The organism is Aquimarina atlantica (assembly GCF_000626715.1).
GTDB classification, from domain to species: Bacteria; Bacteroidota; Bacteroidia; order Flavobacteriales; family Flavobacteriaceae; genus Aquimarina; species Aquimarina atlantica.
This window is the reverse complement of sequence record NZ_AQRA01000006.1, coordinates 346029-403699: the sequence shown is the minus strand read 5'-3', so window position 1 is coordinate 403699 and position 57671 is coordinate 346029. Positions and strand designations below refer to the sequence as shown.

The 57671-nt window shown below is 32.1% G+C and carries 58 protein-coding genes and 3 tRNA genes (2 of these 61 cut by a window edge); 24 read left to right on the top strand and 37 right to left on the bottom strand.

Features of this window, described 5'->3' with window-relative positions; genetic code table 11:
* Positions 1-783, top strand: the 3' portion of a protein-coding gene (locus ATO12_RS15450) for a C1 family peptidase (RefSeq protein ID WP_034243213.1). 327 nt of this gene lie to the left of the window's left edge; 783 of the gene's 1110 nt are visible here — the last part of the coding sequence; the start codon falls outside the window, past its left edge; the stop codon is at positions 781-783.
* Positions 784-849: 66 nt separating this feature from the next.
* On the opposite strand, the gene ATO12_RS15445 is transcribed toward ATO12_RS15450, so the two are convergent.
* Together ATO12_RS15445 and ATO12_RS15440 are read right to left on the bottom strand one after the other, a co-directional pair.
* Positions 850-1269: a nucleoside-diphosphate kinase gene (locus tag ATO12_RS15445; RefSeq protein ID WP_025666274.1), complete on the bottom strand. Its 420-nt coding sequence runs from the start codon at positions 1267-1269 to the stop codon at positions 850-852.
* Between the two features lie 222 nt (positions 1270-1491).
* The gene (locus tag ATO12_RS15440) at positions 1492-2517 is read right to left on the bottom strand and encodes an alkaline phosphatase D family protein (protein WP_034243210.1); all 1026 of its coding nucleotides are present in this window, start codon (positions 2515-2517) and stop codon (positions 1492-1494) included.
* Between the two features lie 79 nt (positions 2518-2596).
* Here ATO12_RS15440 and ATO12_RS15435 point away from each other — a divergent pair, with 79 nt between their 5' ends.
* From ATO12_RS15435 to ATO12_RS15425, 3 genes are read left to right on the top strand one after another with little or no spacing between them, the layout of a single operon-like run.
* On the top strand, positions 2597-3613 hold the full coding sequence (locus tag ATO12_RS15435) for a DHH family phosphoesterase (RefSeq protein ID WP_034243207.1): 1017 nt from the start codon (positions 2597-2599) through the stop codon (positions 3611-3613).
* Positions 3610-4161 carry a gliding motility-associated peptidyl-prolyl isomerase GldI gene (gldI, locus tag ATO12_RS15430; protein ID WP_034243204.1) on the top strand — a complete coding sequence of 184 codons (552 nt, stop codon included), beginning with the start codon at positions 3610-3612 and terminating at the stop codon, positions 4159-4161. Before ATO12_RS15435 ends, gldI begins: the two co-directional genes overlap by 4 nt.
* Before the next feature lie 12 nt (positions 4162-4173).
* Positions 4174-5313, top strand: coding sequence for a peptidylprolyl isomerase (locus ATO12_RS15425; protein WP_034243202.1), 1140 nt, complete (start codon positions 4174-4176; stop codon positions 5311-5313).
* Positions 5314-5924: 611 nt separating this feature from the next.
* Here the strand turns inward: ATO12_RS15425 and ATO12_RS15420 are convergent.
* The 18 genes from ATO12_RS15420 to ATO12_RS15335 all read right to left on the bottom strand — a co-directional run bounded on the left by ATO12_RS15420 (position 5925) and on the right by ATO12_RS15335 (position 20106).
* The gene (locus tag ATO12_RS15420; RefSeq protein ID WP_117590059.1) at positions 5925-7682 is read right to left on the bottom strand and encodes a serine hydrolase; all 1758 of its coding nucleotides are present in this window, start codon (positions 7680-7682) and stop codon (positions 5925-5927) included.
* Positions 7683-7792: 110 nt separating this feature from the next.
* Positions 7793-8167: a hypothetical protein gene (locus tag ATO12_RS15415; RefSeq protein ID WP_034243199.1), complete on the bottom strand. Its 375-nt coding sequence runs from the start codon at positions 8165-8167 to the stop codon at positions 7793-7795.
* A gap of 68 nt (positions 8168-8235) precedes the next feature.
* The gene (locus ATO12_RS15410) at positions 8236-8679 is read right to left on the bottom strand and encodes a hypothetical protein (RefSeq protein ID WP_034243195.1); all 444 of its coding nucleotides are present in this window, start codon (positions 8677-8679) and stop codon (positions 8236-8238) included.
* Positions 8676-9272 (bottom strand): RNA polymerase sigma factor, encoded by a 597-nt coding sequence (locus ATO12_RS15405; RefSeq protein WP_034243193.1) that lies wholly within the window; start codon positions 9270-9272, stop codon positions 8676-8678. Before ATO12_RS15405 ends, ATO12_RS15410 begins: the two co-directional genes overlap by 4 nt.
* Before the next feature lie 102 nt (positions 9273-9374).
* A complete protein-coding gene (locus tag ATO12_RS15400) occupies positions 9375-10535 on the bottom strand; it encodes an acyl-CoA dehydrogenase family protein (protein ID WP_117590057.1) in 1161 nt (386 codons plus the stop codon).
* A 33-nt stretch (positions 10536-10568) separates the two neighbouring features.
* A complete protein-coding gene (locus ATO12_RS15395) occupies positions 10569-11399 on the bottom strand; it encodes a DUF2306 domain-containing protein (RefSeq protein WP_034243188.1) in 831 nt (276 codons plus the stop codon).
* A gap of 113 nt (positions 11400-11512) precedes the next feature.
* Positions 11513-11965 (bottom strand): hypothetical protein, encoded by a 453-nt coding sequence (locus tag ATO12_RS15390; protein ID WP_051575864.1) that lies wholly within the window; start codon positions 11963-11965, stop codon positions 11513-11515.
* A gap of 104 nt (positions 11966-12069) precedes the next feature.
* Entirely contained in the window at positions 12070-12783 is a 714-nt protein-coding gene (locus ATO12_RS15385; RefSeq protein WP_051575863.1) for a DUF4386 domain-containing protein, read from the bottom strand.
* Between the two features lie 50 nt (positions 12784-12833).
* On the bottom strand, positions 12834-13391 hold the full coding sequence (locus ATO12_RS15380; protein WP_034243184.1) for a GIN domain-containing protein: 558 nt from the start codon (positions 13389-13391) through the stop codon (positions 12834-12836).
* The gene (locus ATO12_RS15375; RefSeq protein ID WP_034243175.1) at positions 13378-13758 is read right to left on the bottom strand and encodes a GntR family transcriptional regulator; all 381 of its coding nucleotides are present in this window, start codon (positions 13756-13758) and stop codon (positions 13378-13380) included. Before ATO12_RS15375 ends, ATO12_RS15380 begins: the two co-directional genes overlap by 14 nt.
* A 2-nt stretch (positions 13759-13760) precedes the next feature.
* Positions 13761-14510, bottom strand: coding sequence for a hypothetical protein (locus tag ATO12_RS15370; RefSeq protein WP_034243171.1), 750 nt, complete (start codon positions 14508-14510; stop codon positions 13761-13763).
* Positions 14497-15345, bottom strand: a complete 849-nt coding sequence (locus ATO12_RS15365) for an ABC transporter ATP-binding protein (RefSeq protein WP_034243170.1) — start codon at positions 15343-15345, stop codon at positions 14497-14499. The genes ATO12_RS15370 and ATO12_RS15365 overlap by 14 nt, the downstream gene beginning before the upstream one ends.
* Positions 15346-15580: 235 nt before the next feature.
* Positions 15581-16147, bottom strand: coding sequence for a DUF2867 domain-containing protein (locus ATO12_RS15360; protein WP_051575862.1), 567 nt, complete (start codon positions 16145-16147; stop codon positions 15581-15583).
* A gap of 55 nt (positions 16148-16202) precedes the next feature.
* Positions 16203-16718 (bottom strand): GNAT family N-acetyltransferase, encoded by a 516-nt coding sequence (locus tag ATO12_RS15355; protein WP_034243168.1) that lies wholly within the window; start codon positions 16716-16718, stop codon positions 16203-16205.
* 74 nt (positions 16719-16792) lie between these two features.
* Positions 16793-17233 (bottom strand): SRPBCC family protein, encoded by a 441-nt coding sequence (locus ATO12_RS15350; RefSeq protein WP_034243166.1) that lies wholly within the window; start codon positions 17231-17233, stop codon positions 16793-16795.
* A 65-nt stretch (positions 17234-17298) separates the two neighbouring features.
* Entirely contained in the window at positions 17299-17637 is a 339-nt protein-coding gene (locus tag ATO12_RS15345; RefSeq protein ID WP_034243163.1) for a nuclear transport factor 2 family protein, read from the bottom strand.
* Positions 17638-17670: 33 nt separating this feature from the next.
* A complete protein-coding gene (locus ATO12_RS15340; RefSeq protein WP_131248844.1) occupies positions 17671-18381 on the bottom strand; it encodes a hypothetical protein in 711 nt (236 codons plus the stop codon).
* A 264-nt stretch (positions 18382-18645) separates the two neighbouring features.
* Positions 18646-20106: an aminoacyl-histidine dipeptidase gene (locus ATO12_RS15335; RefSeq protein WP_034243159.1), complete on the bottom strand. Its 1461-nt coding sequence runs from the start codon at positions 20104-20106 to the stop codon at positions 18646-18648.
* Between the two features lie 179 nt (positions 20107-20285).
* Here ATO12_RS15335 and ATO12_RS15330 point away from each other — a divergent pair, with 179 nt between their 5' ends.
* Entirely contained in the window at positions 20286-21350 is a 1065-nt protein-coding gene (locus ATO12_RS15330; protein WP_034243157.1) for a DUF3810 domain-containing protein, read from the top strand.
* 5 nt (positions 21351-21355) lie between these two features.
* Here ATO12_RS15330 and ATO12_RS15325 read toward each other — a convergent pair whose 3' ends face one another.
* The 3 genes from ATO12_RS15325 to ATO12_RS15315 all read right to left on the bottom strand — a co-directional run bounded on the left by ATO12_RS15325 (position 21356) and on the right by ATO12_RS15315 (position 23799).
* Positions 21356-22024, bottom strand: a complete 669-nt coding sequence (locus ATO12_RS15325; protein ID WP_034243155.1) for a hypothetical protein — start codon at positions 22022-22024, stop codon at positions 21356-21358.
* A 93-nt stretch (positions 22025-22117) separates the two neighbouring features.
* A complete protein-coding gene (locus ATO12_RS15320) occupies positions 22118-22798 on the bottom strand; it encodes a hypothetical protein (protein ID WP_034243153.1) in 681 nt (226 codons plus the stop codon).
* Positions 22799-23103: 305 nt separating this feature from the next.
* Positions 23104-23799, bottom strand: coding sequence for a hypothetical protein (locus ATO12_RS15315; RefSeq protein WP_034243152.1), 696 nt, complete (start codon positions 23797-23799; stop codon positions 23104-23106).
* 155 nt (positions 23800-23954) lie between these two features.
* Here ATO12_RS15315 and ATO12_RS15310 point away from each other — a divergent pair, with 155 nt between their 5' ends.
* Both ATO12_RS15310 and ATO12_RS15305 read left to right on the top strand, forming a co-directional pair.
* Positions 23955-26939 (top strand): amidohydrolase family protein, encoded by a 2985-nt coding sequence (locus ATO12_RS15310; protein ID WP_034243150.1) that lies wholly within the window; start codon positions 23955-23957, stop codon positions 26937-26939.
* An 87-nt stretch (positions 26940-27026) separates the two neighbouring features.
* Positions 27027-28319 carry an amidohydrolase family protein gene (locus ATO12_RS15305; protein ID WP_034243149.1) on the top strand — a complete coding sequence of 431 codons (1293 nt, stop codon included), beginning with the start codon at positions 27027-27029 and terminating at the stop codon, positions 28317-28319.
* 143 nt (positions 28320-28462) lie between these two features.
* On the opposite strand, the gene ATO12_RS15300 is transcribed toward ATO12_RS15305, so the two are convergent.
* From ATO12_RS15300 to tgt, 9 genes are all read right to left on the bottom strand, one after another.
* Positions 28463-29281 (bottom strand): tetratricopeptide repeat protein, encoded by an 819-nt coding sequence (locus ATO12_RS15300; RefSeq protein ID WP_034243146.1) that lies wholly within the window; start codon positions 29279-29281, stop codon positions 28463-28465.
* 71 nt (positions 29282-29352) lie between these two features.
* Entirely contained in the window at positions 29353-30162 is an 810-nt protein-coding gene (locus tag ATO12_RS15295; RefSeq protein ID WP_034243144.1) for a hypothetical protein, read from the bottom strand.
* Positions 30163-30234: 72 nt separating this feature from the next.
* Positions 30235-31242, bottom strand: coding sequence for a DKNYY domain-containing protein (locus ATO12_RS15290; RefSeq protein WP_034243141.1), 1008 nt, complete (start codon positions 31240-31242; stop codon positions 30235-30237).
* Between the two features lie 103 nt (positions 31243-31345).
* Complete coding sequence (locus tag ATO12_RS15285) at positions 31346-32530, bottom strand: hypothetical protein (protein ID WP_034243587.1); 1185 nt, start codon at positions 32528-32530, stop codon at positions 31346-31348.
* A 115-nt stretch (positions 32531-32645) separates the two neighbouring features.
* Complete coding sequence (gene dnaB, locus ATO12_RS15280) at positions 32646-34193, bottom strand: replicative DNA helicase (protein ID WP_034243139.1); 1548 nt, start codon at positions 34191-34193, stop codon at positions 32646-32648.
* A gap of 169 nt (positions 34194-34362) precedes the next feature.
* Positions 34363-35316 (bottom strand): acetyl-CoA carboxylase carboxyltransferase subunit alpha, encoded by a 954-nt coding sequence (locus ATO12_RS15275; protein ID WP_034243137.1) that lies wholly within the window; start codon positions 35314-35316, stop codon positions 34363-34365.
* Positions 35317-35367: 51 nt separating this feature from the next.
* Positions 35368-36300, bottom strand: a complete 933-nt coding sequence (locus tag ATO12_RS15270) for a DMT family transporter (protein ID WP_034243135.1) — start codon at positions 36298-36300, stop codon at positions 35368-35370.
* Positions 36287-37357, bottom strand: a complete 1071-nt coding sequence (locus tag ATO12_RS15265; RefSeq protein ID WP_034243128.1) for an LptF/LptG family permease — start codon at positions 37355-37357, stop codon at positions 36287-36289. The genes ATO12_RS15270 and ATO12_RS15265 overlap by 14 nt, the downstream gene beginning before the upstream one ends.
* Position 37358: 1 nt before the next feature.
* Complete coding sequence (tgt, locus tag ATO12_RS15260) at positions 37359-38489, bottom strand: tRNA guanosine(34) transglycosylase Tgt (RefSeq protein WP_034243125.1); 1131 nt, start codon at positions 38487-38489, stop codon at positions 37359-37361.
* 177 nt (positions 38490-38666) lie between these two features.
* Between tgt and ATO12_RS15255 the strand changes: the two genes are divergently transcribed.
* The 4 genes from ATO12_RS15255 (at position 38667) to ATO12_RS15240 (ending at position 42077) form a co-directional block, all read left to right on the top strand.
* Positions 38667-39512 carry a transketolase gene (locus tag ATO12_RS15255; protein WP_025666101.1) on the top strand — a complete coding sequence of 282 codons (846 nt, stop codon included), beginning with the start codon at positions 38667-38669 and terminating at the stop codon, positions 39510-39512.
* 10 nt (positions 39513-39522) lie between these two features.
* A complete protein-coding gene (locus ATO12_RS15250; protein WP_034243123.1) occupies positions 39523-40227 on the top strand; it encodes a hypothetical protein in 705 nt (234 codons plus the stop codon).
* A complete protein-coding gene (locus tag ATO12_RS15245; protein ID WP_034243121.1) occupies positions 40224-41177 on the top strand; it encodes a transketolase family protein in 954 nt (317 codons plus the stop codon). Before ATO12_RS15250 ends, ATO12_RS15245 begins: the two co-directional genes overlap by 4 nt.
* Positions 41178-41492: 315 nt before the next feature.
* Positions 41493-42077, top strand: a complete 585-nt coding sequence (locus ATO12_RS15240) for a porin family protein (protein ID WP_051575861.1) — start codon at positions 41493-41495, stop codon at positions 42075-42077.
* A gap of 39 nt (positions 42078-42116) precedes the next feature.
* Here the strand turns inward: ATO12_RS15240 and ATO12_RS15235 are convergent, their stop codons facing one another.
* On the bottom strand, positions 42117-43088 hold the full coding sequence (locus ATO12_RS15235; RefSeq protein WP_034243118.1) for an FKBP-type peptidyl-prolyl cis-trans isomerase: 972 nt from the start codon (positions 43086-43088) through the stop codon (positions 42117-42119).
* Positions 43089-43178: 90 nt separating this feature from the next.
* Here ATO12_RS15235 and ATO12_RS15230 point away from each other — a divergent pair, with 90 nt between their 5' ends.
* From ATO12_RS15230 to ATO12_RS15220, 3 genes are all read left to right on the top strand, one after another.
* Complete coding sequence (locus ATO12_RS15230) at positions 43179-43568, top strand: RNA-binding S4 domain-containing protein (protein WP_034243115.1); 390 nt, start codon at positions 43179-43181, stop codon at positions 43566-43568.
* A complete protein-coding gene (locus ATO12_RS15225) occupies positions 43565-44149 on the top strand; it encodes a methyltransferase domain-containing protein (RefSeq protein WP_034243113.1) in 585 nt (194 codons plus the stop codon). Before ATO12_RS15230 ends, ATO12_RS15225 begins: the two co-directional genes overlap by 4 nt.
* An 88-nt stretch (positions 44150-44237) precedes the next feature.
* A complete protein-coding gene (locus tag ATO12_RS15220; RefSeq protein WP_034243110.1) occupies positions 44238-44738 on the top strand; it encodes a phosphoribosyltransferase family protein in 501 nt (166 codons plus the stop codon).
* Here the strand turns inward: ATO12_RS15220 and ATO12_RS15215 are convergent.
* Entirely contained in the window at positions 44730-45251 is a 522-nt protein-coding gene (locus tag ATO12_RS15215) for a shikimate kinase (protein ID WP_034243108.1), read from the bottom strand. The genes ATO12_RS15220 and ATO12_RS15215 overlap by 9 nt on opposite strands.
* Before the next feature lie 133 nt (positions 45252-45384).
* On the opposite strand from ATO12_RS15215, the gene ATO12_RS15210 reads away from it, so the two are divergent.
* The 5 genes from ATO12_RS15210 to ATO12_RS26645 all read left to right on the top strand — a co-directional run bounded on the left by ATO12_RS15210 (position 45385) and on the right by ATO12_RS26645 (position 48278).
* Positions 45385-45457 (top strand) — tRNA-Lys (locus ATO12_RS15210).
* A 66-nt stretch (positions 45458-45523) separates the two neighbouring features.
* Positions 45524-45596: transfer RNA gene (locus ATO12_RS15205), tRNA-Lys, on the top strand.
* 64 nt (positions 45597-45660) lie between these two features.
* Positions 45661-45744, top strand: a tRNA-Leu gene (locus ATO12_RS15200).
* A gap of 811 nt (positions 45745-46555) precedes the next feature.
* A complete protein-coding gene (locus ATO12_RS15195) occupies positions 46556-46939 on the top strand; it encodes a BlaI/MecI/CopY family transcriptional regulator (RefSeq protein ID WP_034243106.1) in 384 nt (127 codons plus the stop codon).
* Complete coding sequence (locus ATO12_RS26645; protein WP_034243104.1) at positions 46932-48278, top strand: M23/M56 family metallopeptidase; 1347 nt, start codon at positions 46932-46934, stop codon at positions 48276-48278. Before ATO12_RS15195 ends, ATO12_RS26645 begins: the two co-directional genes overlap by 8 nt.
* 88 nt (positions 48279-48366) lie before the next feature.
* Here the strand turns inward: ATO12_RS26645 and ATO12_RS15185 are convergent, their stop codons facing one another.
* Positions 48367-51546: a TonB-dependent receptor gene (locus tag ATO12_RS15185; RefSeq protein ID WP_165583392.1), complete on the bottom strand. Its 3180-nt coding sequence runs from the start codon at positions 51544-51546 to the stop codon at positions 48367-48369.
* Between the two features lie 145 nt (positions 51547-51691).
* Positions 51692-52858, bottom strand: coding sequence for a FecR family protein (locus ATO12_RS15180; RefSeq protein ID WP_034243102.1), 1167 nt, complete (start codon positions 52856-52858; stop codon positions 51692-51694).
* Positions 52859-52946: 88 nt separating this feature from the next.
* On the opposite strand from ATO12_RS15180, the gene ATO12_RS15175 reads away from it, so the two are divergent.
* The 5 genes from ATO12_RS15175 (at position 52947) to ATO12_RS15155 (ending at position 57482) form a co-directional block, all read left to right on the top strand.
* Positions 52947-53504, top strand: a complete 558-nt coding sequence (locus ATO12_RS15175; RefSeq protein WP_034243095.1) for an RNA polymerase sigma factor — start codon at positions 52947-52949, stop codon at positions 53502-53504.
* Between the two features lie 219 nt (positions 53505-53723).
* Positions 53724-54620 carry a MerR family transcriptional regulator gene (locus ATO12_RS15170; RefSeq protein ID WP_034243094.1) on the top strand — a complete coding sequence of 299 codons (897 nt, stop codon included), beginning with the start codon at positions 53724-53726 and terminating at the stop codon, positions 54618-54620.
* Between the two features lie 19 nt (positions 54621-54639).
* Positions 54640-56136, top strand: coding sequence for a phytoene desaturase family protein (locus ATO12_RS15165; RefSeq protein WP_034243092.1), 1497 nt, complete (start codon positions 54640-54642; stop codon positions 56134-56136).
* Between the two features lie 30 nt (positions 56137-56166).
* On the top strand, positions 56167-57006 hold the full coding sequence (locus ATO12_RS15160; protein WP_034243090.1) for a phytoene/squalene synthase family protein: 840 nt from the start codon (positions 56167-56169) through the stop codon (positions 57004-57006).
* A gap of 26 nt (positions 57007-57032) precedes the next feature.
* Positions 57033-57482 carry a sterol desaturase family protein gene (locus tag ATO12_RS15155; protein ID WP_034243087.1) on the top strand — a complete coding sequence of 150 codons (450 nt, stop codon included), beginning with the start codon at positions 57033-57035 and terminating at the stop codon, positions 57480-57482.
* Between the two features lie 3 nt (positions 57483-57485).
* Here ATO12_RS15155 and ATO12_RS15150 read toward each other — a convergent pair whose 3' ends face one another.
* Positions 57486-57671: the 3' portion of a TlpA family protein disulfide reductase gene (locus ATO12_RS15150; RefSeq protein ID WP_034243084.1), read on the bottom strand. The gene runs 375 nt beyond the window's last position; the window shows 186 of its 561 coding nt (coding positions 376-561); its start codon lies beyond the right edge, outside the window; it ends in the stop codon at positions 57486-57488.

Genomic DNA, 57671 nt, shown 5'->3' with positions numbered 1-57671 from the left:
ATTCATAAACACGGAATAGTTCCTAATCAAATATATACAGGTTTTGCTGGAGGTAATGCAGATCGTCATGATCATAGTGAATTAATAAAATTATTAACCAATATGGTTGATAATGCAGTAAAGCACAAAATTCTTTCGAAAAATTGGTGGAAAAGTTACGAAGCAATGTTAGATATCTATCTTGGAGAAAGACCAGATACTTTTACATATAACAATAAAACGTATACTCCTATTGAGTTTGCCAAAGAACTTGGGATCGATGCAAATAACTACATCACACTAACTTCTTTTACTCATCATCCTATGAATAGCGATTTTATTCTCGAAATCCCAGATAATTTCTCTAATGGTATATATCACAATATCTCACTTGATGAGTTGCAACAAGTCGTTGATCACGCTTTAAAAGAAGGTTATACTGTTGCCTGGGACGGAGATGTAAGTGAAGTAGGATTCTCTCAAAAAAATGGTTTAGCAATTCTAACCGACAAAAAAGATCGTAAAGATGCATTTAAAGAATATATCCAAGAAGATAAAGTAACTCCCGAATCTCGACAAAAAGAATTCGAAAATTACAACACTACAGATGATCACTTAATGCATTTAGTTGGTAAAGGCGTTGATAAAAAAGGAAAAACGTATTATAAGATCAAAAACTCCTGGGGCATTAAAGGAGCTCAAAAAGGGTATCTTTATATGTCTGAAGCATATTTTAGAATGAAAACCGTAGGGATTTTACTTCATAAAGATGGAATCCCTAAAAAAATAAAAGAAAAAGTATAATCTATAAAACACAAAAAAGCTGTCTGTATGTACAGACAGCTTTTTTGTAATAAGAAATATATCTTTTTAGAACTGCTCTCTTCCTGCAAAATGAAAAGCTCCTTCGATAGCAGCATTTTCATCACTATCACTACCGTGCACAGCGTTTTCACTAATAGAAGTAGCATACTTTTTACGAATAGTTCCTTCTGCAGCTTCTTCTGGATTTGTTGCACCTATTAAAGTTCTGAAATCTTCTACAGCATTTTCCTTTTCTAAAATAGCCGCTACAATCGGACCACTTGTCATATACTCTACTAATTCTCCATAAAAAGGACGCTCCTTATGAACTGCATAAAATGCCGCAGCATCATCTGTAGTAAGTTGAGTTAATTTCATTGCTACAATTCTAAATCCTGAAGCCGTAATTTGCTCAATAATTCCTCCAATGTATCCTTTTCTTACCGCATCCGGTTTAAGCATTGTAAAAGTTCTGTTTGTTGCCATTGTATGTTTTTGTTATCTAAATACTTCTTATAATTAGAAGTATTTCAAATTATTACTTAGGTATATAAAAACCCGATTTTTTAAATTTTGTGCAAAAATATATATAAAAGCATCAAAAACAAGAATTATTATATGAAATGAGTCGTATTAAAAATTAATTGTGTATATCCTAATAGATGTATTCTTCTTTTTATAGTTAAGAAAAGTATATTCAATACTTTTCTATTCTTTAGGATATTGCCGTTTATACTCTTGTAATACAATATTATTTTTGCCTCTAATCTGCATAGTTACGGTATAAGAATCAAGATCAAATTTTAGGATCCCAAAACTAGGAATTGAGATTACCCGGCCAATTCTGTATTTATTAGACTCTCCATTGTATGCTTCATATGCATGTGTTAATCCACTAGATGTAAAATCAATTAATGGGTACTTAAGTCCTTTTATACTGGTCATCGAAAACTCAGAAATATGTCGATCTCCACTAAGTATTATAGCATTTCGTACTCCTTTACGTATTAACACATCCTTTAATCGTTTTACTTCGTGCGGAAAATTTCCCCAAGTCTCGAAACCATGTTCTGATGACAAAAACTGAATACTACTTACAATAACAACAAAATCAGAATAATTAGATGACAGCTCTTTTTCGAACCATTTCCATTGCTTTTCTCCCAACAAAGTTCCTTCGTTATTTTCATACGGTTCATACCGTCTTCCTTCTTCTGTACTTTTTCTTAAAGCCGATCTAAAATATCGAGTATCCAAAACAATCACTTTAACACTTCCTTTTTCAATTTCAAAAACTCTTGATGTATATACTCCTTCTCTAGCTCTTAGAGTATCTTCTTTTGCAACTCCCAAAAAATCCAGAAACAACTGTTGACTCTCTTCTTTTTTACTCCACTCTACCCCAGCATCATTTTTACCATAATCATGATCATCCCAGGTAGCCATTACAGGGACTACTTTTTTTAATTTTTGATAATTAGGATTACTGTTTTGCAGTCCATAATCGCTTTTTATTTTGGACATATCGTCAGAATCTGCATAGATATTATCCCCTCCCCAGATAAATACATCAGGAGTATTCTTTAAAATTTCATTCCAAAAAGGCTGAGGACTGTTCTGCTTATTACAGCTTCCGAAAGCTATAACAAAATCTGATGATGATGTCTTATCTTGTGCTAATGATAATTGAAGTACGCAAAAAAACAAAATTAGAAAACTATTGATATATCTCATGGCTATCAAATTTAGTGACTCAACAAAATTAATCGTTCTAATATTACTAAAATATTATTTATTGTATCTTCGCTGACCTATGAATACTACTGAAATAAACAAGATACGAGGACTTCTTTCGTCTTCAAAAAACATTGTAATTGTAACCCATAAAAATCCAGATGGTGATGCTATAGGTTCTAGCTTGGCATTATATCACTATCTTATTTCTTTAGGGCATAATGTTACAGTTATTACACCAAATGATTATCCTCTTTTTTTAAAGTGGATGCCTGGTGAAAATACGATTCTAAAGTATGATAGCGATACCAAAATTGCTTTATCAAAAATCGAAAAAGCAGATCTTATTTTCACCTTAGATTTTAATCACTTTTCTAGAAGTGGTGATATGGAAAATGTTTTGGCAAAGACCAAAACCAGTTTCATTATGATTGATCACCATCAACAACCTGCAGATTATGCAGAATTTATGTATAGTGACCCTAGTATGAGTTCTACCTGCCAGATGATATATCATTTCATAGAACAACTAAATGACCTGGATAAAATCACCTCGGAGGTTGCAACCTGTATTTATGTTGGAGTAATGACAGATACTGGATCTTTTAGATACAGATCTACCACGAGTACCACTCATAAAGTAATAGCAGATCTAATCGACCGGGGGGCAGATAATACACGAATACACGAAAATATCTATGATACCAATACACTGTCCAAAATTCAATTAAAAGGTGTTGCTCTAAATAACCTAAGAGTACTCCCAGAATATAAAACAGCATACATTACTTTATCTCAAAAAGAACTGGATCAACACAATTTCAAAAAAGGAGACACCGAAGGTTTTGTTAATTTCGGACTTTCTATAAAAGGAATTAAGTTTGCGGCTATTTTTATAGAGAATAAAGGAGAAGAAATTATCAAAATCTCTCTACGTTCTAAGGGTGATTTCTCGGTAAACGAATTTTCTAGAAATCATTTTGAAGGAGGAGGGCATAATAATGCAGCTGGCGGAAGAAGTAATCTCTCATTATCTAATACTGTTGAGAAATTTATTAGTATCTTACCGACTTATAAAAAAGTCCTGAATCAATGAGATTAGCCCTTCACACGCTTTGTCTTCTTTTTTTATTTTCTTCTTGTAAAACACCTGAAGCCCGAAGACCTGTAAGTATTAAATCTGGTTCTTTTATAAATGAATCTATTAATCGCAATAAGGAACTTGCAGCAAGAGAAGAAGCTAGAATTCAAAAAATCATTAATGAAGACTCTACTCATACTTATATAACCTCAGAAACAGGATTCTGGTATTTCTATACCAAAAAAGACACTGTATCCACTATTACACCACAATTTGGAGATATCGTAACCTTTGATTATAATGTAAAAGATTTAGGAGGTACAGTAATTTATTCACAACAAGAATTAAATACAATTACATATCGTATTGATAAAGAAGAACTTTTTTTAGGTCTTAGAGAAGGATTAAAGCTTATGAAGCAAGGTGAAATGGTAACATTTCTGTTTCCTTCTTATCAAGCATATGGATATTATGGAGATGATAATAAGATTGGCACAAATATTCCGTTAATAGCAGAAGTAACACTTAACACAATTACAAAAGAATCAACAACAGAAAATTAATTACCAGCAAAAATGAAAAAATTAAATTTATTATTCTTAGCTATTATTGCATTAGCATTTAACAGTTGCAATGAAAAATACCCTGATTTAAAAGAAGGTATTTATGCCGAAATCGTTACAAACAAAGGTACTGCGGTAGCCAAATTACACTATGACCTTACTCCTATGACGGTGGCCAACTTTGTTTCTCTGGCAGAAGGTACCAATACTATGGTCGATAGTACTTATAAAGGGAAAAAATATTATAACGGAATTATATTTCACAGAGTAATTAAAGACTTTATGATCCAGACTGGAGATCCTCTGGGAACTGGTACAGGAGACCCCGGGTATAAATTTCCTGATGAGATAGTAGATTCACTTACTCATAAATCAAAAGGAATCTTATCTATGGCTAATTCTGGGCCAAATACTAATGGAAGCCAGTTTTTTATTACACTAAAAGAAACTCCATGGTTAAATGGAAAACATACTGTTTTTGGAGAAATTGTTTTAGGACAAGACATTATTGATAGTATTGGTGTTACCAAAACAGGTCCTGGAGATAAGCCAGAAGCAGAAGTAAAAATGACGGAAGTTAACATCATTCGCAAAGGATCAGATGCTAAAGCTTTTAATACCGAAACTGCATTTACAGATAAGCTAAAAGTTATTGAAGAAGAAAAGGCCGAAAAAGAACGATTAGAAAAGGAACGTAATGAAGCTATTGCTGCAAAGTTTAATGAACTAAAAAGTACAGCAACAAAATTAGAAAGTGGTCTTGAAATTATACATACAAAGCAAGGAGACGGACAACAACCTAAGCCAGGAGAAATGGTGGGCGTAAATTATGCAGGGTATTTCACAGATGGAAAAGTTTTTGATACTAATATTGCCGAAAAAGCAAAAGAACTTGGGGTTTTTAATAAGCGTAGAGCTGCACAAAGAGGATATGATCCTGCACCAATGCCATATTCTGCAGAAGCAAAAATGATTGCTGGTTTTAGAGAAGGTATATTGCAACTAAAAAATGTTGGCTCTAAAGCTATACTTTTTATTCCTTCTCATCTTGCATATGGTGAAAGAGGTAATCGAGGAATTCCACCAAATAGCGATCTTATTTTTGAGGTAGAATTAGCTAGTATACAAAGTAAAGAAGAAGCTAAACAATAAAATTTAGAACATAGAGTATAACAAAAGAGGCCGTCTAAAAAGTATTTAGGCGGCCCTTTTTAGTGCAACTTCATTAAAACATTTTTTGCCTCTCACATATTTTTGTTATATTCATATCATACAAATTAATTAAAAACAATTTTCATGAAATCAATTTTAAACATTCAAGGGGTTAAAAAACTTAATAGAGAAAGTCTAAGTAAAATTATTGGTAATGGACCGGAAGACTGCTGGGAGTATGAAACATTCTATTCCTCAGTATTTTGCTGTGCAATGAATGGCGGACGTGTAGGCTGTGTATCTGTATAGGTTTGTAAAAATTGAGAGGTATAAATCCTTTTTAAAAAACAGGATGGAGATCAAACAGAATTTCGAAAAAGTATGTTCTGTCAAATTTTCTATTTTAAAACAAGTTTTGACTAATTGTTTTTTTAAGTAAGGGGCTATGGTAGAATACGTGCTCGTTCAATCATTCTTAATGTCTACGCTATATTTGACTTGAATTAGTAAGTATTCAAGGTAAAGAAGAAGAAAAAAAATTCTATAATATCCTGATAGTTAAAACAAAAAAACATCCCGACTAATTCGGGATGTTTTTTGTTTTATATGCTCTATAATCGGTTTGCAAGCATTTCTTCTCCACTCTCTATAAGAGTTAAACTTTCTATTTTACCATCATCCTTCTTATTGAATCGAATACTTGCATTTATTTTTTCTAGAAAGAATTTCTCATTCGATTCTGCAAACATTAGCATAGAATCCCGACCGGTTGGTTGAATCATTAACTTACCATTTTTATACATTACTGTTAATACAAACCCTGGTTTAAGCTCATATTTTCCTGTATAACTTTTTAGGATCGAATGATCAACAACAGCTTCTTTTTTAACTTTCGCTTCGACCTTAATACCAAACTCTGCTAATGAATTAATTGATGCAGTAAGCGATGGATCAAGTTCATATGCTTTTTGATATGCCTTAATTGCTTTTTCTTTATCTCCTTTTTTCTTATATCCATCACCAAGAGAATCCCAAAGATTACCATTATCCGAAAATAATTGAACATTTAATCTAAATAACTCTATTGCCCAATCAGGATTCTCCTCTTGCCTTAATATCATATATCCCATATCATTAAGAGCATCACCATTTCTCAAATTAGAGCTATACTCTTTTTTGATCATTGTTGTCAAAACATTTGACTGGTTTATTTCATTTTTCTTAATGAAGTCGAGTATAAAAAAACTAAGGTTCTTTTTAATTGGTTTTGGCTGGTAATCTGCATTAAAAATCATTTTTTCTATAGGCCATGCAAGTTCGACTTCTCTACTGGTTGCATTTGTAAAAAATATAATGACCACATCCTCTTTTGGAAGCCATATAAAATCATGAAAAAATATACGATTTCCCCCGTTATGACTTACTATTTTTGTATTTCTATCTGAATTAAAAATTGCCCATCCATAAGCATAATGACTGGATCTGTTTTCTTGCTCTGGAGTGTAAGGTGTAGTTAATATTTTTGTTAGTGATTTTGATAAAACCGTATTCGATTTTAGAGCCAAATACCATTTATACATATCTTCGGGTGTAGAATGAATACCCCCGTTTCCTTTTAGAGTCCATGATACTTTATTACCGGCTTCATGATATCGCTCAATCATCGTTCCTACAGGTATAATAGTATTCATATAACCACTTGCTATCTTCTTTTTATCCCAGTTAGGAATAAAATACCCTGTTTGTTTCATCCCGGCAGGTTTAAACAAATATTCATTTATAAAATGCTCATACTCCTGTCCCGAAACCAATTCGATAATTCGTGCCAGTATACTATAACCTGCATTAGAATACCTGTATTTTAAACCCGGTTTCTGAATTAATTCTGTATTAAATAATGTCTTAAAAAACTCTTCTCTCGGGATATAATCAAAATCCCCCTCACCAATTACATCGATTAGTCCCGAAGTATGTGTTAATAGTTGATGAATCGTAATATCTTTTTTATCATTGGGTAGATCAGCAAAAAACGTACTAAGAGGATCGGTTACTTTTACTTTATTAAACTCTACCAATTTTAGTATCGCAGTTGCTGTAAATTGTTTTGTTGTAGATCCTATTGTAGCAACTGTATTAGATGAATACAAAATATTATCTTCTCTATTCGCCAAACCATATCCTTTATTAAGAATAATTTTTCCTTGTTTTGCTACCAAAACTGCTCCCGAAAACCCATTTGCGATGTTGTCATTTAAGTAATTATCTATTTTTTTAATGATAAATTTATCTTTATCTGCTTTTTGTGCATATGAAGTCGTTCTTCCAAATAATAGAACAAGGGTGATTAAGGTTAACAATGCTTTTTTCATAATTGTATTAATTTTTTCTATGGTTACTATTAGGACGTATTTATCCAAGCCCCTTTTTGAGGGCTACATATAAACTTGCCGTTTTTTTTGATTTTAGTTTCTAAAAAGTATTACTTATCAAATCGCTTTAAATACCAGAAGTAGAGTAAAAAGCTTATCGAAATGCTGATCGCCATGATAGCAAAAGAATGTATTCCTAAAGGTAGTGTATAATTAACAATGAACAGTCCGATTCCTGTACTCATTAAAATGGCGAACCATTTAATATTGATATGATGATCATCTGATTTTCTTTGTAGAATAGAAGAAACAATATTTTCAGATATTCCTTTATCTATGATTTTATTTTTTAGTTTATGTTCTAGTATTTTTCTTATAATTAATAACGCAAAAAGCATTACCAAAACAATAATAAAAATAAAGACGCCCATTTTAATAAAATCTGGATCTATATATTGCGTGGGAGTAATAAATATTGAGTTCATAATCTGTATCTTTTTTATGTTTATATGGGATTAGACAACTACCCATCTTAAATGTTGCAATCCTTTTGTTAATACTTCAACATATTTATTTTTTTATAGTAAGATCTATACATATCCAGGCCTAGAAATAATGAAATAAAGATCGTTACACTAACAATAAAATAGTTTGAAATCGTAATATTTGCACTAAATATGTTACTGAACGTGTCTCTAAAAACATAAATGGCAAAAAAAGTAATCCCTAAGCTCATTATGATTATAAAAGAGAGAAGGTAATTATAGATTGGTTCTTTTTTAGAGAAGTTTAGCTGATCTAAGATCAATTCTGATAAATCAAATTCTAACACAGGTTCTGGTTGAGATTTAAGTTCTCTAGACAACACCAAATAACTTTCAGAAACTTTTTTACATACTTCGCATGAATTGATATGTTCAATAATTTCATTACTACAATTTGATGCATCAAAAGTATATTCCTGAATATCTTTATCATATGGATGTTCTATTTTCATAGTTCTTCTTTTTTATAATGAAGAGATAGGTTTTCTTTTAATTTTTTTCTAGCTCTATACAAATAATTCTTTACGGTTCCCTCTGGCAAACCAGTGATTTCTTTTATTTCTGAATAACTTAATTCTTCATTATGATAAAGCATAATCAAGGTTTTGTATAAAGGAGGTAATTTTTCTATTGCTAAGGTCAATATTTGAGAACGTTCTTTTTTAAAGATGTATGATTCTGTCTGATTATCAGAATAACAAAACGTGTGAATACTTATTCTTTCCCAAACTTCCTTTTCCTCATTTTGATCTATATCCAGAATAGGTATTTTTTTCTTTTTCAGATAATTTAGACAAGTATTATATGTTATCGTTCCTATCCAGGTAGATAGTTTAGCATTAAATTTAAAGCTCTCTAGCTTATCATAAACTTTTAAGTATACTTCTTGCACCAGATCCTTTCTGTCTTCAGGGTTTTTGACCATCTTATAAATGATCTGAATAACTAACCCTTTAGTATTAGAAATAATAGTTTCAAACGCACTAGAATCACCACCTAATACCTTTTTAATCAAATCTTTATCTATTGTACTTTTTCGTTCCATATAGTCCAATATCAAGATTAGACAGCTTATGGAAAAAAAGGTTGCACATTATCATGTATTTTTTTGCCAAGCTTCAAATATCATAAGAAATTATAGCTTTTATTACATCAATAATGACTTGCCAAAATGTTCTTTTATGTCTATGTCGGTCATGGGTTGTAAAACCCCATATACTATTTCTTTATAGATTTTATTGGTTAAAGAATTGGAAGACAAAAATTCTGACCCCATTATATATCTTGCTTTATTAATAATTTCTTCAGAAAAATGTGTTGAGAAATACTTTGCTCCTACGGATGTTTCAAATATTTTTTCTAATGATGCTTTATTTCCTTTTTCAAAATTTGCTATTGTAGTTCCTGCATGCTCACATAGCATATATCCAGTTTTATATTTTATCATTAACTCTCCCAGGCTATTAAGAAAATGATCTGACTCACATAATTTTTTATCATTTTTGATTTTTTTTTGACTGAATGCTTTTAAGTGCAAAATCACACAGAATGCTGCTCCAAGATAAGAAGCAGGTACCAATGCCTGAAACCACGATCTCTGATAAATTAAAAGTTCACACCTCTCTTCATTAGTGTTATCCAGTTTAATAACATTGGTACTACTCACTATCAAATTTTTGAATATAACTGATTTTGTAAACGATCCTTTCATTGTATCGCCAAATGCAGCATTCTCGAATTTGATTTTATCATCATTTGCAGGTAGAAAAAATACTGCTTTGGTACCTTTGGTTAATGTTGCGGTGAATACTAAATAATCTGCCACACCAGACAATGACATGTATGGAGCCCTGCCATTTATTATGTAACGATTCCTTTCTTTTTGTGCCACTATACCTTTGTTACCAGAGACCTCTTTAAATGTGCGTACTGATCCGGTATTGGCAATCAATATTTGTTCTTTTTCTATCTTTTTTAGCAGAGCTTCTCTTTTCCAATATTGCATGCTTTTCTTTGAAAAAGGAAAAGATGATAATGATGCCAGAATGTAATAATGCATAGACAACGCCACAGATACAGGAATTGATATTTTGCCAATCTTATGCAAAACCCCGAAGCATTCCTGATAAACCGTTTCTATATTTTTCTCATGACAAGGAATAAAGGGTAATTTTGTTGTTTTTATAAAAGCATAGAATTCTTTATAGTTTTTGGTCTTCTCAACTTCGTAAAGTTTATCACATACTTTGTCTAGTTCGGTTTTTTTGTTAACTTTTTGATGATCTATTATCATGTTCTGATTCTTCATTTCTAAGCATTGATTAGTGATTACAGGTATACTTTAAATGCGAGGCAACCACATACCCATAGTGGCAGCAAAAATTCCAATACCAGTCATAATGGTTAGAAAAAAAAGAAGAATTGCCATACTTATTTTACCTAGAGTACCACTTTGATCCTGTGCCCTGAAGTAGAGTTCTAGAATGATTAGTGGTACTAAAAATTGACCAAAACCCAGGAATACGAGAAATGGCCCCCGAAATGTCTCTGGATCAAAACCAACCGGGCCGCCATTAACAAAAAGCCAAAACATTAATCCAATACGAAAAAACCAGACACCATTTGATACCAAAAACAATCTAAGTGCCCATCGTCTGTGTTTATTAAAATCATGAGCAACTGCTGTGCGCCAGGACATAATAGCAAAAAACATAATCAAAAAGGCATTGATACTAACGCTTACTTGACCAATAAACCCTCCTACATTACCACGAGTCCAAATCATATAAAGTCCATCAACACCAATCAATAGTGCTGTGAAGATATAGATACGACCATTCCATCGATGAAAAGTGCGGGCATAGGTACGAATTTGAGAAATAAACTGAAGCGGTCCACCTACCATAATAATGATAGCTAAGACGATATGTAAGGCAACTGCTAAATTACCCATAGTTTCACCAGGAATGTACCCATGAGGAAGAACTTCATTCCATTTCTCAAAATCTCCTTTTATCGCAGAACTACCATAAAAGAAAGCTACATAATATACAAAGATCCATTGACCTATAACGGCTATTAGGAACCAAAATGCTACCGTGGTACTCAAAGCTTTATCTGCTCTCATAGCTTTAGATTGTGCAATATTTGCACTACTATTTTCTAATTTCATTGTATTCGTTTTTTAATTGATGATGGTTGATGATAAGCGTCAAGTTTCTTACTTCTTTTTATAAGAAGTAAGAAATTAACACTGATAGAGGTATTTTAAAAAAGTTCGATAGATTATCTAAATCTAAAAAGTTCCTTTATGTAGTTTTTAAACACATATCCCCAGGGAATAACAATAAGGTCAATAGGAATTGCTATAAGAAATGGTCTGAGGAATCCTTCTGAGGTCGAATCTAATTGACCAGAAGACCATAAAGGGTATGCAATACCTATCGCCCATACCGACTTATAGAATAGCTGTAGTAATAACAATGGTAACATTTTTAAAGGGTATCGTATTCCTAAACCCATCAAAGTAGCATATGCTGCCCAAAAACTATAGGTAACCCCATCATAAGGTCCCCAAACTTCACTGGGGTTTATAATTTCTGACCATGTACTATGCCCCAAACTTAAAAAAGTAAGGAGGTAAATAGCACGCATTGCATGTAAATAGAATTTTGATACCTTTTTAGTTTTCACAGAATCGTTTTCTAACGTACCTGCGATAGCGTGTTTTGATTTCATAATTGTTCGTTTTTTGATTGATGATGATGATTTTTTTTGACCTAAATACTTAGTTTTTAAACATTTTGTCTAGATATTTTATCCAGATATATGTATTCTAACTATTAGCTATGTATGTTGATTATTTTTTTTGTGCCCATGATTAGTAGCCACAAACAAGAACCTATTTCTCCTATACTGGCAGGAAGCATAACAAAAGAAGGAATTTTGTAATGCGGAAAAAGTAGTCCTGCACATACGGTTATCAAATAGCTAAAACAACCCATCATTAACAAAATACCCAATACTTTAGGAAGAAAACCTGATTTAAAAACCAGATATCCAAAAGGAAAGAGCCAAAGTCCCCAAAATACCTCAACAATAAGAATTCCGTTATGATAAGACTCCAAAAGCAGCATTACCTGTGCTTGCAACTGTTCTCCGGTATACACTTTCAGATATTCTGCATTACCAATCAAAGAAAGAACATCTACTTTGTTTTGTATATTCAAGTAAGAGATAGGAACACTAATAATAGCAAATACTACCATTACTATTGCATATTCTTTATGAACTGGTTTAAGTAATTTGTATAAAACTATTGGTAACATTATATAACATACATAGCTAATCAATCCGCTTAAAATCCCCATTCGAAATAACATTTCTGATGTCGTTATATTATTAAATGTAATTGCGGCATCATCCCATACTATAAGTTTTGAGGGTACATACACTAGATTAAAGATTCCAGTAAGTACAACACATAAATAAACTAGTCCTGCAATTCTTGCGGTCCTATTTTGCACCTGGTAATCTTCGTTTTTGATTAAATCCATAACTGTTCGTTTTTTGATTGATGATGATATTTAGTTTTCTTCTCTATTGATTAGTTAGAGAAATCGATTTGATTTGTATTTCCTTTTATTTTTACATTAGACCCAGGAGTGGCAGAGCATTTAATCGATTCATAGGACAATTCGAGATTTCCATTACTATCTTTAGTAAATTGTAGTACTAAATCTTTTCCAGAAACAGTACCTTTTGTTTCAAAATATGATGCTGAACTCACCTGTAATGAATCCAACTGGTGATTAGAAACAAATATTCTCACGGTGTCTTCTTTCTGCTCTCTTTTAGTTTTTTCTATGATTAATTTTTTATGCTTCACTTCGGTTTTGATATGGGGCATCAAATTTCCTGAGGCTTCTACTTTTACCGCTGTTATGCTATCTTGTTTAAAAAAAACTTCAATACCATGAGTAACCGATATCTTGCTAAATGCAGAAACATTCCTTATTTCGGATATCATATTCCCTGTATATTGAATTGCATTTTCTCGTAACTCTCCTTCTCTAACTTTATCATGTATAGAAAACTGAAAAGCCAGGAAAAAAAGAATAACAGCTCCTAATGCACCTATTACAATCCAATTACTTGTTTTCATGATCTATATTATTTAAATATTGATTAAATGAATCTTTTACTTCTTCAAAATTTATATCAAGTAATCTCATTTTTTTAAATATATCAGGAAGGAGATCTTCCATAAATTCTTTTCTTTTAATATCAAGAACCTTATTATATCCGTTTTCTGAAACAAAATACCCTATTCCTCTTTTGTTATAGATTACTTCTTGCTCCTGCAAATAGGTAAAAGCTCGTATTGCAGTGTTAGGATTCACCTCTACCATAACAGCAATCTCTCTTACAGAAGGTATTCTTTCGTTCTCCTGCCATTTTTTTACAAGTATATTTTCGTAGAAAACATCTACAATTTGTAAATAAATAGGTTTGCTGTTATCAAAATCCATTCTTAAACTTCCTTTTCAACTATCTTAAAATAACTTGCCAATAGCATTAATGGGGCAAAAATGCCCATAAAAAATCCTTTTCCTATTGCAGAGAAATCTTGTCCGGTTTTATCAAATGCTTCTGATGCTAGTCCTTCTCCAGAAAACACATCATAATTGTAATTGAGGATCCCAAAAAGCATCATATTTAGCACTATCAGCCCAATAACAAATAATACGACGACAAGTAATGTTTTACCAACTCTATTTTTATTAAATGCAATTGCACCATAGAGAAATACGGGTTGTATAACAAAATACACTTTGACCGTGTGCCAGTAGCTTTCTGAAAATATCGGTAACAGGTGAAAATTCGTTTTAGAAAATATACTACCCAATATGATTGCTATTTGCCCTATCAAAAAACCAAGAATTGAAAACACAAGAGTATATACCACAAAAGTGCTAAGCCACGCTGCAGCTATTCTTTCATAAGACGAAACAGGTAATGAAAAATAGAAATGATTTGATTTTTGATTATGCGCTTCTTTAAAAACCGAAAAAATAAACAATACTCCCAATGCTACGTAAAATTTACCGAACACACTCATAAACTCACCACTCGTAATCTGATGATCTCCTCGTAAACTAAACAAAAAGACAATAAAAAAAATAGCACTTACAACCGATAAAGTAGTAATTATCGCTCCTTTAAGAAGTATAATATCTCTATATATAAAATTGCCTATTCTACTAATGTTAAATTGCTTCATCATGAAATGTATTTAAGGCATTATTAATTTTATTAGATTCACTTAAAACGGCATTAAATAATAATTCGAGATCTACTTCGGTCTCATCTCTATCCTGCCTAAAAAGCATGGCCTTTCCTCCAAAAGACGTTTCAGAATAAATAATAGACTCTCTTTCATCCCGCATAGGTTTTCCAAACCATAAATGTTCAGAAATATTAGAAAGGGGTTGATCAAATACTACTTTGGACTGATCCAGAATTACGATATGATTTATCAAACTATGTAAATCTCTAACCTGGTGAGTAGAAATAATAATGCATTTTCCTTCATCAACCGCCAGAGCCATGATTTTTCTAAATTGACTTTTTGATGGAATGTCTAACCCATTTGTAGGTTCATCCATAAGCAAGAGTTTTGTATTTGTTGCTATTCCAAATGCGATAAGTACTTTCTTTTTATTACCAAAAGAAAGGGTTGATATATTTTCATCGGCAGAAAGTTTAAACTCTTCTATTAGTTTATAAAACTGATCTCTAGAAAACCCCGGATAAAAAGGAGAATTTACTTGTTCATAAGTAGAAATTTTAAGCCCTGGTAGCTCAAAATCTTCTGGTACCATAAAAATCTCCTGAAGACATTTTACATTTCTTCCCGAAATATCTTTACCCAAAACCCGATAATAACCTGCTTTTGGAAATAGCAATCCAGTCATTATCTTCATTAATGTACTCTTTCCTTCACCATTCTTACCAAAAAGTCCATAAATATTTCCAGGAACAAAATCTAAAGTAATATTGTCCAGGATTATTTTGCTTTTTGGGTAATAGAACCGTAAGTCTTTAATTTGGATCATGGCTAGTGTATTAGTTATCTAGTACACTGCAAATATATTTAAGAGCTATCAATAAACCAAATATTTTTTATTTTATTGATTACTTGCCAGTTAACCAATTAAAACTAACATAACGCTTAGGCTAGATATAGTGAAGATTTACAGACGATTACATTTTTAGAATTGTGATTCTTAAAATTGACGTATTTTTAGTTTAATACCTTGATTATGATAAAATTTTTAAAGTGAAAGAAGATCAGTTTGCTGTATTATCGTGTCTTCTTTTTTCTATAAGCGTTACTTCTTTTTCCATTTTTATAAATATCTTTTTCATAAAATATCGATGAAACGGTTTCACCAAAAAGAAATATATTTTTCCTAAAGTATTATGAATTTTTACTGTGGTAGCTAGTTCCATTATCTTGTCGTCTCCTTCTTCATAACTAATAAAAGACAATTTAAAGTCTAGATGTTTATCTCTCTGCCCTGTTAACAATTCTATATCACTCTTGTCTAACACATCAAATAATGCAATACTATCTCCAATATTACCTTCAAATTCGTTCAAATGTGCTTCTCTTTCTTTTTGAGTGAGTTTAGTCGCCGTTTTTAGTCCCATTTTTTTGGCTATTTTCTCTCTTGAGAGTAATAATTTTATAAAAAACGGTGAGAAGGCTTTAAAAAATGCTACCATACAATCTTTTGGTTTAGGCACTTCTTTTAAGGATGTTGTTCTTAATTGAAAAACATCAGAATAACTTATGTCCTTGCTTTGTTTAGCAATCAAGTATTCTTTATTGAGCTCTATCTCTGTTATTTTCATTTTTCAAAATCTAAAATCATACTTTATTATCTATTGAGTATGAGAACAATGCTCATTATACCTTTTTATTTAAGATATAATATCTATGTTCGTCCCAAATTTTATCATTCTTAACAATCGCTTTTCGGAATATTCCTTCTTTTTTAAACCCACTTTTTTCGAGTACACTCATCGAAGCCGTATTGTATTCAATAACTCCTGCATATATTCTGATCAAATTCAATTTTTCAAATCCATATTTGGTTATCTGGTCTACGGCCTTTGTAGTAATCCCTTTACCCCAATAGGGTTCTCCTAGCCAATACCCGATTTCTGCTGATTTTCTATACATATCATCTTGAAGCATCAGTGATATAACTCCGCAAAGTTCACCTTTAAACTCTATCCCAAAACTCACTATAGGATCTTGTTGTATTGTCATTTTAATAAAGGACTTGGCATCCTCTTCATTATAAGGATTAGGGAAATAGTCTCTTAAGTTATTTGATATATTATGATTGTTGGCAAGTTTTGCCAATTGTGATTTATCTGATGCTACAAGTTGCCTTATTTTAATTTCTTTGCTATCCATCCATGATTCTTTAAGATATTGATAAATCTAAGTAATGATTTAACCATCTCTGGGAGTAGAGTTTCGTTATACACCTATTTTTCGGGCATCAAGTATTCTTTTAAACTACTTTTGACAAAGTACTCCCAACCTCCTACACAACTCTCTCTTGTAAATTCTGGAACATTTGATTGAAAACTGTGTATTATTTCGGTGATTAATCTTAGTTTAACATTACTCTCGTTTTCAAACAATTCGAATGTTACAAATGAATCTCCTTCATATTCTTTATATCTCCAGTTATATTTTATTTTTTGATTTGGTATAACTTCTTCTATTTTCCATAGATGGGTGAATTTTCGATTTTCGATCTCGACAACAAATTGTGTTTCAAATCCTTCTTTAGCTTCGAATGATTTAATTTGTTCAAAAAACCATTTTTTCATTTGGTCTAATTCTGTTATGGCTTTCCAAACATTTTCTAGAGTCGTCATATAAATTTCTTCTACTACAATTGGTGCATCTGTATTTTTCATATGACTAACATATTTTGATTGTGTTTTTTATTTTCTTCTCTATCGAGGAAGTTTCATTTTTTGCTTCATTTTCTAATAAAATGAACTTTTGATATTAGATTGTTTTCAATTTCATAAATCACTACAACTTCAATAAAATCAATTCCTTTTCTACCCGTTACCTGCTCTCTATCAATTACTTTATTATCAAATACTATTCTGTTTGTAATAGTTGCTTTTAGTTTAGGTGAATTCTCAAAAACATCTTGATATACTTCTTTTAGTTTTGAACTATCATTAATAAATGGTTCTGAATCAGGGAAATTATAAATCTTTACATCTTCAACATAAAAAGACAAAAAATCAGATAAATTTCTATTATTATAAGCTTCTAATTGTTCTTGTACTATTTTTTCTGGATTCATTTTTAGATAAAAATTAGACCATTTTATAATGTTTTATTTTTCTATTAACGTCGAGAAATTGTCAAGGTCTATATCCAATAGTTTACCATTACAATTCTTTATTATTTTTCCAAGTAAGTAAGGGCTAGTTTCTTCTTCATAACCAACTCTAATATACGTGTAACAATCATTTTCTCTTAGGTCAGAAAATTCGGTTACAAAATAACTAACTCCGGTTTTATCACTTTCATCAGATTCGTCACCAAAATAGAAACTCGAAGCTATATCTGCTTTTCCATTTTGGATATGGCTTGATTTACCAAATTCTATCATTTCTATTTTATAATCGATTGTAGTATAATTAAGTCGTTTAATTGTAACCGCAATAGCAAGGTTATCTTTTTTACCAGTTAACGTTATTCTACGACCTATTTTTGGGGTTCCTGGAAAATGAATAGTGTCTTTATCATTTAAAATTAGCAGACTATCAGAAAGTGTGATCTTCTCTTCTCTTAATTTTTTAAGTCCTTCAATAAATTTTTCTGAATAATCAGATTCATTTTTGATACTAATTTCAATTTCTTGTTCATTAATTTCACGTTGCTTATCGTTTATAGCATCTTCTTGCTTATTAGAATATAAGCTATCTGAGGCTACTGTTTTTGTCGTATCTACAAAAGTCACAGATGTTTTTTTATTAGTCTGCGAACTATTACACCCAGATATGCTTATGATGATTAGAGCTATTATTATATTTTTTACCATTATTAGTTTAGGGTAATGTATAACCATTTTGTGCTAATTATATAATCTAAAAGAGATAAGAATCATTTTTCTACCGCAGTTTAAAAATAACTAATTCGGGTGAATATGATAAGGAAATTCTAAAGCAATGAATTAAGGTAATATAGAATGATCTTATTACATACTTCTGTAAACCAAAAAGATCTATCTTACTTATATCAGACGTTATGTCTTAGAAGCAAGATAGATCTATATATTGTTCTCCAAATTAAATAGTTAAGATTACTATTTTTTCGGAGTTTCTTTTAAGATTTCTTTTACGAATTTCCAATATTTTTGTACCGACGAGATACTTGTTCTTTCGTCTGGTGAGTGTGCTCCTAAGATTGTTGGACCAAATGATATCATATCCATATCTGGATAATTTTGCCCCAGAATACCACATTCTAATCCTGCATGACAGGCAGCTACATGTGCTTTTTCACCATTAAGATTTTGATACAATTCGTCCATTACTTTTAAAATTGGAGAATTCATATTAGGAGCCCAACCAGGATAATCTCCGCTAGTGATTACTTCACATCCTATTAACTCAAAAGTAGCCCTTAACTTGTTTGCAAGATCTAGTTTAGAAGATTCTACACTACTTCGGGTTAAACATTCGATAGTAATATCTCCTTGTCCTATTGTTATTTTAGCAATATTATTAGAAGTTTCTACCAAATCAGGGATTGAGGCACTCATAGCGTACACTCCATTATGTGCAGCATATAATGCTTTTATTACTCCTTCCTGAACACCTAACTCCATTACTTGCTTTGGTAAATCTGTTGTATTAATTTCTATAGTAAGATCTGGGTCAGCGATAGAAAGTTCATTTTGGATTATCTTTGACAACTCTCCTATTTCGAATTCAAAAGCTTTTGCCTGTACTGCATCTACTACAACTATTGCAAAGCTCTCTCTCGGAATTGCATTACGCAAGCTCCCTCCTTTTATTTCACTAATCTGTAAACCAAAATTCTCAAAACCATCAAATAATAGTCTATTCATTATTTTATTAGCATTTCCTAATCCTTTATGAATATCCATTCCAGAATGTCCTCCACTAAGCCCAGTAATAGCAATTGTATATCCTACTTTACCTTCTGTAACCGGTTCTTCTTTGTAACTTCTTTTTGCTGTAACATCAATTCCGCCAGCACAACCAACTCCTATTTCATCATCTTCTTCTGTATCCAGATTTAGTAATATATCTCCTTGTAACCATCCTCCTTCTAATCCCATAGCACCAGTCATCCCAGTTTCTTCATCTATGGTAAATAATGCCTCGATAGCAGGGTGCGCAATATCTGTAGATTCTAAAACTGCCATAATTGTAGCTACTCCCAGTCCGTTATCAGCACCAAGTGTTGTTCCTTTGGCTCTAACCCAATCTTCATCAATATACATTTCTATACCTTGGGTATCAAAATCAAAATCGGTATCTGCATTTTTTTGATGTACCATATCCAGGTGAGATTGCATCACCACCACTTTTCGATCTTCCATTCCCGGAGTAGCTGGTTTTTTTATTAGAACATTACCAACCTTATCGACCTCGGTAGTTAACCCTAATGATTCTCCAAAATTTTTCATAAATGCAATAACACGTTCTTCTTTTTTTGAAGGTCTGGGAACTGCATTAAGATCTGCAAATTTATTCCATATCACTTTAGGCTCAAGGCTTCTTATTTCTGAATTCATAATTGATGTTTAAATATTGACCGCTTTATATTATAGATATGCAACAAAATTCTAAATTTTAAATCAAGTATCAAAGCATAGTGCTATCAAAGTCTCAAAGTTTCTGGGGTCAAACGAATAGATACTAAAAAACTCTTAATTCTTCATTCTAAATTGAGAATTGTAAATATCTTTATCCCATGCAATCTAAGACAAAACTTTATCTCACCCTATTACTTCCTGTTCAAATCATTCTGATTCAAATTCTGTCTTTGTTCCCCGAAGTTATAGAGCGATTTTATAGTAATGGCTTGTTTGTTTATATCTCTAAGGCTTTGCGATACGTATTTGGATGGCTTCCATTTTCTTTTGGAGACATTTTATATTGTGTTTTGATTATTATGCTAATACGTTTTTTATTTAAAAAAGTATTTAAAAAACGATTGTTTTGGAAAGAAGTGGTATTGGATATCGGTGCTACTTTATCTGTTGTATATGCTTGTTTTCATATTCTTTGGGGAATGAATTATTATAGATTACCCTTGCATGAGATATTACATATAGATGACGTATATACTGAAGAAGAACTGATTACTGTTTCAGAGAAATTTATACTTCGGGCCAATTCTTTACATCTTCAACTAGAATCTAATGATTCACTACCAATACATATTCCTTATTCTAAAGAAGAAATATTTCAAAAAACAGTTCCTGCTTACGATCAGTTACATCAAATATTCCCTGTATTACAATATCACCCTAAAAGTATTAAAACATCTATATTAAGTCTTCCTCTTACTTATATGGGTTTTAGTGGGTATTTAAACCCTATTACCAATGAAGCACAGGTAAATGGACTAATACTTAATTACAAAGCTCCTACTACTAGTTGTCATGAAGAAGCGCATCAATTGGGATTTGCTAAAGAGAATGAAGCCAATTTTATTGCGGCATTAACTACAATGAATTATGATGACATATATTTTAATTATAGCGGAGCTACCTTTGCCTTAAAATTTTGCTTAAATGATCTCTATCTTCGTAATGAAGAAAAAGCAATCTGTCTTATCGAAAAACTAAGACCTGGTATTAGAAGAAATTATATTGAAGTAAATGAGTTCTGGGAATCTTATGAAAATCCCCTCGAACCCATTTTTAAAAGTACTTATGATAGTTATCTAAAAGCTAATAACCAACCTGATGGTATGGAAACCTATAGTTATGTCGTAGCTTTATTAGTCAATTATTATAAAACCAGATTATAGAGCAACTATAAGGTATTATAATACCCCACAATCCTCATTAGATCATTTTCTTTTTTATAATTAAGTCTTTTTGAAGAAACGTATTTTTCGATTTCACTCTTTTTATCTTCAAAAACTTTCAATATATCTTTCTGTTTTAATCTGATTTTGAGTAATTCACCTCCGGCTTTCAATATAAAATAATTACGTTTTTCTATATACTTGTCATTCGTTGTCTTTTCATAAGCATCAATTGCATTTTGACCTTGTTTTATCTTCTTTTCTACCTTCATCACCAAAGAATTCTTTCCTTCTTTTAAAAAGACAAAGAACTGCTTTGTTCCTTCATACTCTAACATCTTGTATACATACCCTTCATCTAAAACAACCCGAATATTCTCTTTTTTCAGAATATTGAATACTTCTGTAACCTCAATTTCATCATTTAAAGTATTATATCTAACATAGGCTCTCCGCATTTTTTTTCCGTTTACATATACTGAAGCAAGTTTATTTTCATCTTCATAATACTGATGCCCCTGAACGCTGTATTTTGGAGGTTTCTTAACAACTACTCGAGTCCCATAAGCACTCATATCTGATGTTTCTTCGGCTCCTGCAACAGAACCATTTTTAGCTTGTGCTACTACTAGAGAGCTTTGCAACAATAAAAGCGCTAAAAACAATTTTTTCATTCTATTTAATTTAAATTTTCCCCAAGTAAAAGAGACGACTTTTATACATAATATCGCCCCTTTATAAAAAATACTATTTAATAATCTGATATACTATAGAGAACTATAATAATTAATAATCTTAATCACGTCTTTTTCCTTCTTAAAACTTAGTTTTTTTGAAGAGGCAAACTTTTCAAGTTCTTCTTTTTTATCTAAAACTTTAAGTATATCTTTTTTCTTAAGTTTTACTTTTTTAACCTCTCCTTTTTCATTATCAATTATAAAATATTTGTTATTCTCAACATATTTTGAAGGTGTACTGGCATCATAACTGGTTACCGCTTCTTTTCCTTGTTTTATTTTTTTCAATGCTTTCATTCCCAAAGAAAACGCCCCTTTATTATACACAACAAAAAACTGTCTATCTCCCTCATATTCATACAATTTATAGCTATACTTTTTAAGAGCAACTTCTAAGTTCTCTACTTTTAGCATATTAAATCTTTTATTATCATCTACATATTCTAATTCTCCATTAAAAGCGTTGTATCTAACCAAACATTGGCGTACCTGCTTTTTATTCACATATATTGTAGCCATTTCATTATTCTCTTCAAAATACTGATGCCCTTTAATGGTAGTGTTACGAGCTTTTTGTTGTACCATAATTGTTGAACTAAAAGGCCCTATTGCTGTGTTACCTCCAGGGTCCGAAGCTCCTCCTCCAAAGGTCTCTTGTCCAATCATTACCGTATTACTTATGATTAAAAAAAGAATAAAAAGGTTTTTCATTAGTATAAAATTTTATTGTTAATATTTTCGTAAATTTCTAAAAATCCTAGTTTATACTAGTATATCTAATGTTAAAACAATCTTAATTAACAACATCTCTTATATCAACCTTAGCTTTATATTTGATTCAATTATGGCATACCGTATATAGCAATGTAAGGATTCACCCTACATATAATAATCAAAATTAGATCGAAATTTCTGAACGAATGTATTCTGTTTCTATTAGAAGTTAAAAATAGAAAGAATAGTAGGAATTATATTTTTATCTTAAAATTAGTGCAGGACAAAACTCTAAAATAGCACTACAATGTATTGTAGTAATCTATAATCTTAATTAAATCTGCTTCTTTTTTAAACTTCAGTTTCTTTGAAGATGCAAATTTTTCAAGTTCTTCTTTTTTGTCTTTCAAAACGGTAAGAATGCTATTCTTTTTCAGTCTTACTTTCTTTAAATCATCTGAATTATTTTTTATAAAATAAGAATAATCTCTATAAAAAGCTGGAGGCCTAGGTTTCTCAAAACCTGATTGAGGTTTTTTGGCATCCTCGATTTTTTTTCTTGCTTTTAATACTAACGAAGTTTCCTTATTCTTGTTAAAGAGAATAAAATACTCTTCTACTCCCTTTTTATTTAATAGTAGCCCGTATTCATAGTCTTTTAAAACGACCCGGATTTTATTTTCTTTAGAAAGCACAAATTTTTTATCATTCTCGATAACCTCAATTTGATCGTGATAGGCATCATAACGAACAGCATATTTATGAATCATCCTATCATCAACATAAATTTCTGCTATTTTATACTCCTCATTATAATATTTATGTCCTTTTATCGATTTTTCGGTATAACTATTTCCAGTAGGGCTATTATATACATTAAGTACTTTTGTAGTATCATATGCTAAGTTATTACTAGAATTAAAATTGTTGTTTATATTGGTTTGGCTAATCATCAAGGTATTACCAATCCATAAAAAAAGAATAAAAAAACTTTTCATTATTATGTATTCTATTGTTAATCAATATAGATATAACTCTAAAAATACAAATTTAATAGGGCAATAGCTAATGTTAAAACAATCTTAATTAACAACCTCTTTTTATTTCAACCATTATCTTTAAATCGGATTCAATTTACTTTTACACTACATTTATGAAAAAACTTCTATTATCACTTACGGTGATATGCGGAATTTTAAATTCTTACTCTCAGGATTATTTCCCAAAAAATGATGGGGTTAACACCACAAATTCTAATTATACCGTATTTAAAAACGCAACGATTCACACAACACCCGATACCGAAATCAAAAACGGAACTCTAATTATCCAAAAGGGTAAGATTGTACAGGTAGGGAATGCTATTACACCTCCTGCAAATAGTGTGATAATTGACCTAAAGGGAAAGCATATTTATGCTTCTTTTATTGATCCGTTTACCAATTTTGGAATCGAAAAACCTAAACGGAAAGGAGGAAGCCCTTTTAGTGGTAATCCTCAATATGAAGCCTCCCGAGAAGGGTATTACTGGAACGATCACATTCGTCCCGAAACGAATGCTCTAACATCCTTTAAATATGATGCCAAAAAGGCAACAGAATATGTAAAAGAAGGGTTTGGAGTGCTTAATACACATATGCCCGATGGTATTGTAAGAGGAACAGGACTATTGGTGGCTCTAAATAATGAAGGTACAGAAGGAGATCGACTATTAAGTGATCGTTCATCACAATTTTTATCTTTTTCTAAGAGTAATAAAAGTAAACAAATATACCCTACTTCACTAATGGGAGCTATGGCACTTCTAAGACAAATGTATCACGATGCCGATTGGTATGCTGGTGGCAATGCAACCAACAAAGATCTATCTCTAGAAGCTTTAAACAGGAATAAAAACCTTCCTCAAATTTTTGAAGCCGGAAGCCGAATAAACGGTTTTAGAGCCGATAAGGTTGGGGATCAATTTAAGACACAATACATACTTGTTGGCGGTGGAGATGAATATGCCAGGATCGACAAAGTAAAAGCAACCAATGCCAAGTATATCATTCCTCTGGATTTTCCTGAAGCATATGATGTTTCTGACCCTTTTATGACTAATTTGGTAAGCCTTGGAGATATGAAACATTGGAACCAGGCTCCGACAAATCCTTCAGTATTATCAAAAAATGGGATTACCTTTTCTTTAACTACCCATAAATTAAAAAAGATAGCAGATCTTAAAAATAGAATCATGAAAGCCATTGAGTATGGTCTTGATAAAAAAACTGCCATTGCTGCTCTAACAACAGTACCTGCACAGATTTTAGGAAAGAGTAATCTTTTAGGAAGTATAAAAAAAGGAAGTTATGCCAATTTTCTAATCACCAAAAGCGAATTATTTTCAAAAGACAATATTATTTATGAAAATTGGGTACAGGGTCATAAAAATGTAGTTAATGACATGAATGTTACCGACATTAACGGTAATTATGAGCTAACCCTTGCCGGAAAAACATATGATATGTCAATTTCTGGAAAGCCTACAAAACCTAAAGCCGAAATAAAACTTGGCGAAACAAAATTAGGTACTAAAATAAACTATAAGAATGATTGGGTAACTATCACTTTTACCGATACTGATACAACTAAAACGCAATATACAAGGATTGTATCCAGCATTACTGATTCTCCTAATTTTTGGAGCGGTAAGGCTATTCTTCCTAATGGAGCACAAACTTCTTTTTCGGCAAAGAAGAAACCTGAAGAGTCATCTGAAAAAAAGGATAAAAAGTCGACCGATAAAAAAGAAAAACCAGAAGTTCTTCCTGTTGTGTATCCTAATATAGCATATGGGAATTCCCAATTACTAAAATCAGAGTCGCTACTATTTAAAAATGCAACAGTTTGGACCAATGAAACCGATGGAATTTTAACCAAGACCGATGTACTAGTCAAAAATGGTAAAATCTCTGCTATTGGTAAAAACCTTAATGATAGTAACGCTAAAATAATAGACGCTACAGGAAAACACCTTACCTCTGGTATTGTTGATGAGCATTCTCATATCGCTGCAGCAGCAATTAACGAAGCTGGACATAATTCTTCTGCTGAAGTAACTATCGAAGATGTCGTATCTCCTGATGATATCGATATCTATAGAAACCTGGCCGGTGGTGTAACTTCAATACAGATTCTTCACGGTTCTGCCAATCCAATAGGAGGACGTTCTGCAATCATAAAATTAAAATGGGGAGAAAGCGCTAATAACCTTATCTATCGCAATTCACCTAAATTTATCAAATTCGCATTAGGAGAGAATGTAAAACAAAGTAACTGGCAAAGTTTTAGTCGTTTCCCTCAATCAAGAATGGGAGTCGAACAATTATATATAGATTACTTTTCTCGTGCAAAAGAATATCATAAACGTAAAACTAGCGGTAAACCCTATCGTAAGGATACCGAAATGGAGGTTCTGGCAGAAATAATAAACGGTCAACGTTATATCAGCTGCCATTCTTATGTTCAAAGTGAGATCAATATGCTAATGAAGGTTGCCGAAAAATTTAACTTTAGAATTAACACTTTTACGCATATTCTAGAAGGATACAAATTAGCAGATAAAATGGCAACACATGGGGTTGGAGGGTCTACCTTCTCTGATTGGTGGGCTTATAAATATGAAGTAAATGATGCGATCCCATATAATGCTGCAATTATGCATAAACAAGGGGTCGTTACTGCAATTAATAGTGATGATGGAGAAATGTCTCGCCGTCTTAATCAAGAAGCTGCAAAATCTGTAAAATACGGTGGTGTAAGCGAAGAAGATGCTTTGAAATTTGTAACTCTTAATCCTGCTAAACTGTTACATATTGATGACCGAGTAGGAAGTATCAAAATAGGCAAAGATGCAGATTTAGTATTATGGACTGATCACCCTCTATCGATATATGCAAAAGCAGAAAAGACTATAATCGAAGGAGCAATCTATTTTGATCTTGAAAAAGATAAGGCTATGAGAAAATCTATTGCAGCAGAAAGAAACAAACTTTCTACTATGATGTTAAAGGCAAAAAACAGTGGTCTTAAAACGCAACCTGCCAAGAAAAAGGAAAAACAACAGTTCGAATGTGAAACTTTAGAAACTATTAATTAAAAATATATGTACACTCAACTTGTTCAGAATCAATTCAAACAACACTTCGACAAGATTAGTGTGACAAGAGAATTATACAAAATAGATATGAAAAAAATAGTATTCATAATAGCACTGTACATTATTTCCTTTGGAAAAGTAACAGCGCAGCAAACTCCAGCAAAAGTTCAGAGTGAAGCAATAACGATTACTGGTGCTACAGCGCACATTGGTAATGGAAAAGTTATTGAAAACAGCATTCTCATTTTTGAAAAGGGAAAGATAACGGCAATAGGTACTAATGGAAGTGCCTCTGCAAAAGGAACCGTAATCGATGCTTCTGGTAAACATGTCTATCCTGGTTTTATAGCTCCAAATTCTACATTAGGATTAGTAGAAATAGGTGCTGTTCGTGCCACAGATGACGATAGCGAGATTGGAAATTACAACCCGCATATTCGAAGCATTATTGCTTACAACGCAGAGAGTAAAATTGTTGAAAGCATGCGCCCTAATGGTGTTTTGATGGCGCAGATTACTCCCCGTGGCGGTAGAATTTCGGGAACATCATCGATTGTACAACTAGATGCCTGGAATTGGGAAGATGCAACTATAAAAGTAGATGATGGTATCCACATCAATTGGCCAAGTTCCTTTACCAGGGGTCGTTGGTGGCTTGGTGAAGAACCAGGATATAAACCCAATAAAAAATATGTAGAACAAATAACAGAATTGGTAGATTTTATACATCAATCCAAAGCTTCTATTAAATCAAATACAACAACAGTAAACCTTCCTCATCTTGCAATGAAAGGCATTTTTGATGGATCAAAAACTTTGTTTGTACATGTAAATACCGAAAAAGAAATTTTGGATGTACTTCGTATTTCTAAAGAAAATGATATCAAGAAAATAGTTTTGGTAGGTGCTTATGAAGCTTACAAAGTTGCAAATCAGTTAAAACAAAACAATATCCCTGTATTAGCTACAAGAACACATTCTACTCCGCAACAAGAAGATGAAGATTATGATTTACCCTATAAAAATGCAAAATTATTGATGGATGCTGGAGTATTGGTCGCAATACAGAATAGCGGGCAAATGGAGCGCGCTAATGCTCGAAATTTACCATTTCAGGCAGGAACTGTTGCTGCACATGGATTAGATAAAGAAAAAGCCTTACAGCTTATTACTGGTAATAGTGCCAAAATTCTAGGTATAGATAATAGTACCGGAACTCTTGAAGTTGGCAAAGATGCTACTTTATTTATAAGTATTGGTGATGCTCTGGATATGCGCACAAATCAATTAGAGAAAGCTTTTATTCAAGGACGTGATATTAGCTTAGAAAGCCATCAGACTAAGTTATGGAAACGATATAGTGAAAAATACACTAAATAATAGTTTTAAATAATCCTTTTAAAGAAGTAACGCCTTTTTAGTTAAAAAGGCGTTACTTCTTTAAAAAAATCTGTCCCTAATATAGGCTAATGTATACTTACTAAGAAAATACAATTGTCATTAAGGTTATATTACTTTATCAATCAATTTGGGCAATATTCATTAATAATTGATATCGATTCTATATCTCCTAATTTTACCAACTTTTTAATATCTTCACAAAAATCCGTATCTCCTTTAGCTATTTTTGCTCCTACTCTTGTTTTTAAAGCTTTTACATAGTTGGGAAAAATTAGTATTGCTTCTGTGGTATAAAAAATTGCTTTGTCATAGTTCTTTTTCTTATAATATATATCTCCCAAATTATTATATGCCATATATGAACCTTTGTTGATTTCTATACATTTTTCGTAATATATTATTGCCTTATCGTAGTCTTTTTTATCACTATACAAATTACCAAATCGAAAGAAAGCGAGGCTCCAATTTGGGTACAATTTTAGAGCCATATCCAAATCTGCTTTTGCAGCATCAAAATTTTTAAGTTTTGTATAAATCTGGGCTCTATCTAACCAAGCCATTTTAAAATCTGGTCTTAGTTCGATAACTTTTGAAAAATCATCTCTCGATCCTTCTAAATCATCTAATCTTTCCTTCACACCCCCTCTAATATAATATGAAATCATTACATTAGGGTTAAACTCAATTGATTTATCCAAATCTGATAATGCTGATTTCCACTCATGTATTACTGCTTTATATTTACCTCTTTTATAATAATGCTCGGCATCAGGCCATCTCTTGATAAAACGGGTCTCCATTTTAATTTGCCTCCTTACAGATTCCCATGATGAAGTATCAGGTAATTTGGCCGTATTTGGTATTTCCTGTGGCTGAGCAAAATTATTTGTACAAAAAGTTAAAACTAAAATTATAGTAATGAACCTGAAATGTAATGTCATATTCTCTTAATCTTATTTGATTTTTAAAACTTATTTTCAATTAAGTTTTCTGGCATTACAACATACATTATCTACAAAGTCTTACTTTCTTCTATAACAGTTTTTTTGAACAATGAACCAGAAACTTTTTTCTTATCTACTTTAGCATTTACAAAATTTATTTCGCTTTTAACCTCTCCTACTACACCATCTTTATACGCTCTCCATTTAAGAGTTGCAGGAAGTAATATTCCGTTTACATCATTCCAGGTAGTATATTCTATCAGACTTATTTTTTCGCTGGATTCTTTACTAAAAAATGTAACCGTATATCCCAGAAATTTCATCTTTCCAGATACTTTATCATAATAAAGGAAATAATTATCTTTGGGTGAATCTCCTACACCATCTCCGTAAGATATTTTATAACCAGCATATGAAACATCATCTACATTAAGATCATCAACCTTTTGATATGAAATTCCATCATCACCCAAAACAAAAGGCATTGCATAAAAGTAGAACATCAGATTGTGATAAAAACGAGGGTTTCCTTTAAAATAAGTAGAATCCTGCTCTATCCAAGCTTCTTTACCATCAAACCCCAAAACAAATTTGTTTGTTTCTACTCGTGCATAACGAGTTTTAAGATCTATAGTATGTTTTTCGTTTCCTTCGGGCTTAGCTATCTCAAAAATCATACTATTCATTTGATCAAACTTGTTAATGCCCCCATGAGCTTTAAAAACAGTTGCAATATCTTCGGGAAAATCTCCTGATCTATCTGGTATAATCTCTTCTTTTTGTTCTTTGCGAACCTTAATTTCTTTCTCTGGTTTTACTTCTTGTTTACAGGAAATAATAGTTGTAATCAAAAGTGATACTAGGATAAGATTTTTCATGAGTACAATTTGTTAAATAAGTTAATTCTAGACAATGTAGTCGTAGTACTTAAATTACCTTACAACATTATATTACCATCTTTTTGATTTCTTTAAAATTTCTCCCGATTCATAAATATAATTTTTGTCTGAAAAAGTGTAGTTTCTACTATTATATTTAAAAGTTTTAGAATCTGCACCTTCAACAATTTCTCCAAGAAAAAAAACATGATTGATATCTTTGGTATATCCATATCCTACTTCTTCAAAAGTATCGGCATCTGCTTCTTTTAAGGGTGTTGTTTCATAATAGATCGTATCATCTATTTTTATTATTCTATTATTTTCAAAAAACGTTATTTTTTCAGCATTCTTATAAGGTATACTAACTACTTCATCAACGCTTTCTCCATTCCTTCTACTGGTATGAAGGTATACATATTTATCATCACGAATACAATATTGATTTAATACAGTTACTTCTGATAGGTTCGTTTCAATCTTACGTAAGGGTTCATGATATAAGTAATAGTATACTCCTTTGTTATCCTTGCAAAACTCTTCATTAAGTATTTCAAAAGATGTATAGTCTACTTCTGTTAGTTTTTCATTATCCCTAAATATATAATTCTTGTCTTTTGCAAAACTAAAATTTAACTGTTCATATGTGGCCGGGTCTGCATCTTCTAAAATTTTAAAACCTCCTCCATCTTCTAAATCATATCGATCATACAAAATGTATACATGGTTTTTATCCATAGGTATATTATAATCAAACTTAACAGTAAAAGAAGAAACATCAATATCAAAATCCAGAAGTTTTGCACCATAATATGCATGGTTTTGATCTTTTGCATACTCTCTTCCTAAAACCTGAAAAGTATCAAAATCAACATTCATTTCGGTCTTACCTAAAGAAAACCAATTTCCCATCGGACTGTGTACAATTTTATCTCCATCCCGTGTATAGAAATAAGAATTAGATTTCTCCTTATTTACCAATTCTCCAAATGGATTTAAAAAACGATACACTCCATAAATACCCAGTGTAGTTAGTAATAGAAAAATCGCAGCTAATATCATTAATACTTTTTTTATCATTTTGTTTATGTAGGCTTCATTATCATGAATCTAAAAACAAAATTATAAAATGTAGTACGTAAATTTATCCCTGTAAACCGTGATTAGGAGTACGAAATTGCAATCAGGTTTTTTGCTTTTTCTTTTTTGCAGCAGGAAAGAGTACGTTGTTTAGAATTAGTCTATATCCTGGTGAGTTAGGATGTAATTCTAGCTCTGTCTTTGGATCACCGACTCTATGTGTATAATCTTCGGGGTCGTGCCCTCCGTAAAATGTAAAGAATCCTTTTCCTTTAATCCCATGTATATAGCGAGCTTCTGAGTTGGTCTTATTTTCACCCAATACTAATACATTAGACTTAATCTCATTAGGATTATAAGCTGTAGTTTGCCCCATAAACCCTTTAACCAAAGCTGTATGATTTTGACAAAGCATAGTTGGGATAGGATCCCATTTTGCAGAGAAATCCATCAAAGTAAAATAATCAGTTGTTTTAGGGATACGACGCTTTCTAGTCATATCGATTGAAGAAAACTCATATACATTTGGACTACGTTCTAATGTAAAGTTTTTAAACGCAAAAGTCTTATTATAATCTATTTTGGACTGATATCCCGGTTCACTAGGGTCTCCATCAAACATAGGTTCGCAAATATCAACTCCTTCTGCTGCTATGGCAATCTCAAAACTATCGGTAGCACTACACATAGCAAACATAAATCCTCCACCAACAACATAGTCTCTAATTTTTAAAGCAACTGCCAGTTTCTCTTCCGAGACTTTTGAGTACCCAAGTTCATTAGCTAGTTTTTCTGCAGCGGCTTTTTCTCTAATATACCATGGAGCAGCTCTATACGAAGCATAAAATTTACCATATTGTCCTGTAAAATCTTCGTGATGTAAATGTAACCAATCATATAAGATCAGGTTATCTTCAAGAACTTCTTTATCATAAATGGTTTTGTAAGGAATTTCTGCAAATGTTAATACCATTGTAACTGCATCATCCCAAGGTTGATTTCCTTTGGGAGAATATACTGCTATTTTTGGTGCTTTTTCTAACACCACGGCTTCCATATTCTGTGAAGGGCTACTAATTTCTTCTAAAATCTCATTAGTTTTTGCATCACTAAGTACTTCGTACGAAACGCCTCTAATGGTGCATTCTTTTCTAATATATTCTGTATCTGGTAATAAAAAAGATCCTCCTCTATAGTTTAACAACCATTTTACTTTTAGATCTTTGCTTAATGTCCAGTATGTAATCCCATAGGCTTTCAGGTGATTTTGCTGGCCATCGGCATCCATCGGAATTAACACATAAGATGCATAAGATTGAAATGCAAAGAAAAAAATTAACATAACTACACCTGATCGAAACCATCTTTGGTGTAGTAAAAAAGATTTCAATATCTCTATTATTTTAGAAAGGTACTTCATCGTCATCATCGCTAGAGTCATTTATGCTACTCCCAAAGGCTTCATCTGCACTAGGAAGATGACTTGTACTAAATGGTTCATCTTCGCTACCATCATTCATTTTAGAATGAAATTCAAAAGGAGTACTAAAATCATCTAAGTTATCAAATTTACCTAAGTGACCAATAAATTTTAACCTAATATTTTCTAAACCACCGTTACGGTGCTTTGCAACTATGAATTCTCCTTGCCCTTGAGTAGGTGATCTTTCTTCATCATCCCACTCATCAATCTTATAATATTCTGGTCTATAAATAAAAGATACAATATCTGCATCCTGTTCTATTGCTCCAGATTCACGAAGGTCACTAAGTAACGGTCTTTTACTTCCTCCACGGGTTTCTACAGCTCTTGATAGCTGTGATAATGCTATTACAGGTACATTTAATTCTTTTGCCAAAGCTTTGAGGTTACGAGAAATTGTAGAAATCTCTTGTTCCCTATTTCCATTTTTTCCCGTACCTCCTGCTGTCATTAACTGCAAGTAATCAATAACGATCATTCGTATACCGTGCTGAGATGAAAGACGACGTGCTTTTGCTCTAAGGTCAAAAATTGAAAGAGAAGGAGTATCATCGATAAACAATGGTGCTTTTTCCAGATCTTTAACTTTTACGTTAAGCTGTTCCCATTCATGTTTTTCTAACTTACCGGTACGTAATTTTTCTGAAGAGAGGCCAGTTTCAGAAGATATTAAACGTGTAATAAGCTGTACTGAAGACATCTCTAAAGAGAAGAATGCTACAGGAATATTCTGTCCTACTGCCATGTTTCTGGCCATAGAAAGGGTTAATGCTGTTTTTCCCATACCCGGACGGGCAGCCACGATGATTAAATCACTTGGCTGCCAACCCGAAGTTAATTTGTCTAGCTTATCAAAGCCAGACGGGATTCCACTTAATCCTTCTTTGTTTGAAATTTCCTGTATTTTTTTCTTTGCCTGTATCACCAAACTTTGTGCACTCTCTGTAGATCGTTTTATATTTCCTTGTGTGACTTCATACAATCTGGATTCTGCCATATCGAGAAGATCAAAAACGTCTGTAGTCTCATCGTAAGACTCTTCAATAATTTCATTCGAAATTTTAATCAAACTTCGCTGTATATATTTCTGAAGAATGATTCTGGCGTGAAACTCTATATGTGCAGAGGAGGCTACTTTTTGGGTTAATTGTACCAAATAATAATCCCCCCCGGCCAATTCTAATTTCGAATCCTTTTTTAATTGGCTAGAAACCGTTAATAAGTCTATTGGCTCAGAGTTTTCGAATAGCTTGTATATTGCTTCAAAGATGTATTGATGTGCTTCTTTATAAAAAACATCGGGATTTAGTATATCTATAATTTCGTCGACCCCTTTCTTATCAATCATCATTGCCCCAAGCACAACTTCCTCTAAATCAAGTGCTTGAGGAGGTATTTTCCCTTTTTCAAGCGAAATTACGTTCCCCCGATCGTAATTTATTTGCTTAGCTTGCTGTACTTTTTCCATGACTACGAATGTAAAAAAATTGTAAAAAGATGTACCTAAATACAAAGGTACGAATGTCCACTAGTCTTCAACAAATGAACTGTTAATAACTTAAAATTATTGTTAATAAGCATAAAAAAATCTGAAGCTTACAACTTCAGATTCAGGTAGTAAGTGATTCCTTTAGGGATTAGTCTTTAAAGACTCCCATATTTGCATATTTTTCCATTCGCTTTTCGACCAATTCTTCTGGTGATAAGTTTTTTAATTCTTCAAAAGATGCTAATATTTTATCCCGTACTGTTTTAAAGGTTGTTTCTCGATCACTATGTGCGCCTCCAAGCGGTTCTTTAACGATTTCATCAACCACCTTAAGTTTAACACTGTCTTTGGCTGTAAGCTTCAATGCTTCTGCAGCTTTTTCTTTCTGATCCCAACTTCTCCATAAAATAGAAGAGCAATTTTCTGGAGAAATTACAGAGTACCATGCGTTTTCGAGCATTAACACTTTATTCCCTACTCCTATTCCTAATGCTCCTCCACTGGCTCCTTCTCCTATAATCACTACAATAACTGGTATTTTAAGACGAGTCATTTCTAATATATTACGAGCAATTGCCTCTCCTTGGCCACGTTCTTCTGCTTCTAATCCAGGATAAGCACCAGGAGTATCGATAAAAGTAACCACCGGAATATTAAATTTTTCTGCACTTTTCATTAAACGAAGTGCTTTACGATACCCTTCTGGGTTTGCCATTCCAAAATTACGGTATTGTCGGGTCTTGGTATTGTATCCTTTTTGTTGACCAACAAACATAAAGCTCTGATCTCCAATTTTTCCTAAACCGCCGATCATGGCCTTATCATCCTTTACATTTCGATCACCATGTAGTTCCAAAAAGGATTCACCACATATAGCATCTATATAATCTAATGTATATGGTCTAGAAGGATGCCTTGACAGCTGAACTCGTTGCCACGGCGTGAGGTTTTTATATATTTCTTTTTTAGTTTCTTTTAGCTTTTTTTCAATTTGCTTACACGTATCAGTAACATCAACTTCGCTCTCTTCACCGATGGCGCAAGCCTTCTCAAATTGTTCTTCGAGTTCCTTAATGGGGAGTTCAAATTCTAAATATTCCATATCAAGAATATATTTTATATTAACTAGGGTTAGCGGACAAATATAAAAACTTTACTTCGTAATGTTACCTAAAGTTTCCTCTCTTTTTCTTTTTTTAGCATTTTTAAATATTCCGTTTAATACAACTGTGCCCAGAATAATCGCTGCACCGTAGTAAAATTGGGGATTCATCTTTTCTGCTTCTCCAAAAATTAAGAAAGCTAATAGTATTCCATACACAGGTTCTAAGTTGGTTGTTAACATTACTGTATACGGAGTTAAATATTTCATTACCTGTACAGAACCTATAAAAGCATAAGCTGTACATACCGATGCTAATAACAACATAAACATCCAATCCGAGGTTGATAATTGAAAAAACGAAACTGTAAATCCTTCAGTTGTTGTACCAAATATTGTTACTCCTAATAAATATATGGTTACAATCCCAACACCACTTAATAGTTCATAAAAAGAAATCACCGATGGGTTATATTGCTGTGCTACTTTTCCATTTATTAAAGAAAAAACCGAAGATAAAAAAGCAGAACACAATGCGTAAACAATACCTGTAAAGTAATCTCCTTCAACTTTAAAAATAATATACAATCCTGTAATGACTAAAAGTCCGAAAAGAATTTCATACCATATTACTTTTCTTTTATAAAAAATAGGCTCTAAAATTGAAGTAAAGAAAGCTCCTGTAGATAACATCGACAGGGTAATAGATATATTAGAAACTTTGATTGCTGCAAAAAAAGTAATCCAGTGTAATGCTATGACAATTCCTGCTAAAAAAAGTGTGAAAAATAATTTCCTGGTAACCGCTAATGATAATTTTTTGAAATAAATATATACATAAATAAACATCGAAGCCAGAAGCATTCTATACCATACTAATGGTAATGCTTCGATAGATATTAATTCTCCAAGAATAGCCGTAAACCCCCATATAAACACTATAAAATGTAAATGCAGGTAATTAAAAAGTTTAGCGTTTGGCATTATATAAAAGATAAATAGCTAAGATTCCAAAAGATATATTAGGAAACCATACAGCAACGATTGGTGGAAAATCAGATTGATTAGCTAATGTACCTAATACTTTATCAAAAAAGATAAAAACAAATGCTAATGAGATACCAACAGCCAGATTAACTCCCATCCCTCCTCTTCTTTTCATAGAAGAAACGGCTACACCAATAATGGTAAGAATAAATGCAGATACTGGTATACTCCACCTTTTATAAGCTACAACTTTATATCTATTGATATCTGATGACCCTCTCTTACTTTCTTTTTCGATAAACTTACTTAACTCTGTATAATTAAGAGTTTCTGCCACATAGGTAACCGGTGTAAATTCATCTATATTAAACGGCAAGACAGTATCCTTAGTTTTAGCTTTTTCAATAATATCTTTATTTTCTAATACAGTTCGTTTTACATAATCTCTCAATTCATAAATACTATCTTTAAAAACAATTCTTCTTGCTGATATTTTTATCTTTAATCTATTACCGTCAAAATATTCTATTGTAAAATTAGTAGCAGATTTTTCTAGAGGTTTAAAGTTATTTGCATATAAAAACATACTATCATTAAGTTGTCGATATACGTTTTTAGTTTCCTGTACTTTTTTCCCTTTTTTAAGATAAGAGTATTTAAATTCATTAAACCCCTGACTGGCTTTTGGAGCCAAAAACAGCCCCATAGCTAATGCACCCAAACAAATAATAATCGCACCGATCATATAGGGCCTAAGAAATCTCCAAAATGAAACTCCAGAGCTTAAAAAAGCTATAATTTCTGTTTTATTAGCAAGCTTAGAAGTAAACCAAATTACAGATAAGAATACAAAAAGAGGAAATAACAAATTGGCAAAATAAACGGTAAAATCGAGGTAATACCCTATAACAGCATCAAGAGGAACCTGATGCTCTAACATATTATCAATTTTTTCTGAAAGGTCTACTATTATTCCTATAGGGATAAAAAGCAGAATCATTGTAAAAAATGTCCCCAGATATCTTTTAAGTATGTACCAGTCTAGTATTTTCAATCTATAATCTTTTATCCATTTGTTTAACCATCATATTTTTCCAGGAATTAAAATCACCAGCTAAGATATGCTTTCTAGCTTCGCGAACCAACCACAAATAAAAACCTAAATTATGTATGGTTGCTATTTGTTTTCCCAATAACTCATTTACCGAAAAAAGATGTCTTAAATACGCTTTAGAATACTCTGTATCTACAAAAGTGATACCCATTTCATCTATTGCCGAAAAATCATCTTCCCATTTCTTATTTTTTATATTAATAGTCCCATGCGCTGTAAACAACATCCCGTTACGTGCATTACGTGTAGGCATTACACAATCAAACATATCTACACCAAGAGCTATATTTTCTAAGATATTAATAGGTGTTCCTACTCCCATTAAATATCTGGGTTTATCTTCTGGCAAAATATCGGTTACTACTTCTGTCATTGCATACATTTCTTCTGCCGGTTCTCCTACAGACAATCCTCCAATTGCATTACCAACAGCTCCGGCATTGGCAATATATTCTGCCGATTGCTTTCTAAGATCCTTATACGTACTTCCTTGTACTATTGGAAAAAAAGCCTGGTCATATCCATATTTAACCGGAATTTTTTCTAAATGTTGCATACAACGATCTAACCACCTGTGAGTCATATGCATACTTCTTTTTGCATATCGATAATCACATGGGTAAGGTGTACACTCATCAAATGCCATTATGATATCGGCTCCAATCGTTCGTTGGATTTCCATCACATTCTCTGGCGTAAAAATATGATACGATCCATCGATATGAGATTTAAACTTTACTCCTTCTTCTTTTATTTTACGATTAGCAGATAAAGAATACACCTGGTAACCTCCACTATCTGTAAGGATATTTCGGTCCCAGTTCATAAATTTATGTAACCCTCCGGCTTTTTCTAAAATAGGAGTTTGAGGTCTTAGATATAAATGGTAGGTATTTCCTAAAATAATATCGGGATTAATATCATTTTTTAATTCTCTTTGATGTACTCCTTTTACGGTAGCGACTGTTCCTACCGGCATAAAAATCGGAGTTTCTATAACACCGTGATCTGTACTTATTTTTCCTGCTCTCGCTTTACTTAGAGAGTCTTTGGATAAAAGGTCAAATTGCATAATTCCTGTTTGGTGGAGCGCAAAGATAACTAACTAAAATCACATTGCTCAATTTAGGTTTTCTAAAACTTTTTGTTATTAACATTAGTTTCTTAATTAAAAGCAGTCTATACATTTTGTCACCGTATACAAAACCTGTACTTTTGGAGCTTTATTATCAAAGAAATCAGCAATATAATGCCAAAAACAAAACAATTAGAGGATTTTGCAACACAAGTACGTAGAGATATTTTACGACAAGTACACAAAGTAAATTCTGGTCATCCGGGAGGATCTTTGGGCTGTACAGAATTTTTTGTTGCCCTGTTTCAAGAAGTTTTAGATCGAAAAGACGATTTTGATATGGATGGTATCGATGAAGATATCTTTTTCTTATCTAATGGTCATATTTCGCCAGTCTATTATAGTGTATTAGCTCGAAGTGGGTATTTCCCTGTAGAAGAGCTAAACACGTTTAGGCTAATTAACAGTAGATTGCAAGGACATCCAACAACTCATGAAGGGCTTCCTGGTATTCGTATTGCTTCTGGATCATTGGGACAAGGGATGTCTGTAGCCCTGGGTGCTGCACAAGCAAAAAAGTTAAATAATGATTCTCACCTGGTATACAGTCTTCATGGTGATGGAGAGCTTCAGGAAGGGCAAATTTGGGAGGCTGCTATGTATGCTTCAGGAAAAAAAGTAGATAATCTTATTGCTACCATCGATTATAATGGTAAACAAATAGATGGTGCTACAGATGATGTTCTTCCGTTAGGAGATCTAAAAGCAAAATTTGAAGCTTTTGGATGGGATGTTATGGAAATTAAAGAAGGTAACAATATTTCTGCAGTTATTGAAGGCTTAAAAGAAGCAAAAAGTAGAACAGGTAAAGGAAAACCTGTATGTATATTAATGCATACTGTAATGGGTAATGGAGTCGATTTTATGATGCATACACATGCATGGCACGGTAAAGCCCCTAATGATGAACAACTAGAAATTGGATTAGCACAAAATCCTGAAACTCTAGGAGATTATTAAAGATCATACAATGAAAATAGCTAAACTAGTATTCTTTGTATTCTTTTTATTGACATCTGTTTCTTCTTTTAGTCAAAAAATAATAATTGATTATTTTGTTGATTATGAAATTGAAACTAAAAACAAGAAAGATACTATTACTATAGGATTTAGTAAAAATGGTGATTATTTGTACACCGATTCTGATGCCCTGGTAAAAAGTTTTCAAAGATCAGTATTTAAAAGACGAAATACCAGTTTTAAAAATTCTGAAATGCATATTGTTTTTGATATCAAAAAACAGTTTGTCTATTTTCTAATGACTTTTGATAAAAATGAATTCTTTATGAAAATGAATGTTAATGATTTTATTCCTTCTGCAAAAGACAAATCTCCATTTGACGGGATAACAAAGTTTATTTTTGAAAAAACAGAAGACAACATTCTAATTGAAAATAAAGATTACAACATTCACCAATTATATCCTGATAGTGAGCCTGAAGAAAAAATAAAAATTGCTTATTCTAAAGAGATGAAATTTAACAATTCTATACTTTTGAATTCAATTTACAAAATGATGTCGGGTTCTAATACATCAGAAGATATTAAAATACCAAAAATAAATGGGGTTATATTATATCTTGCCAGTAAAAACAAAACTATACTCAAGGCAATAAAAACAAATAGTAATCCCAAAACTTTAGATATTAACTTTAGTTATAAAATAACAGAATGAAAAAATATATAGACACAGGAAAAAAAGATACTCGTTCTGGTTTTGGAGCCGGTTTAGAAGAATTAGGTAAGACTAATGAAAATGTAGTGGCATTATGTGCTGATTTGATCGGTTCTTTAAAAATGGATGCTTTTATTGCAAATCATCCAGAGCGTTTTTTCCAGATTGGTATTGCTGAAGCAAATATGATGGGAATCGCTGCAGGATTAACTATAGGTGGTAAAATCCCTTTTACAGGAACGTTTGCTAATTTCTCTACAGGACGTGTTTATGATCAAATTCGTCAATCTATAGCATATAGTGATAAAAATGTGAAAATTTGTGCTTCGCATGCTGGTTTAACGTTAGGAGAAGATGGAGCAACACACCAAATCCTGGAAGATATTGGTCTTATGAAAATGCTACCAGGAATGACAGTAATTAACACATGTGATTACAATCAGACTAAAGCTGCTACCATAGCTATAGCAGAGTATCAAGGCCCAGTTTATTTAAGATTTGGAAGACCAAAAGTTGCCAATTTCACTCCCGAAGATCAAAACTTCGAAATCGGAAAAGCAGTATTATTACAAGAAGGAACTGATGTTACTATAGTAGCTACTGGTCATTTGGTATGGGAAGCTTTACAAGCAGCAGAATCTTTACATGAACAAGGGATAAGTGCAGAAGTAATTAATATACATACTATAAAACCACTTGATGATGAAGCAATTCTAAATTCGGTAAAGAAAACAGGATGTATTGTTACTGCAGAAGAGCATAACTTTTTAGGAGGCTTAGGAGAAAGTGTTTCAAGAGTTTTAACTCAACACAATCCTGTTCCTCAAGAATTTATTGCAACAAATGATACTTTTGGAGAAAGTGGAACACCAGATCAGTTAATGGAAAAATATGGTTTAAATGCAGAAGCTATAAGTAAAGCCGTATTAAAAGTTGTAAAAAGAAAATAATCATCTTTTTAAAATATTAAGAAAACCTTCTGATTTATTTCAGAAGGTTTTTTGTTTCTACAAAAAATAAAACACAAAGACATTCGTTCTTGATAGACTAGCCTTTATACCAAAATCACTCAAATTATTTATTAATCTTTAAATCTGGATTACATAATAGATCATCTATTATAGTTTGAAGTAGCTTTCAAATCCTGATGACGTAATGCTATATTTTTTTAGTAAAAACTAAAAAATATCAGGTTCTATTGCTTTTTCAATCTTCGTAATGAAACTCTATTCGATAATCCTGGTTGAAGCAAAAATTATTTTATAATGAAAAATGTGTTTATTTTTTTTATGCTATTTACTTCTTGTACCATACTTGCCCAGGAAAAAAGGGTAACTTTTGGAGTAAAAGCAGGACTTAATTATGGGGATAATGGTAAAATTGAAATTACCGATGTTACAAGAACAACAGCAGATGATCGTGTTGGATATCACTTAGGAGTGTTTTTAAGAGGAAAACTAACTGATAATATTTATCTCAAACCAGAATTACAATACACTGTGAACAATAGTTCCTATAAGCTTGCTAATAGCGAACTCGATTACACGATAAAAAAATTAGATTTACCTATTCTTTTAGGGATTTCTGTTTTGGGACCAATACATGTTTTTGGAGGTCCGGCATTACAGTATATTGTAGAAACAGACCTAGAGGATGTACGACTTGGCGATGTTAAAAATGAGTTTACCGTTGGGTTACAATTTGGAGCAGGTGTACAATTTGGTAGATTTAATGCAGATATACGTTATGAACGTGGGCTTAGTAAAAACACTGCAAAATCAATAGACGAGAGTATACGAGTAGACTCTAGACCAAATCAACTCATAATCGGTCTTTCTCTGGACTTATAAGGATAAAAAAAACTCCGATTTTTCAATCGGAGTTTTTTTTTATTCGTTTTTTAAATCCCTATCATCGGCATCCAGATGATTTTTTATGCCATCACCATCATCATCATAAAATGTAATTTCATCCGGAGTAATAAATCCATCATTATTACTATCATTAATAGTTATCTCATCTTTGGTTAATGTACCATCTCTATCATCATCATTATCTATATAATCTGGTGTACCATCTTGATCGGTATCATCATTTACGTCTAATACCAAACGATCACCATCTATATCCTCTAAATAAGATGGCAAACCATCTCTATCATGATCAGCCTGGTTCACTTTATACAATTGAATATTAAAAATTAAAGGAGAATATGCTGGGATACTTGGGCGAGCTTCATTAAAATAAGCCAAACCAGAAGGCATAAACACAACCAAATTTCCTTGACCTGTATGCGTAACCGTACCATCGCTATTCTCAACAAAGCTTGAGGCTCCTTTAAAATCTACCAAGGACTCTCTAAAACCTTCTACAACAGATACTAAATCAAACCACACAGGATTTACAGCACTATCAAATATTTTATTAGAACTCTTTGGCTTATACAGTAATTCCCCCTGGTACGTCACTAGAGTAGAATCTGCAAAAGTAGGTTGGTGTGCACCTCCTCCTTGATTTAAATTTAGGATGTATAATGTGTATTCAACATCGTTCCTCGTAATTTTTTTAGTTATTAAAAGAGGGGAATCTAAAATTGATTGTTCTCCTATATTAGCATCTGCTATTGTATCTAACTTTGCAATTTGATATTCTGCAATAGCATCATTATTTACAAACACATCTTCTAGCGTATAAAAATGTGTTCTTAAATAGTCCTGAAGCGCTGCATCATCGGTTATTTGTTGTTCTCCTCTATCTCTTGGAGGAACGGCAGTTGCACCACCATCATCATCGTCTTTTTTACAAGCATATAAAACCACCAAAGCCAGCACAATGGCACAGCTATATTTTATTACATTCATGTATTTACTTTTTTGAAGGCGCAAGATACGATTTTCTTGTACTTTTGTTTCACAATTATTTAATATAAAAACGCATTTTAATTATTTTTTATGCGAGTTGACAAATATTTATGGTGTATTCGATACTTTAAAACTCGAAGTATTGCTACAAAAGCGTGTAAAGATGGTAAAATTCGTGTTAACGGAGATATCATCAAACCTTCTAGAGATGTCTATCCTATGGATAAAATCACTGTTCGTAAAAATCAAATTAATTATGAACTTGTGGTACTCGATACACCCGATAGTCGAATTGGAGCTAAACTCGTCGACATCTATCGTAAAGACACCACTCCAAAGGAAGCGTTGCAAAAATTAGATCTTTTAAAATATTCTAAAGATTATTACCGGAAAAAAGGTACCGGAAGGCCTACCAAAAAAGACCGAAGGGATATCGATGATTGGTATTCTGATAGCGAAACAAACGATAGTGAAGAATGATCCCTGACAAAGAATACTGGAAATATCGTTATCAAAATAAGCAAACAGGATGGGATATTGGTTATGCATCTCCTCCTATCATCAATTATTTTGATCAGTTAACAGATCGTGATCTTAAAATCCTTATTCCGGGCTGTGGCAATGCCTACGAAGCAGAATACTTATTTAATCAAGGATTTAAAAACATATATATATTAGATTTGGTAGAAGATGTATTACAAAATTTTAAACGACGATTACCCGAGTTTCCTTCAGAAAAATTAATATGTGATGATTTTTTTAGTTATCAGAACAAATTTGATTTGATTATAGAACAAACTTTTTTTTGCGCATTACCGCCAGAACGACGCCGAGACTATATTAACAAGGTCTCAAACCTTCTTTCTAAAAAAGGAAAACTTGTAGGACTCTTATTTAATAAAGAATTTGAACATGATGGTCCTCCCTTCGGAGGGAGTAAAGAAGAGTATGAACTCCTGTTTTCTCAATCTTTTATGATAAAAACATTAGAAAATTGTTATAATTCTATAGAACCGCGTATGGGTAACGAACTCTTTTTTATATTTGAAAATCCTTTATAAATTTTTATAAAACTCTATTTATAATTAAAACAATCATTAGTAATAGTTTATTTATACCATTATAAATAGCAATCAATAATTCTGAAGTATGCAAACCGATAACAATATAATTCTTACTCACGAACAAATACAGCACAAAATAAAACGTATTGCTTATCAGATTTATGAAACTAATGTTGATGAAAAAGAGATTGTAATTGCTGGGATAGCAGAAAACGGATATATATTTGCTCAACGGTTAAAAGTTATACTAGAAAGCATCTCTGACTTAAAAGTGACACTATGTGAGGTAACCATGAATAAAAAATCCCCTCACAATACTGTTAAAACTTCGATAGAAGCAACTGAGTATCAAAATAAGCCAATAATTCTTGCAGATGATGTACTTAATTCGGGTACTGCTCTTATTTATGGTGTAAAACATTTTCTTGATGTTCCTCTTACCAGGTTTAAGACTGCTGTTTTGGTTAATCGAAACCATAAGAAATACCCAATTAAAGCTGATTTTAAAGGAATTTCTCTATCGACTTCTTTACATGAGCATATCATTGTTAAGTTTGGAGATGAGGATCTTGCTATTCTAAAATAAAAAGGCTTTAATTTCTTTACTTATTTGATCTTCACTTTTTTGATCAGTGATTACTTTATAATCTGCTTGATTATAATAAAACGATCGCTCGAACAAATGTTTACGAACAAAGTCCTTAAGTTCGTCTGATGTGGTAATATGAGAAATCAATGGTCGTTTGTCTCGTTCTGCAAATAACCTTTTTGTTAATTCGTCTAATGAGGTTTGCAAATATATACTTTTTGCATTTTCATTATTTGCTATAGTTTGCAGATTACCTGCAAAACAAGGTGTACCTCCCCCAAGAGAAATAATGGTGTTTTTATAAGTCTCTAATACTTCTTTAAGGTATAAAGATTCTTTTTTTCTAAAATATATTTCGCCTTTATCGTCAAAAATCTTTCTAATTGATTTTTTTTCTTGATTTTCTATAAAATCATCCAAATCCAGATAATTCAATTTTATTTTAGCAGCCAAGTCTCTGCCTACCAGGGATTTTCCGCTCCCCATATACCCCATTAAAACTATATTCATACCGTAAAAATTAAATAGATATTGCTCAAAAAAAACATCATTTTAAACAAAACGCAAATTTATATGAATTTCTTCTTGAAAAATAAATTAATGATAGTATATTTGCACCCGCATTCAAGGAAAAAGAATGTATGACCGGGTAGCTCAGTTGGTAGAGCATCTCCCTTTTAAGGAGAGGGTCCTGGGTTCGAGCCCCAGCCCGGTCACAAATAAATAATAGTAAATTATTATTTAATTAGTTCTTTAAAATATCTGATAATAAAATTATCAATGACCGGGTAGCTCAGTTGGTAGAGCATCTCCCTTTTAAGGAGAGGGTCCTGGGTTCGAGCCCCAGCCCGGTCACTAAAAAGTATCGTAATTTTTACGATACTTTTTTAGTTTTATGTTATATTGTAGTATTCATACTGCCCAGGTGCTGGAACTGGTAGACAGGCATGGTTGAGGGCCATGTGTCCATTAGGGCGTGCGGGTTCGACTCCCGCTCTGGGCACAATATATATACTAGAATAAGGTATCCTTAAGAATAACAAATTCACACTACTTTTTCCTTTCTTAAATAATAACATTCTTTTAAGCTCAACAAAAGTTTCTTTCTATCTATTTAAAATACCCGATCATAAAAAACCTTTTTCTTTGGTTTATATGCTTTAAAATAAAATTACGTATTTCCACGTATTTGTAAAGACAACAACTCTAATTACCTTTGATTCATAATGTTATGATTTAATTAATATCTATTCAACACTAAAAAAATATATTATGAATCCTTTTAAAACCAAAATCAGACTTAACATCAAAGTAATTCTTAATTTTTTATCAAGCCTTCCCGGAGCCTGTAGTCATGCTATTCATAGGTAAAAATGTTACGCTTATAAAAAATAGTTTTTTCACATTTCACTTGTACAACCCTTAAAACCCATCAACCATGAGAACTAACATAAAAATCAATGATTATTTTTTTGCAAAACTCTGCTTATTGTTTAGTGCAGCTTCACTTCTTGCAGTTATAATGATGATTTAGAAAAATAAGTAGGAACAAATAAGTCTTCAACAATTTTAAATAGATTATAATACAAACTCAACTGTACATTCTAATTATAATATTTTTCAAAAATACACCTATTGATTTCTGATGAATTACGAATTCCTATCGTACTACTAGTGTAATAAGTTTTCTAATTCTCTTATAACACCTAGCTCTTTCTCTTGTTATACAAGGATTTCGAAGCTTTATTACTATAAAAATAGTAATAAAACTATATTTATAGTAATATTACTAAAATTATAGTTACATTTGCTATATGAGAGATTTAACAAAAGCAGAAGAGCAAATAATGCAATACCTCTGGAAACTGGAAAAAGCATTCTTAAAAGATATAGTTGATGAGTTTCCCGAACCTAAACCAGCTTACACAACAATATCGACAGTTATAAGAACTCTGGTTACAAAAAAATTTATAAACTATAATTCATATGGCAGAGTTCGTGAATATTTCCCTCTGATATCGAAAGAGGTATATTTTAAAAATCATTTTAAACATGTAGTTGGTAACTTTTTTAGTGGCTCTATAAGCAAATTTGCGCTTCATTTTGCTAATGATGAAGATTTAAACTTATCCGAACTGGAAAAAATGAAGTCATTAATTGAAGAAAAAATAGACAAACTAAAAAAAGAAAATGAATAATTACTTAATATACTTATTAGAAGTAAGCTTTTGTTTTTCGGTTTTATACATTGTATTTTATTTATTTTTACGGAAACTAACTTTTCATAAAATCAATAGGGTTATACTATTAATTTTATTACCTCTTTCCTTGATTCTTCCTGTGTTAAACGAAGTAGAGCTACCTTTTAGAAAAGATCCTATTAACATCTCTGGTTTTGATGAATTTATATCAATTGGTCATCTAACCGTAACGAACCAAAAAGACAAGATGATAACTCCCGAGAGCAACAGGAATATTATTGATTATATATCGATATTATACTGTATTGGTTTTATTATATATATTATTCGATTGTTGGTGCCTATAGTACAATTATATACTATAAAGAGAAAATCAAAAACTTATACCAAAGAAGGTTATCATTTTGTCATTGCAGATATCCCCTCAATATTTTCTTTTTTTAATTGGATCTTTATTCCAATGGGCAAAATAAATGATTATGAACAACCCATCATTGATCATGAAAAAATTCATAGTAAATCTCTACATACAATAGATTTAATTTTTACTGAAATTTATATCGCTTTATACTGGTTTAATCCTTTTGTATATTTTTTCAAAAAATCAATTATAGCTGTTCACGAATTTCAGGCAGATCGGGCTGTAATCAATACACAAATTAAAAAATCATATTATCTAGAACTCTTATTTAAAAACATAACTGCAAAGCAATCTATCAAATTATATAGTTATTTCAATCAATCAATTATTAAAAAACGAATAGACATGATCACAAAAAACCATTCTACTAAAACAAACATTATACGATATGCAGTATTAATTCCTGTTCTTCTTTTTCTTCTAATGGCTTTCACAAAACCTACGCACGAATTAGAAGACAAATTTGATTATACTAATATACCGTCTATACATACAGAAGTAAACAAAAAAGACCCTCCTTCTATTTTTCCTGTAAAAAATGGTTCTACTAAAGATATCACTGCATCTTTTGGCAAAAGTTTTACACATCCTATTGATAAGAAAAAAATAGTTCACGGTGGTATTGACATTAGAGCAAAAGAAGGTGTTCCTGTTTTAGCAACAGCAGATGGCACGATTGTAAATATCTCATCAGAAGATGATTGGGGTAATTTAATAGTGATATCTCATGCAGATGGTTATGAAACCTGGTATGCTCACTTACAAGGTTTCAACATTAAAAATGGTGAAAACGTTAAAAAAGGTCAGATTATCGGGTATGTAGGAAGTACTGGTAAATCAACAGGGTACCATCTTCATTATGAAGTACGGTTAAACAAAGAAAGAGTAAACCCTATGGATTACTTTAAAAAATAAGACATCAATATACCAGATTGCTTAAAAGATAGACAGGGATACGTGTATCCCTGTCTATTGTTGTACTAAACTAATAATACAAACTCAACTATAGGCTAAAATTAATTCTTGCAAATAAGAACCTTCCTGAATATCCAAATTGCGATGTTCTTCGAGAATATACAAACTGATCCCCAGCAGTTCCTCCTGCTCTATTTTCATCGGGATACACATCTAATAAATTATTGGCTCCTATGGTGATATTAAGGTTTTCAAAAATCTTTGCAGAAACAGAAAGATCGGTTACAACTTTTCCTCCATAAACAGCATCATCACTAACCACGGTTCCTTCAACTCTTGGGTCTCCGTTAAAGTCATCTGGATCTGTTACTTCTCCAAAGAATACGTTTCTCAATAACACATTATATCTTCCGATAGATAGTGCATTGGTAAGGCTCACCTTTGTTCTGGGCTGCGCCAAGGTTAAAAAAGCTTCTTCCTGTGCATCAAAGAAGTTTCCTCCCTGACCCGCATTAGCGATTCTAGCAGGGACTCTAATCTCTTCTACTTCGGTTTCTGCAAAGGTTCCCGATAGATCACTTTTCAGCGTTGTATTTTCGCCAAAAGTAGCTTTATGAGAAATTACAACATCTATACCTTGAGATTTGGTATCAATTGCATTCACAAAGAAACGTGCACTTGTAGCTCCTGCATCTTCAAATATCTGGGTAAGCTCTGCATCTCCTCCATTTCCAAAACTACCGCTATATACAATTCTATCATCTATATTAATTAGATAGGCATCTGCAGTAATGGTAAAATTCTGGATTTTTGCCGTAAGTCCAATACTATAACTATCAGAGGTTTCTTCTTTCAATTTTGCAATCCCAATTAAAGCAGCTGCCCTACTATCATTGGTAAATGTACCTTGTTCAAAAGGTTGATTATCTACAAATACTGTACTGGTTCTACTAAAAAATTGCTGATGTAACGACGGTGCTCTAAACCCTGTACTATTAGCTCCACGAACCGAAAAATTATCAGAAATCTTGTATCGGGTAGCTAGTTTATAGTTAAATGTATCTCCAAAATCAGAGTAATTCTCATATCTCCCTGCTAAGCTAACTAGCCATTGCTTTGTAAAATCGACTTCGAGATCAATATAGCCGGCAATACTATTTCTATATTTATCGGTTTCGTTGTTTGGGTCATATCCTCTAAACACTTGTGAGCCTCCACCAAGTACAGCTCCCGTGAAATTATTTCGAACTAATTGATCATCGGGAGTAGTACTGGTTACGGGGTTTCCGTTAATATCATAGCTTGTATATGAAGCTTCTTCTCCTGCGGTAATCGAGTAGTTTTCTACTTTATACTCTGCTCCCATTGCCACATTAAATCCTTCAAAAATATCTTCATGAAACTTAGTAATATCCAGATTAGTTGTATTCTGCATAAAACTTAATGCTCCTGCATCAAAGGTTCTGGGTGTTGCAACACCCAAGGTTCCATTACTAGAATTACCAACAGTGATATCAAAAGTATTGATCCCATATGTATTCGAGAAATCTACACTCCAATCTTTAATTTTCCCTTTAATTCCCAAGGCGATAGATTTGTCTACAATATCTGTTCCTATATTGGGTAAAAATCCATTCGGAAATGCTGGAGTATTAGCTCTACCGTCTCCTTGTGCCGGTCTTCTGTAAAATCCAGATGCCAATCCTTGTCGGTAGCTAATCCCACCAAAACTATAAATTTCGGCATCATCACTTAGAGGAATAGACATATTGGCAAAGAATTTACCCTCTCTTAATTTAGCTGTACCTACTTTAAATCTAAAATCTGAACGCGTTAATCCACGAGCTGTCAATTCTGCTTCATCGACATCGACATCTAATAGTTCTCTGAAAGTATCTACATCTGCTGGGTTATTTACATCTAAAGCGGCAATCTGATCTTTAACACTCTGATCCAGGTATGAGATTCCCTGAGCAGCAGTTTGATAATCTGCAAGTGTCATTTCTGCTACATTTCCTCCTCCTGCTGCAAAGACGCGTTCTGCGCCATGAAATCCTTTAAAAATATCTCCTTGATAATCACGATTACGTAATGCTGGTTCTCTGGTAGAAAGTGATCCAGTAAAATTGATAAATCCTCCGTTTTCTCCTAATGCCAATCCGTAATTTGCTTCCAGTTTTACTTTCTCTCCATCACTACCTCCATCAAACTGGTTAGAGTTTTCACTAAAATTAGCTCCGGTGGTAAGAGTTACATCTAATTTTCCAGTTGCTTTTTTCAGTACAATATTAATCACACCAGCAATCGCATCAGAACCATATTGAGCTGCAGCTCCATCTCGCAAAACTTCGATTCTTTGAATAGCAGCGGTAGGGATTGCATTCATATCTGTACCTACACTACCCGCTCCAACGGTACCATTTACATTTACCAATGAAGTATTATGTCTTCTTTTCCCATTAATTAATACCAAAACCTGGTCGGGTCCTAAACCACGAAGAGAAGCCGGATCGATATGATCTGTCCCATCAGAAACAGTTTGGGCTTGGGATGTAAATGAAGGAGCTGCATAATTTAAAATTTCATTAATCGTCGTTTGCGGTCCCTGGGTAGCCACCTGAGTGATATCAATAACATCGATTGGCACAGCAGTCTCTATAGCGGTACGACTAGGATTTCTGGATCCTACAAGAATTACATCATCTAATTGTGCAGCTGCATCTTTTAATACGATCTCTATAAAATCTTTAGCTGTTACATCTACCTCTGTAGTTTCAAAACCAATGTAAGAAACAATCAAAGTATTGTTTTCTCCAGATACATTAATTGCAAAATTACCGTCAAAATCTGTTTGGGCTCCGATTGTGGTTCCTTTTACCAATACATTTGCTCCTGGTAATGGATTACCATTAGCATCTTTGACATTTCCTCTAATTTCGCGTTGTAACTTTATCTGCTCATTAAGCACATGAGCTTTTTTCAGTATTACTTGTTTTCCGATAATAGAATATGAGATATCTGTATTATCAAACAAAAGCTCCAGAACTTTACCCAAAGTTTCTTTATTGACCTGAATTGTGGTCTTTTGATTTAAATTTACCTCATCATTAATGTAAAAAAACTTATATGATGTTTGACTTTTAATTTCTTCGAGAACCTCTAATAATGGTGTTTCTTCGAAATCAAGTTCTATTTTGCCTTGTGAAAAGCCAGAAGTTGCCATCATCTGAAAGATGGAAAAACTAAACAGAACTAGTGTGAGTTTCATTTTTAATACAATTGATTGGCACGCTAGGTGTGAAAATAGCGTACGATTACCCTTTTTTTTCATATTTTTGAAAAGTTTGATTGTTAAGTACTCAGTTAAATAATAATCGAATCAGTAAGGGAAGTGTAGCAGCACTTCCTTTTTTTTACGGATTGATTGTAATATCCTTACCTTTTATTTCATATGTAAATTTTAAAGTTTCTGAAAATGTTTTCAGGATTTCTTCGATATTTTCTACATCAAATTCTCCTGTAAAACGTGTATTGTTTAATCTTTTGTTATGACTTGTTATCGTGACATCATAGCTACGCTCTATCCTTTTAAATGCATCTATAAAAGATTCGTTTTGCAGTATAATCTTTTTATCCATCCAGGAAGTATATAATGATGTATTTACCTTTTGTTTATGCATAGCTTTTTTATCCTTACTAAAAATTGCCTGATCGTTAGGTATAAGCTGTAATGAGTTTGTATTCTCATTTTGAACATTAACAACCACAGCTCCTTCTACCAGGGTTGTTTTTACCGTAGCATCTTCGGCATAAGACGATACATTAAACTGGGTTCCTAAAACTTCGACATCTACAGTTTCTGTTTTTACGATAAACGGTTGTGCTTTATTTTTGGTAACATCAAAAAAAGCTTCTCCTTTTAGATATACCATTCTGTTTTCTTTTGTAGGTGTAAAATGTTGTGGAAATTTTAGACTACTAGCTGCATTTAACCATACTTTGGTTCCGTCGGATAATGTGAGTTGAAACAATTTTCCTTTGGGGATAGAGATTTCAAGATACCTGGTTTCGGTTACCTCGCTCTCGGGCTGAACAATAAATTGATCCTGATCTTTTTTACCAATCAAATTACCATTAGCATTTATAATATCTGCTTTATCATTAAAATCGGTATACGTTACGGTACCATCTGCCTGAACAATTTTGATTTTATCTACAGGTATAGAGTTAGTCTCAACAACATCATGGCTTGTTTTAACCTTAGAAACACTTTGGGTGGTATAATAATACCCTCCCAAAAGCATCCCTCCTATAACTGCTGCGTATTTTATTATCCCAGACCATGATTTCGGTTTAATTACTTTAACTTCTTTTTTATCGATAGCGTGTAAAAAACGATTATACGCATAATTGGGATCTTTTGGTAGCTCTTCGTTTGCCGCATACCAATTCTTTATTTCTTGCTTAAAAAGTATTTCATGTTCAGGGTCTTGAGTTAGCCATTGTTGCAATGCTTCTCTATCTGATGGCGAAATATCTCCTTCAAGGTATTTTTTAATTACTGTTAAATAATTATCCATTCTTCATTTTTTCTATTTAAAAGATGCAGAAAAACTATAAATCCCCTACTTTATTTTATTTTTTTTAATTTAGTCGGTGATTTTTATAATGAAAAAAGATAGTCAAAACATAGAAAAATTACTGATCCAGGGGCTTACAGACGGAAATCAAGACAGCTACAAAATAGTATTTAACCAATATTATTCCTGGTTGTATAATTACGTTTATAAACTTTCTAATAATTCATCATTGTCCGAGGATTTGGTGCAAAATGTTTTACTTAGACTTTGGGAAAAAAAATCAACTTTACGAATTACAACATCCTTAAAGAATTATCTTTTTAGAGCTTGTCATAATGAATTTCTAATGCATTTACGCCAGCAAAAAAAAGAATACGATGCTTTAGATTCTCTAAAATGGGAAGCTATATTTGAAATGTATACTAGTGAAGAAGAAAGCCAATTAGACTCTGATTGGCTAAAACTCGAAAAGGCTATCGAACAGCTTCCTAAAAAATGCAGAGAAGTATTTAAACTTAGTCGTTTAGAGCAAAAAAAGCACAAAGAAATAGCAGATATCTTAGGTATTTCTACTAAAACGGTCGAAATTCATATCACTAAAGCTTTACGTTTCTTAAAAGCTAATGTTTCTTTTTTTTTCTTCTAGACCTTCTTTTATAGTATATACAATCAAGTGATATTTCTAAGGTTTACTATAAATTAAGTACCACAAACTATCTTAGTACAAAACTATTAGCTTCTAACAATTATTAACGAATCACCAAAAATTGTTCGTTTTTTAACAAGATAAGGTGCTATTTTAACAATTTTTGGAAAAAAAAGTGTTTTCTTTTGCTTAGTTTTGTTTAACAATTTTTAAAAAAAGGTGAACAATATTAAGCAAACATTCAGTATTAAAGATTTAGAGAATCTTTGTGGTGTAAAAGCACACACTATAAGAATATGGGAAAAAAGATATAATCTACTTTCTCCGGATCGTACTAATACCAATATAAGAACATACAATTTAAAAAATCTTCAAAAGCTGCTTAATGTTACTTATTTGGTAAACAGTGGTTATAAAATATCCAGAATTTCTAAATTAGGTACTGAAGAAATTAATGAATATGTAAGAAGTATTGTATCTGACAATAGCGCCAAAAACCAAGCTATAAACTCCTTTAAAATTGCAATGTTAAATTATGATCTCGAGTTATTTTTAGAGACATATTCTCAACTAGAAAGTAAAAGAAATTTTAAAGAAATATTTGTTGATGTTTTCATTCCTTTATTAAAAGAAATAGGGTTATTATGGCAAACAGATACCATTAGCCCTGCACATGAGCATTTTATTTCTAATCTAATAAAGCAAAAACTATTATTAAATATCGAAAAGCTTCAATATTCTAAACCTACCAAAACCGATAGGGCTTTTATTTTGTTTCTTCCAGAAAATGAAATACATGAATTAGGTTTATTATATATTAATTACGAGATACTATTACATGGGTACAAAGCTATTTATCTAGGTCCGAGCATTCCTTTAGATAGCTTACCTAACATGCTTTCTCTTCATGATGACGTTGTGTTCATATCTTATTTTACGATTAGACCAGAAAAAGACAATATCAAAAAATACCTCGAAGATTTTAATACAATTGTATGCACCAATAGAGTCAATGAGCTATGGATGTTAGGCAAACAAGCTATGTATGTTTCTAATCATACAGGACACAACCATCGTTATTTTGAGTCGATTAGCTCGCTAATTTCTGAGCTATAATTTTATAATTATTTTAGTTATGTCTAAAAAGATAGTAATCATCGGTTCTGGGTTTTCATCGCTTTCTGCATCGTGCTATCTGGCTAAATTAGGATACGATGTAACTATTTTTGAAAAAAATGCAACGATTGGTGGTAGAGCCGGGCAATTAAAAAAAGAAGGGTTTACATTCGATACTGGTCCCTCGTGGTACTGGATGCCTGATGTATTTGAACGCTTTTTTAAGGATTTTGATAAATCTGCCTCTGATTATTACACACTGGATAAGTTACATCCTGCTTACAAAGTTTTTTTTAAAAACAATGAAAGCATTACGATTGGTGATTCTTTAGAAAAAATATACGAAACCTTTGAAGCAGAAGAAAAAGGAAGTTCTATTAAACTGAAAAAATTTATCAAGACTGCCCAGAATAATTATGAGATTGCTATTAAGGATTTGGTGTATCGACCAGGAGTTTCTGTATTAGAACTTGTTACAAAAGAAACGATTTTAAGAGTAGGTCAATTTTTTAGTACCATTTCTAAAGAGATTCGTAAAGATTTTAAAAGTAAAAAGTTAATCCAAATTCTTGAATTTCCTGTATTATTCTTAGGTGCTAAACCTAGTGACACCCCTGCTTTTTATAGTTTTATGAACTATGCTGATTTTGGGTTAGGAACCTGGCATCCCAGAGGAGGAATGTATAGTGTAATCACAGGAATTAAAGAATTAGCCGAATCGCTAGGTGTAACCATTCATACCCATGCAACTGTCGAAAAAATAATAGTTAAAAATGGTTGTGCTAAAGGTATTATAGTAAATTCTACAAAAATAGATGCCGATATTGTATTGTGCGGAGCGGATTATCACCATGGAGAAACATTACTGCCACCAGAATATCGCCAATATTCTGAAAAATATTGGGAGCGTAAAACTTTTGCTCCTTCTTCTCTGCTTTTTTATGTAGGGTTTGATAAAAAATTACAAAATATTAATCATCATAATCTATTTTTTGATACTGATTTTGAACAACATACCAAAGATATTTATGACACTCCTAAGTGGACAGAAGATCCTTTGTTTTATGCTAATTTCACTTCTGTAACAGATCCTAAATCGGCTCCTGAAGGTTACGAAAATGGATTTTTCCTTATCCCATTGGCTCCTGGGATAGAAGATACCAACGAATTACGAGAACATTATTTTGATAAAATCATAACTCGTTTTGAATCACTTACAAATCAAAATATTAGAAATAACATTATCTTTAAAGAGTCCTTTTGTATTAAAGACTTTATAAAAGAATATAATTCTTACAAAGGAAATGCCTACGGAATGGCCAATACACTTTTACAAACTGCTTTTCTTAGGCCTAAGTTAAAAAGTAAAAAAGTACAAGATCTGTTTTTTACAGGGCAACTTACTGTTCCTGGTCCGGGTGTCCCCCCATCTTTGATTTCGGGAAAACTAGCAGCAGGATTAATCCAGAATCATTATCGATATGATGAAAAGTTAAAACATAGTATACCAACATAACAAACTCAATTAAACCTTAAACTCTATCTTATGAAGTCTATTTTTGATACTGTATCACAAAGTTGTAGCAAAATTGTTACGAATTCGTATAGTACATCATTTTCGCTTGTTTCAAAAATGTTATCAGGCTCTATACGACAGGATATATATAATATTTATGGTTTTGTAAGGTTTGCAGATGAAATTGTAGATACATTTCACGAGTATGATAAAGAGAAATTATTTAATGATTTTGAAGAAGAAATGTACAAAGCAATCGAAAATAAGATTAGTTTAAATCCTATTCTTAATTCTTTTCAAAAGACAGTTCATCAATATAACATTAGTCCAGAGTTATATGAAGCATTTATGAAAAGTATGCGATTAGATTTGCATAAAACCAAATATCTAACAGATCAGGAATACAAGGATTATATCTATGGATCTGCTGATGTAGTTGGGTTAATGTGTTTAAAGGTTTTTGTGAATGGAAATCCCGAAAAATATGATAATTTAAAGGAAAGCGCGATGCATTTGGGGTCTGCTTTTCAGAAAGTTAATTTTTTACGGGATCTAAAAGCAGATTTTGAAGATCTTAATAGAACCTATTTTCCGAATCTAAATTTAAACGAACTCGATGAAGATTCTAAGCTTAAAATTATTAAAGAAATAGAAGGCGATTTTAGTAAAGCATTACAAGGTATCCTGAAACTTCCTGTTGAGGCAAAATTTGGTGTATATACTGCATTTATTTATTATAAAAAATTACTAAATAAGCTTAAAAAAACTCCTTCTTTAGAGATAAAAAACACACGTATACGAGTGTCGAATTATCAAAAATTTGGGTTATTAGCAAAATCCTATTTTGACTATAGATTAAACTTAATTTAGCCGTATTTTTGTATAAAACCTATGTTGTGAAAATTTTTGTTCAAATATTAGTTTTTCTTGCTGCCTTCTCTATTATGGAGTTTATGGCCTGGTTTACTCACAAATATGTAATGCATGGTTTTTTATGGTCGTTACATAAGGATCATCACCATAAAGACCACGATAGTTGGTGGGAACGTAATGATTTATTCTTTGTATTCTATGCTATTGTTAGTATGTCTTGTATTTTATTTCACGACGCCGAGACATTTTGGGTAGGTAGAGCAATAGGCCTAGGTATTCTAGCTTATGGTATTGCTTATTTTGTAGTACATGATATTTTTATACATCAACGTTTCAAACTATTTAGAAATACGAGCAATTGGTATGCTAAAGGAGTAAGAAGAGCTCATAAAATGCACCATAAAAATATAAAAAAGGAAAAGGGAGAATGCTTTGGTATGTTGGTGGTTCCTTTTAAATATTTTAAAAAATAGATCTTATTCTGCTAATAGATTATCTATAGTTTCTCTTACTTTGGTGCTATTCCAGTCTGCTGCGCCTACTTTATCAATAATGATATTTCCTTTTTTGTCTAATAGATATGTTGCAGGTATTGTTTTACTTACAAAAGGTTTTGGGTGTTCTGATAATGATCTATAGATGGGATAGCTATAGTTTTTATT

Bases quoted from the DNA above. Each gene is read 5' to 3' on its own strand.
- ATO12_RS15215 (WP_034243108.1), bottom strand. From the start codon at position 45,251: ATGAATATAGTTTTAATGGGGTATATGGGGAGCGGAAAATCCCTGGTA.
- ATO12_RS15340 (WP_131248844.1), bottom strand. From the start codon at position 18,381: ATGGTAAAAAATATAATAATAGCTCTAATCATCATAAGCATATCTGGG.
- ATO12_RS15410 (WP_034243195.1), bottom strand. From the start codon at position 8,679: ATGAAAATAGAACATCCATATGATAAAGATATTCAGGAATATACTTTT.
- ATO12_RS15350 (WP_034243166.1), bottom strand. From the start codon at position 17,233: ATGAAAAATACAGATGCACCAATTGTAGTAGAAGAAATTTATATGACG.
- ATO12_RS15250 (WP_034243123.1), top strand. From the start codon at position 39,523: ATGAAAATAGCTAAACTAGTATTCTTTGTATTCTTTTTATTGACATCT.
- ATO12_RS15325 (WP_034243155.1), bottom strand. From the start codon at position 22,024: ATGAAAAAATTGTTTTTAGCGCTTTTATTGTTGCAAAGCTCTCTAGTA.
- ATO12_RS15305 (WP_034243149.1), top strand. From the start codon at position 27,027: ATGAAAAAAATAGTATTCATAATAGCACTGTACATTATTTCCTTTGGA.
- ATO12_RS15175 (WP_034243095.1), top strand. From the start codon at position 52,947: ATGAAAAAAGATAGTCAAAACATAGAAAAATTACTGATCCAGGGGCTT.
- ATO12_RS15315 (WP_034243152.1), bottom strand. From the start codon at position 23,799: ATGAAAAGTTTTTTTATTCTTTTTTTATGGATTGGTAATACCTTGATG.
- ATO12_RS15440 (WP_034243210.1), bottom strand. From the start codon at position 2,517: ATGAGATATATCAATAGTTTTCTAATTTTGTTTTTTTGCGTACTTCAA.
- ATO12_RS15405 (WP_034243193.1), bottom strand. From the start codon at position 9,272: ATGGAACGAAAAAGTACAATAGATAAAGATTTGATTAAAAAGGTATTA.
- ATO12_RS15330 (WP_034243157.1), top strand. From the start codon at position 20,286: ATGCAATCTAAGACAAAACTTTATCTCACCCTATTACTTCCTGTTCAA.
- ATO12_RS15165 (WP_034243092.1), top strand. From the start codon at position 54,640: ATGTCTAAAAAGATAGTAATCATCGGTTCTGGGTTTTCATCGCTTTCT.
- ATO12_RS15415 (WP_034243199.1), bottom strand. From the start codon at position 8,167: ATGAACTCAATATTTATTACTCCCACGCAATATATAGATCCAGATTTT.
- ATO12_RS15245 (WP_034243121.1), top strand. From the start codon at position 40,224: ATGAAAAAATATATAGACACAGGAAAAAAAGATACTCGTTCTGGTTTT.
- ATO12_RS15345 (WP_034243163.1), bottom strand. From the start codon at position 17,637: ATGAATCCAGAAAAAATAGTACAAGAACAATTAGAAGCTTATAATAAT.
- ATO12_RS15220 (WP_034243110.1), top strand. From the start codon at position 44,238: ATGCAAACCGATAACAATATAATTCTTACTCACGAACAAATACAGCAC.
- ATO12_RS15435 (WP_034243207.1), top strand. From the start codon at position 2,597: ATGAATACTACTGAAATAAACAAGATACGAGGACTTCTTTCGTCTTCA.
- ATO12_RS15355 (WP_034243168.1), bottom strand. From the start codon at position 16,718: ATGGATAGCAAAGAAATTAAAATAAGGCAACTTGTAGCATCAGATAAA.
- ATO12_RS15285 (WP_034243587.1), bottom strand. From the start codon at position 32,530: ATGGATGCCGATGGCCAGCAAAATCACCTGAAAGCCTATGGGATTACA.
- ATO12_RS15395 (WP_034243188.1), bottom strand. From the start codon at position 11,399: ATGAAATTAGAAAATAGTAGTGCAAATATTGCACAATCTAAAGCTATG.
- ATO12_RS15375 (WP_034243175.1), bottom strand. From the start codon at position 13,758: ATGGATTTTGATAACAGCAAACCTATTTATTTACAAATTGTAGATGTT.
- ATO12_RS15400 (WP_117590057.1), bottom strand. From the start codon at position 10,535: ATGAAGAATCAGAACATGATAATAGATCATCAAAAAGTTAACAAAAAA.
- gldI (WP_034243204.1), top strand. From the start codon at position 3,610: ATGAGATTAGCCCTTCACACGCTTTGTCTTCTTTTTTTATTTTCTTCT.
- tgt (WP_034243125.1), bottom strand. From the start codon at position 38,489: ATGCAATTTGACCTTTTATCCAAAGACTCTCTAAGTAAAGCGAGAGCA.
- ATO12_RS15390 (WP_051575864.1), bottom strand. From the start codon at position 11,965: ATGAAATCAAAACACGCTATCGCAGGTACGTTAGAAAACGATTCTGTG.
- ATO12_RS15160 (WP_034243090.1), top strand. From the start codon at position 56,167: ATGAAGTCTATTTTTGATACTGTATCACAAAGTTGTAGCAAAATTGTT.
- ATO12_RS15235 (WP_034243118.1), bottom strand. From the start codon at position 43,088: ATGAATGTAATAAAATATAGCTGTGCCATTGTGCTGGCTTTGGTGGTT.
- ATO12_RS15425 (WP_034243202.1), top strand. From the start codon at position 4,174: ATGAAAAAATTAAATTTATTATTCTTAGCTATTATTGCATTAGCATTT.
- ATO12_RS15445 (WP_025666274.1), bottom strand. From the start codon at position 1,269: ATGGCAACAAACAGAACTTTTACAATGCTTAAACCGGATGCGGTAAGA.
- ATO12_RS15310 (WP_034243150.1), top strand. From the start codon at position 23,955: ATGAAAAAACTTCTATTATCACTTACGGTGATATGCGGAATTTTAAAT.
- ATO12_RS15275 (WP_034243137.1), bottom strand. From the start codon at position 35,316: ATGGAATATTTAGAATTTGAACTCCCCATTAAGGAACTCGAAGAACAA.
- ATO12_RS15295 (WP_034243144.1), bottom strand. From the start codon at position 30,162: ATGAAAAATCTTATCCTAGTATCACTTTTGATTACAACTATTATTTCC.
- ATO12_RS15300 (WP_034243146.1), bottom strand. From the start codon at position 29,281: ATGACATTACATTTCAGGTTCATTACTATAATTTTAGTTTTAACTTTT.
- ATO12_RS15385 (WP_051575863.1), bottom strand. From the start codon at position 12,783: ATGGATTTAATCAAAAACGAAGATTACCAGGTGCAAAATAGGACCGCA.
- ATO12_RS15360 (WP_051575862.1), bottom strand. From the start codon at position 16,147: ATGAAAATAACAGAGATAGAGCTCAATAAAGAATACTTGATTGCTAAA.
- dnaB (WP_034243139.1), bottom strand. From the start codon at position 34,193: ATGGAAAAAGTACAGCAAGCTAAGCAAATAAATTACGATCGGGGGAAC.
- ATO12_RS15180 (WP_034243102.1), bottom strand. From the start codon at position 52,858: ATGGATAATTATTTAACAGTAATTAAAAAATACCTTGAAGGAGATATT.
- ATO12_RS15365 (WP_034243170.1), bottom strand. From the start codon at position 15,345: ATGATCCAAATTAAAGACTTACGGTTCTATTACCCAAAAAGCAAAATA.
- ATO12_RS15420 (WP_117590059.1), bottom strand. From the start codon at position 7,682: ATGAAAAAAGCATTGTTAACCTTAATCACCCTTGTTCTATTATTTGGA.
- ATO12_RS15225 (WP_034243113.1), top strand. From the start codon at position 43,565: ATGATCCCTGACAAAGAATACTGGAAATATCGTTATCAAAATAAGCAA.
- ATO12_RS15195 (WP_034243106.1), top strand. From the start codon at position 46,556: ATGAGAGATTTAACAAAAGCAGAAGAGCAAATAATGCAATACCTCTGG.
- ATO12_RS15255 (WP_025666101.1), top strand. From the start codon at position 38,667: ATGCCAAAAACAAAACAATTAGAGGATTTTGCAACACAAGTACGTAGA.
- ATO12_RS15290 (WP_034243141.1), bottom strand. From the start codon at position 31,242: ATGATAAAAAAAGTATTAATGATATTAGCTGCGATTTTTCTATTACTA.
- ATO12_RS15335 (WP_034243159.1), bottom strand. From the start codon at position 20,106: ATGAATTCAGAAATAAGAAGCCTTGAGCCTAAAGTGATATGGAATAAA.
- ATO12_RS15320 (WP_034243153.1), bottom strand. From the start codon at position 22,798: ATGAAAAACCTTTTTATTCTTTTTTTAATCATAAGTAATACGGTAATG.
- ATO12_RS26645 (WP_034243104.1), top strand. From the start codon at position 46,932: ATGAATAATTACTTAATATACTTATTAGAAGTAAGCTTTTGTTTTTCG.
- ATO12_RS15240 (WP_051575861.1), top strand. From the start codon at position 41,493: ATGAAAAATGTGTTTATTTTTTTTATGCTATTTACTTCTTGTACCATA.
- ATO12_RS15185 (WP_165583392.1), bottom strand. From the start codon at position 51,546: ATGAAACTCACACTAGTTCTGTTTAGTTTTTCCATCTTTCAGATGATG.
- ATO12_RS15380 (WP_034243184.1), bottom strand. From the start codon at position 13,391: ATGAAAACAAGTAATTGGATTGTAATAGGTGCATTAGGAGCTGTTATT.
- ATO12_RS15370 (WP_034243171.1), bottom strand. From the start codon at position 14,510: ATGAAGCAATTTAACATTAGTAGAATAGGCAATTTTATATATAGAGAT.
- ATO12_RS15230 (WP_034243115.1), top strand. From the start codon at position 43,179: ATGCGAGTTGACAAATATTTATGGTGTATTCGATACTTTAAAACTCGA.
- ATO12_RS15270 (WP_034243135.1), bottom strand. From the start codon at position 36,300: ATGCCAAACGCTAAACTTTTTAATTACCTGCATTTACATTTTATAGTG.